This window comes from Castellaniella sp. MT123, assembly GCF_039614765.1.
Lineage (GTDB): Bacteria > Pseudomonadota > Gammaproteobacteria > Burkholderiales > Burkholderiaceae_B > Castellaniella.
Window position 1 is genome coordinate 2,057,241 of record NZ_CP154879.1, and the last position, 56,685, is coordinate 2,113,925.

Annotated in this window: 52 protein-coding genes, 2 tRNA genes, 3 rRNA genes and 2 other RNA genes (2 of these 59 running past the window's edge); 17 read left to right on the top strand and 42 right to left on the bottom strand. The window is 63.1% G+C overall.

Translation table 11 applies throughout. The features are described from left to right. Positions 1-260, bottom strand: partial view of a preprotein translocase subunit SecA gene (gene secA / locus ABCV34_RS09605; protein WP_345796000.1) — the beginning only. The gene continues 2,488 nt to the left of window position 1, outside the view; only the first 260 of its 2,748 coding nucleotides appear in the window; it begins with the start codon at positions 258-260; its stop codon lies beyond the left edge, outside the window. 104 nt (positions 261-364) lie between these two features. Further along, complete coding sequence (locus ABCV34_RS09610; RefSeq protein ID WP_345796001.1) at positions 365-1,390, bottom strand: M23 family metallopeptidase; 1,026 nt, start codon at positions 1,388-1,390, stop codon at positions 365-367. A gap of 20 nt (positions 1,391-1,410) precedes the next feature. Here ABCV34_RS09610 and ABCV34_RS09615 point away from each other — a divergent pair, with 20 nt between their 5' ends. Beyond that, complete coding sequence (locus tag ABCV34_RS09615; RefSeq protein ID WP_345796002.1) at positions 1,411-1,872, top strand: DciA family protein; 462 nt, start codon at positions 1,411-1,413, stop codon at positions 1,870-1,872. Between the two features lie 25 nt (positions 1,873-1,897). Here ABCV34_RS09615 and lpxC read toward each other — a convergent pair whose 3' ends face one another. The 15 genes from lpxC to mraZ form a co-directional block, all read right to left on the bottom strand. Beyond that, entirely contained in the window at positions 1,898-2,821 is a 924-nt protein-coding gene (lpxC, locus tag ABCV34_RS09620; protein WP_345796003.1) for a UDP-3-O-acyl-N-acetylglucosamine deacetylase, read from the bottom strand. Positions 2,822-3,027: 206 nt separating this feature from the next. Further along, complete coding sequence (gene ftsZ / locus ABCV34_RS09625; RefSeq protein ID WP_345796004.1) at positions 3,028-4,197, bottom strand: cell division protein FtsZ; 1,170 nt, start codon at positions 4,195-4,197, stop codon at positions 3,028-3,030. Positions 4,198-4,261: 64 nt separating this feature from the next. Then, a complete protein-coding gene (gene ftsA / locus ABCV34_RS09630) occupies positions 4,262-5,488 on the bottom strand; it encodes a cell division protein FtsA (protein ID WP_345796005.1) in 1,227 nt (408 codons plus the stop codon). Continuing rightward, a complete protein-coding gene (locus ABCV34_RS09635; RefSeq protein WP_345796006.1) occupies positions 5,485-6,288 on the bottom strand; it encodes a cell division protein FtsQ/DivIB in 804 nt (267 codons plus the stop codon). Before ABCV34_RS09635 ends, ftsA begins: the two co-directional genes overlap by 4 nt. 18 nt (positions 6,289-6,306) lie before the next feature. After that, positions 6,307-7,254 carry a D-alanine--D-alanine ligase gene (locus ABCV34_RS09640; protein WP_345796007.1) on the bottom strand — a complete coding sequence of 316 codons (948 nt, stop codon included), beginning with the start codon at positions 7,252-7,254 and terminating at the stop codon, positions 6,307-6,309. Beyond that, the gene (murC, locus tag ABCV34_RS09645) at positions 7,251-8,657 is read right to left on the bottom strand and encodes a UDP-N-acetylmuramate--L-alanine ligase (RefSeq protein WP_345796008.1); all 1,407 of its coding nucleotides are present in this window, start codon (positions 8,655-8,657) and stop codon (positions 7,251-7,253) included. Before murC ends, ABCV34_RS09640 begins: the two co-directional genes overlap by 4 nt. After that, positions 8,654-9,727 (bottom strand): undecaprenyldiphospho-muramoylpentapeptide beta-N-acetylglucosaminyltransferase, encoded by a 1,074-nt coding sequence (gene murG, locus ABCV34_RS09650; protein WP_345796009.1) that lies wholly within the window; start codon positions 9,725-9,727, stop codon positions 8,654-8,656. The genes murC and murG overlap by 4 nt, the downstream gene beginning before the upstream one ends. Further along, positions 9,724-10,917: a putative lipid II flippase FtsW gene (gene ftsW / locus ABCV34_RS09655; protein ID WP_345796010.1), complete on the bottom strand. Its 1,194-nt coding sequence runs from the start codon at positions 10,915-10,917 to the stop codon at positions 9,724-9,726. Before ftsW ends, murG begins: the two co-directional genes overlap by 4 nt. Further along, entirely contained in the window at positions 10,914-12,440 is a 1,527-nt protein-coding gene (murD, locus tag ABCV34_RS09660; protein ID WP_345796011.1) for a UDP-N-acetylmuramoyl-L-alanine--D-glutamate ligase, read from the bottom strand. The genes ftsW and murD overlap by 4 nt, the downstream gene beginning before the upstream one ends. Next, a complete protein-coding gene (gene mraY, locus ABCV34_RS09665) occupies positions 12,437-13,609 on the bottom strand; it encodes a phospho-N-acetylmuramoyl-pentapeptide-transferase (protein ID WP_345796012.1) in 1,173 nt (390 codons plus the stop codon). The genes murD and mraY overlap by 4 nt, the downstream gene beginning before the upstream one ends. Continuing rightward, positions 13,599-16,385 (bottom strand): bifunctional UDP-N-acetylmuramoyl-L-alanyl-D-glutamate--2,6-diaminopimelate ligase MurE/UDP-N-acetylmuramoyl-tripeptide--D-alanyl-D-alanine ligase MurF, encoded by a 2,787-nt coding sequence (gene murF / locus ABCV34_RS09670; RefSeq protein ID WP_345796013.1) that lies wholly within the window; start codon positions 16,383-16,385, stop codon positions 13,599-13,601. The genes mraY and murF overlap by 11 nt, the downstream gene beginning before the upstream one ends. After that, entirely contained in the window at positions 16,382-18,118 is a 1,737-nt protein-coding gene (locus tag ABCV34_RS09675) for a penicillin-binding protein 2 (RefSeq protein ID WP_345796015.1), read from the bottom strand. Before ABCV34_RS09675 ends, murF begins: the two co-directional genes overlap by 4 nt. Continuing rightward, positions 18,115-18,411, bottom strand: coding sequence for a cell division protein FtsL (gene ftsL, locus ABCV34_RS09680; protein ID WP_345796016.1), 297 nt, complete (start codon positions 18,409-18,411; stop codon positions 18,115-18,117). Before ftsL ends, ABCV34_RS09675 begins: the two co-directional genes overlap by 4 nt. Then, a complete protein-coding gene (gene rsmH, locus ABCV34_RS09685) occupies positions 18,408-19,460 on the bottom strand; it encodes a 16S rRNA (cytosine(1402)-N(4))-methyltransferase RsmH (RefSeq protein ID WP_345796017.1) in 1,053 nt (350 codons plus the stop codon). Before rsmH ends, ftsL begins: the two co-directional genes overlap by 4 nt. A gap of 9 nt (positions 19,461-19,469) precedes the next feature. After that, on the bottom strand, positions 19,470-19,898 hold the full coding sequence (gene mraZ / locus ABCV34_RS09690) for a division/cell wall cluster transcriptional repressor MraZ (protein ID WP_345796018.1): 429 nt from the start codon (positions 19,896-19,898) through the stop codon (positions 19,470-19,472). Between the two features lie 408 nt (positions 19,899-20,306). Here mraZ and ABCV34_RS09695 point away from each other — a divergent pair, with 408 nt between their 5' ends. After that, a complete protein-coding gene (locus tag ABCV34_RS09695) occupies positions 20,307-21,656 on the top strand; it encodes an ABC transporter substrate-binding protein (RefSeq protein WP_345796019.1) in 1,350 nt (449 codons plus the stop codon). A 119-nt stretch (positions 21,657-21,775) separates the two neighbouring features. On the opposite strand, the gene ABCV34_RS09700 is transcribed toward ABCV34_RS09695, so the two are convergent. From ABCV34_RS09700 to rnpB, 5 genes are all read right to left on the bottom strand, one after another. Then, positions 21,776-22,975, bottom strand: coding sequence for a branched-chain amino acid ABC transporter permease (locus ABCV34_RS09700; protein ID WP_345796020.1), 1,200 nt, complete (start codon positions 22,973-22,975; stop codon positions 21,776-21,778). 9 nt (positions 22,976-22,984) lie between these two features. After that, positions 22,985-24,082 (bottom strand): branched-chain amino acid ABC transporter permease, encoded by a 1,098-nt coding sequence (locus ABCV34_RS09705; protein ID WP_345796021.1) that lies wholly within the window; start codon positions 24,080-24,082, stop codon positions 22,985-22,987. Then, positions 24,054-24,761 (bottom strand): ABC transporter ATP-binding protein, encoded by a 708-nt coding sequence (locus ABCV34_RS09710; protein WP_345796022.1) that lies wholly within the window; start codon positions 24,759-24,761, stop codon positions 24,054-24,056. Before ABCV34_RS09710 ends, ABCV34_RS09705 begins: the two co-directional genes overlap by 29 nt. Continuing rightward, on the bottom strand, positions 24,742-25,572 hold the full coding sequence (locus ABCV34_RS09715; RefSeq protein WP_345796023.1) for an ABC transporter ATP-binding protein: 831 nt from the start codon (positions 25,570-25,572) through the stop codon (positions 24,742-24,744). Before ABCV34_RS09715 ends, ABCV34_RS09710 begins: the two co-directional genes overlap by 20 nt. A 343-nt stretch (positions 25,573-25,915) precedes the next feature. After that, positions 25,916-26,316, bottom strand: an RNA gene (gene rnpB, locus ABCV34_RS09720) — RNase P RNA component class A. A 79-nt stretch (positions 26,317-26,395) separates the two neighbouring features. Between rnpB and ABCV34_RS09725 the strand changes: the two genes are divergently transcribed. Beyond that, entirely contained in the window at positions 26,396-28,267 is a 1,872-nt protein-coding gene (locus tag ABCV34_RS09725) for an ATP-binding cassette domain-containing protein (protein ID WP_345796024.1), read from the top strand. Between the two features lie 40 nt (positions 28,268-28,307). Here the strand turns inward: ABCV34_RS09725 and pyrC are convergent, their stop codons facing one another. Next, on the bottom strand, positions 28,308-29,378 hold the full coding sequence (gene pyrC / locus ABCV34_RS09730) for a dihydroorotase (protein ID WP_345798755.1): 1,071 nt from the start codon (positions 29,376-29,378) through the stop codon (positions 28,308-28,310). A gap of 184 nt (positions 29,379-29,562) precedes the next feature. Here pyrC and ABCV34_RS09735 point away from each other — a divergent pair, with 184 nt between their 5' ends. Next, a complete protein-coding gene (locus tag ABCV34_RS09735; protein WP_345796025.1) occupies positions 29,563-29,835 on the top strand; it encodes an SWIB/MDM2 domain-containing protein in 273 nt (90 codons plus the stop codon). A gap of 118 nt (positions 29,836-29,953) precedes the next feature. Here the strand turns inward: ABCV34_RS09735 and ABCV34_RS09740 are convergent, their stop codons facing one another. The 7 genes from ABCV34_RS09740 to ABCV34_RS09770 all read right to left on the bottom strand — a co-directional run bounded on the left by ABCV34_RS09740 (position 29,954) and on the right by ABCV34_RS09770 (position 37,073). Further along, positions 29,954-30,322: a hypothetical protein gene (locus tag ABCV34_RS09740; RefSeq protein ID WP_345796026.1), complete on the bottom strand. Its 369-nt coding sequence runs from the start codon at positions 30,320-30,322 to the stop codon at positions 29,954-29,956. A gap of 128 nt (positions 30,323-30,450) precedes the next feature. After that, a 5S ribosomal RNA gene (gene rrf / locus ABCV34_RS09745) occupies positions 30,451-30,563 on the bottom strand. Between the two features lie 261 nt (positions 30,564-30,824). Beyond that, positions 30,825-33,712, bottom strand: a 23S ribosomal RNA gene (locus ABCV34_RS09750). Between the two features lie 357 nt (positions 33,713-34,069). Next, a tRNA-Ala gene (locus ABCV34_RS09755) sits at positions 34,070-34,145 on the bottom strand. Between the two features lie 45 nt (positions 34,146-34,190). After that, positions 34,191-34,267: transfer RNA gene (locus ABCV34_RS09760), tRNA-Ile, on the bottom strand. Between the two features lie 102 nt (positions 34,268-34,369). Beyond that, positions 34,370-35,908, bottom strand: a 16S ribosomal RNA gene (locus tag ABCV34_RS09765). Together the 16S, 23S and 5S rRNA genes with 2 tRNA genes alongside form the textbook arrangement of a ribosomal RNA operon. Before the next feature lie 682 nt (positions 35,909-36,590). Next, entirely contained in the window at positions 36,591-37,073 is a 483-nt protein-coding gene (locus ABCV34_RS09770; protein WP_345798756.1) for an Lrp/AsnC family transcriptional regulator, read from the bottom strand. 217 nt (positions 37,074-37,290) lie between these two features. Between ABCV34_RS09770 and hppD the strand changes: the two genes are divergently transcribed. After that, positions 37,291-38,415 (top strand): 4-hydroxyphenylpyruvate dioxygenase, encoded by a 1,125-nt coding sequence (gene hppD / locus ABCV34_RS09775; RefSeq protein ID WP_345796028.1) that lies wholly within the window; start codon positions 37,291-37,293, stop codon positions 38,413-38,415. Beyond that, positions 38,412-39,398, top strand: a complete 987-nt coding sequence (locus ABCV34_RS09780) for a nucleoside recognition domain-containing protein (RefSeq protein WP_345796030.1) — start codon at positions 38,412-38,414, stop codon at positions 39,396-39,398. The genes hppD and ABCV34_RS09780 overlap by 4 nt, the downstream gene beginning before the upstream one ends. Positions 39,399-39,420: 22 nt before the next feature. On the opposite strand, the gene msrA is transcribed toward ABCV34_RS09780, so the two are convergent. Together msrA and ABCV34_RS09790 are read right to left on the bottom strand one after the other, a co-directional pair. Further along, complete coding sequence (gene msrA / locus ABCV34_RS09785) at positions 39,421-39,948, bottom strand: peptide-methionine (S)-S-oxide reductase MsrA (RefSeq protein ID WP_345796031.1); 528 nt, start codon at positions 39,946-39,948, stop codon at positions 39,421-39,423. An 82-nt stretch (positions 39,949-40,030) separates the two neighbouring features. Beyond that, a complete protein-coding gene (locus ABCV34_RS09790) occupies positions 40,031-40,390 on the bottom strand; it encodes a c-type cytochrome (RefSeq protein WP_345796032.1) in 360 nt (119 codons plus the stop codon). A gap of 141 nt (positions 40,391-40,531) precedes the next feature. Between ABCV34_RS09790 and lgt the strand changes: the two genes are divergently transcribed. Then, entirely contained in the window at positions 40,532-41,329 is a 798-nt protein-coding gene (gene lgt, locus ABCV34_RS09795; protein WP_345796034.1) for a prolipoprotein diacylglyceryl transferase, read from the top strand. Here lgt and ABCV34_RS09800 read toward each other — a convergent pair. From ABCV34_RS09800 to ABCV34_RS09820, 5 genes are all read right to left on the bottom strand, one after another. Beyond that, positions 41,268-42,014, bottom strand: a complete 747-nt coding sequence (locus ABCV34_RS09800) for an SIMPL domain-containing protein (RefSeq protein WP_345796035.1) — start codon at positions 42,012-42,014, stop codon at positions 41,268-41,270. The genes lgt and ABCV34_RS09800 overlap by 62 nt on opposite strands. A gap of 51 nt (positions 42,015-42,065) precedes the next feature. Further along, positions 42,066-42,246: non-coding RNA, 6S RNA (gene ssrS, locus ABCV34_RS09805), on the bottom strand. Positions 42,247-42,284: 38 nt separating this feature from the next. Further along, complete coding sequence (locus ABCV34_RS09810; protein ID WP_345796036.1) at positions 42,285-42,587, bottom strand: cell division protein ZapA; 303 nt, start codon at positions 42,585-42,587, stop codon at positions 42,285-42,287. Positions 42,588-42,590: 3 nt separating this feature from the next. Beyond that, the gene (locus ABCV34_RS09815) at positions 42,591-42,992 is read right to left on the bottom strand and encodes a hypothetical protein (RefSeq protein ID WP_345796037.1); all 402 of its coding nucleotides are present in this window, start codon (positions 42,990-42,992) and stop codon (positions 42,591-42,593) included. Positions 42,993-43,007: 15 nt separating this feature from the next. After that, positions 43,008-43,589 carry an RNA pyrophosphohydrolase gene (locus ABCV34_RS09820; RefSeq protein ID WP_345796038.1) on the bottom strand — a complete coding sequence of 194 codons (582 nt, stop codon included), beginning with the start codon at positions 43,587-43,589 and terminating at the stop codon, positions 43,008-43,010. 67 nt (positions 43,590-43,656) lie between these two features. Between ABCV34_RS09820 and ABCV34_RS09825 the strand changes: the two genes are divergently transcribed. From ABCV34_RS09825 to ABCV34_RS09865, 9 genes are all read left to right on the top strand, one after another. Then, entirely contained in the window at positions 43,657-45,390 is a 1,734-nt protein-coding gene (locus tag ABCV34_RS09825) for a proline--tRNA ligase (protein ID WP_345796039.1), read from the top strand. A gap of 61 nt (positions 45,391-45,451) precedes the next feature. Continuing rightward, complete coding sequence (ybgC, locus tag ABCV34_RS09830) at positions 45,452-45,877, top strand: tol-pal system-associated acyl-CoA thioesterase (protein ID WP_345796040.1); 426 nt, start codon at positions 45,452-45,454, stop codon at positions 45,875-45,877. A gap of 2 nt (positions 45,878-45,879) precedes the next feature. Next, positions 45,880-46,554, top strand: coding sequence for a protein TolQ (gene tolQ, locus ABCV34_RS09835; RefSeq protein ID WP_345796041.1), 675 nt, complete (start codon positions 45,880-45,882; stop codon positions 46,552-46,554). A gap of 1 nt (position 46,555) precedes the next feature. After that, positions 46,556-46,990 (top strand): ExbD/TolR family protein, encoded by a 435-nt coding sequence (locus ABCV34_RS09840; protein WP_345796042.1) that lies wholly within the window; start codon positions 46,556-46,558, stop codon positions 46,988-46,990. 28 nt (positions 46,991-47,018) lie between these two features. Further along, positions 47,019-48,143 carry a cell envelope integrity protein TolA gene (tolA, locus tag ABCV34_RS09845; protein ID WP_345796044.1) on the top strand — a complete coding sequence of 375 codons (1,125 nt, stop codon included), beginning with the start codon at positions 47,019-47,021 and terminating at the stop codon, positions 48,141-48,143. Between the two features lie 13 nt (positions 48,144-48,156). Further along, entirely contained in the window at positions 48,157-49,464 is a 1,308-nt protein-coding gene (gene tolB / locus ABCV34_RS09850; RefSeq protein WP_345798757.1) for a Tol-Pal system beta propeller repeat protein TolB, read from the top strand. A 38-nt stretch (positions 49,465-49,502) separates the two neighbouring features. Then, on the top strand, positions 49,503-49,997 hold the full coding sequence (gene pal / locus ABCV34_RS09855; protein WP_345796045.1) for a peptidoglycan-associated lipoprotein Pal: 495 nt from the start codon (positions 49,503-49,505) through the stop codon (positions 49,995-49,997). A gap of 106 nt (positions 49,998-50,103) precedes the next feature. Continuing rightward, positions 50,104-50,796 (top strand): tol-pal system protein YbgF, encoded by a 693-nt coding sequence (gene ybgF, locus ABCV34_RS09860; RefSeq protein WP_345796046.1) that lies wholly within the window; start codon positions 50,104-50,106, stop codon positions 50,794-50,796. Next, entirely contained in the window at positions 50,793-51,623 is an 831-nt protein-coding gene (locus tag ABCV34_RS09865; RefSeq protein ID WP_345796047.1) for an alpha/beta hydrolase, read from the top strand. The genes ybgF and ABCV34_RS09865 overlap by 4 nt, the downstream gene beginning before the upstream one ends. A gap of 31 nt (positions 51,624-51,654) precedes the next feature. Here the strand turns inward: ABCV34_RS09865 and ABCV34_RS09870 are convergent, their stop codons facing one another. Then, positions 51,655-52,176 (bottom strand): copper chaperone PCu(A)C, encoded by a 522-nt coding sequence (locus tag ABCV34_RS09870; protein ID WP_345796048.1) that lies wholly within the window; start codon positions 52,174-52,176, stop codon positions 51,655-51,657. A 101-nt stretch (positions 52,177-52,277) separates the two neighbouring features. Here ABCV34_RS09870 and ABCV34_RS09875 point away from each other — a divergent pair, with 101 nt between their 5' ends. Further along, a complete protein-coding gene (locus ABCV34_RS09875; protein WP_345796049.1) occupies positions 52,278-52,736 on the top strand; it encodes a PaaI family thioesterase in 459 nt (152 codons plus the stop codon). Here the strand turns inward: ABCV34_RS09875 and ABCV34_RS09880 are convergent. The 4 genes from ABCV34_RS09880 to ABCV34_RS09895 all read right to left on the bottom strand — a co-directional run. Next, positions 52,733-53,818 carry a BMP family ABC transporter substrate-binding protein gene (locus ABCV34_RS09880; RefSeq protein WP_345796050.1) on the bottom strand — a complete coding sequence of 362 codons (1,086 nt, stop codon included), beginning with the start codon at positions 53,816-53,818 and terminating at the stop codon, positions 52,733-52,735. The two genes, ABCV34_RS09875 and ABCV34_RS09880, sit on opposite strands and share 4 nt — an antisense overlap. A 65-nt stretch (positions 53,819-53,883) precedes the next feature. Next, on the bottom strand, positions 53,884-54,801 hold the full coding sequence (locus ABCV34_RS09885) for an ABC transporter permease (protein WP_345796051.1): 918 nt from the start codon (positions 54,799-54,801) through the stop codon (positions 53,884-53,886). Positions 54,802-54,804: 3 nt separating this feature from the next. Further along, positions 54,805-55,869: an ABC transporter permease gene (locus ABCV34_RS09890; protein WP_345796052.1), complete on the bottom strand. Its 1,065-nt coding sequence runs from the start codon at positions 55,867-55,869 to the stop codon at positions 54,805-54,807. Then, positions 55,862-56,685: the 3' portion of an ABC transporter ATP-binding protein gene (locus ABCV34_RS09895; RefSeq protein WP_345796055.1), read on the bottom strand. It continues 730 nt past the right edge of the window; the window shows 824 of its 1,554 coding nt (coding positions 731-1,554); the start codon falls outside the window, past its right edge; its stop codon occupies positions 55,862-55,864. Before ABCV34_RS09895 ends, ABCV34_RS09890 begins: the two co-directional genes overlap by 8 nt.

A 56,685-nucleotide genomic window follows, 5' to 3' on the forward strand; every position in this document is an offset into this window, starting at 1 on the left:
AACTGCACATCGAAATGGCGCATGCCGAAGACGCGCTTGCTGGCCTCGCGCACGACGGCGAAGGCTTCCGGCAGCAGGGAATTCAGGGACTTCCCGCCGGCGATCCGCTGGCGGAACTCATCGGTCTTGGCCTTCAGCTCGTCATCTGACAACGCCTGCAGGGAAGGTTCGAGCGCATTGATCTGTGCGACCTGCTTGCGGTACTGCTTCAGCAGCCGGTCATTGCGGCTGCCAATGATTTTTTTGAGCAGAGAAACCATAGTGTGTCGTCGCTGCGGGCCCATCCTGGTTCTGACAGGATCGGCGACCGAAAAATTGAGTCAGATACGATCACCGAACGGTGACCGCAGGTAAACGATGCAGTTTAACGCAGGCGTGAGCCCCCCGCATCGGCGACCTCGTCGGCCGCCGCGATGTGAACGGATTCACCGGCCCGCAACGGCTGGCGGGACGGCTGGATGAAGAGCGAAGGATCCAGCGGATAATCGGCCATGCGGATCTCGAAATGCAGGTGGGGCCCCGTCGAGCGGCCGGTGCTGCCGACTCGTGCAATCAGTTGCCCTTGCCGGACGAAATCCCCTGCCTTCACGAGCAGGCTGGAGGCATGCGCGTAGCGTGTCCGCAGCCCATTGCCGTGGTCGATCTCGACCATCCTTCCGTAACCCGGTTGCGTGCCGGCCCGCACCACCAGGCCACCCGACGCGGCGTGGATGGGTGTGCCCCGTGGCGCCACGAAATCCAGCCCCTCATGCATCGTGTGGCGGCCATTCACCGGATTGCGCCGCCAGCCGAATGAGGAGCTGAGCGCCGGATAATCCACCGGCGAGACCGTTGGCAGGCTGGCCTGAAAGCCCGCCTGCCGGGACAGCGCGGCATCGACCAACGCATAGGCGTCTTCCTGGGTGGCGAGGCTCTGGCCCAGCGCATCGATGTGCCGCCCCAGCTGTTCGGCCGAACCGATGGGCGTCACAGAGGGTTCCGACGCAGGAATGTCGTCCAGAACCTGTGCGCTGTCCGCCTGGGGCACGGATCCGCCGGTGGCCCCGGCTTTCCCGGCGGCCGGCGCCAGTTCCGGCGCACTATACGCAAAGCCGGCGGCCTGCGCGACGCGGCTGCGTACGGCCTCCATGGCCAGCACGCGGCCCTGCAGTTCGCCCACCTTGCCTGCAAGACCAGCGATGCCGTCCTGCAGGGCAGTGGATTCCTGCCGCAGGCGCGCGTCCAGCGCCCGTCGCTGCCCATCGTCAGGCGCGTGGCGGGCCTGCCACTGCGCCCCACCCCAGGCCGCCGCGGCCAACGCCAGCAGCAGGCCGAGCCATTTCAGGAGCCTCACGTTAGAATGCCAGGTAACCCGTACGCGGGTCGTCGATTCCGCTTTTCCTTCCGTCATCCATTCATTCCTTCATTTCCGTGACCTCGAACCATCGCAGCCGTTCCACGGGAGTGCCCGCGCTGAACTGGTTGAGCCACCATCCACAAGGCGCGCGCCTGCTACAGACCGCCCATGAGCTGTTGGCGGTGCAATCCGCCCTGGCTGCGGCGGTACCCCCCGCGCTGGCCCGCCATGTTCGTGTGGCCCGTATCGATGGACCCCGAATGACCGTGATGGTTCCCGGCCCGGCTCATGCGGCGCGGTTGCGTCAACTGACCGGCGAGGCTGTCCGCTGCCTGCGGGCAGCCGGCTGGCCGATTGAAGACATTGTCGTCCGGATCGACGCCGCCATGGGCCGCACCTGGACACAAAAGCCCCATCGGGAAGCCGAGCCCCTGGGGGAGAACGCACTGCGGTCCTTCGAGGATCTGCAGCACCGGATTGCGCCCGGCCCGCTGGCCGACGCCATCGGACGGCTGTTGCGCCATCACCGGGCCTGAGCCGCCCGGCACAGACGCCAGACGATCAGGCCAGCTGCCAGTCCCGGGTGAATGCGGCAGGCGCCGCGTCACGGGATTCGTAGCTGATGAGTTCCCAGCAGTCTTGCTGGGCCAGCAAGGCCCGGACCAGCTGGTTGTTCAGGGCGTGGCCCGATTTGCAGGCCACATAGCGAGCCACCAGGGGCTTGCCGGCCAGATACAGATCCCCGATCGCATCGAGGATCTTATGTTTCACGAATTCGTCGTCATAGCGCAGGCCGTCGGCATTGAGCACGCGGTATTCGTCCATGACGATGGCGTTGTCCAGGCTGCCGCCACGCGCCAGGCCCATGGATCTCAGGGCCTCGACTTCGCTGGCGAAGCCGAAGGTGCGGGCCCGCGCGATGGTCTTGACGTAGGAGTCCCGGGCGAAATCGACCTCGGCCGCATTGGCCGTCGAGTTGATGGCCGGATGGTGGAAATCGATGGAAAACGACAGGGCGAACCCATCGTAGGGTTCGAGCCGCGCCCATTTGGCGGCCGGGCCTTCGCCTTCGCGGACCTCGACGGGTTTGAGCACGCGCAGGAACCGTTTCGGGGCAGCCTGTTCCAGCAGGCCGGCGCTGCGCAGCAGATACACGAAAGTGCCCGCGCTACCGTCCATGATGGGGACTTCCTCGGCGTCCAGGTCCACGTGCAGATTGTCCACCCCAAGCCCGGCCAGGGCTGACATCAGGTGTTCAACGGTGGAAACGCGCACCGATCCCTGCTGCAGCACCGACGCCATGCGGGTATCGCCCACCGCGTCGGCGCGCGCCGGCAGATCGACGATTTCAGGCAGATCCACCCGGTGGAACACAATCCCGGTGTTGGGTTCAGCGGGACGCAACGTGATTTCCACACGGCGGCCGGAGTGCAGGCCCACGCCTTTTGTGGAAATCGATTGTTTGAGGGTGCGCTGTAAAAGCATGGGAATTCTTTGTGGTCGTCAGCAAGGACAACACGAGGATCGACCCGTGGTCCTGAATCTTGTCATTGTAACCGCACTACGGGTTTTCCACGACCTTTTCATGCGAAGGCGCGTCCACCCCCAGGGGGTCGGGGTGAACGCGCCAGGCGCCGCGCACTGCATGACAACAGCCGCGATGTGAGGTCTGACTGAACGATAGGAGGCGATCAGTCAGCTTGCTTGCGCAAGAATGCCGGGATGTCGAAGTGGTCCATGCCGGCGCCTTCCAGCGCGCGAACCTGCGCCGAGGCGTTGACACGGGGGTTCCGGATCACCGAGGGCACATCCGTGCCGGAGAAATCGTGGCTGATATGCATCGGCTGGTTGTCCGTGCCGGTGCGCTGGGCCTCGACGTTGGTCGACACCAGTTGCGGACGATTGACGGACGCCCCAAGCCCCGTTGCGACGACGGTCACCCGCAGGTTCTCACCCATGGATTCGTCGTAGGCGGTGCCAAAGATCACCGTCGCGTCTTCCGAAGCATAGCTGCGGATGGTGTCCATGATTTCACGCGTTTCGCGCATCTTCAGCGAACGGCTGGCGGTGATGTTCACCAGAATGCCGCGTGCGCCGTGAAGATCCACGCCTTCCAGCAGCGGGCAGGCGATGGCTTGTTCGGCCGCGATGCGCGCCCGGTCGGCCCCGCCCGATATGGCCGTCCCCATCATGGCCTGGCCCTGCTCGCCCATGATCGTCTTGACGTCCTCGAAGTCGACATTCACATTGCCTTCGACGTTGATGATCTCGGCAATGCCGGCGCAGGCGTTGTGCAGGACGTCGTCGGCGGCCTGGAAGCAATCTTCCTGCGTCGCGTCGTCGTCCATCAGTTCGTAGAGGTTTTCGTTGAGCACGACAACCAGCGAATGCACGTGGCGCGACAGTTCGCGGATGCCTTCCTCGGCCAGGCGCATGCGCTTGGCGCCTTCGAACACGAACGGTTTGGTGACCACACCGACGGTCAGGATGCCCAGTTCCTTGGCGACTTCCGCCACCACCGGGCCGGCACCCGTGCCGGTGCCGCCCCCCATGCCGGCGGTGATGAACACCATGTGGGCGCCATTGAGGGCAGCCCGGATTTCCTCGCGGGCCATTTCGGCCGCGGAGCGACCTTGGTCAGGCTTGGCGCCGGCGCCAAGTCCGGTGCGCCCCAGACGAATCTGCACGGGTGCCTCGCTCGTCACCAGGGCTTGGGAATCCGTGTTGGCGCAGATGAATTCCACGCCTTGCACGCCCGAATGAATCATGTGCGCGACGGCATTGCCGCCTGCGCCGCCGACGCCGACCACCTTGATCACCGTCCCATTTCTGCTGGTATCCAGCATTTCGAAGCTCATCATTTTTGACTCCCTCACATACGGAAAAACAGACACTTCCCCTGAAAATCCATGACCGCCCATCGGGCTAGTTCATGAACCACTCCTTCATGCGCGCCAAAATGGACTTGACCTGCCCCTTCTGTTGCGCCACTTTGCGACCTCGAGCCCGCTGCGTGCGGGCCTCGGTCAGCAATCCCATCACCGTCGCGAAGCGCGGATTGCGCATCACGTCGGCCAGACTTCCTTCGTACATCGGCACAGCCACGCGCACCGGCTTGAGGAACACGTCCTCAGCCAGTTCGACCATGCCCGGCATGAGCGCCGTGCCGCCGGTCAGCACAACGCCGGACGACAGCAGCTCCTCGTAACCCGATTCGCGCACCACCTGCTGCACAAACCCGAACAGTTCCTCCATGCGCGGCTCGATCACCGCGCCCAGCGCCTGGCGCTTGACGCTGCGGTTGGGGCGATCGCCCAGCCCCGGCACTTCGATCATTTCATCCGCATCGACCAGCACCTGCTTGGCCACGCCATAGCGCAGCTTGATCTCCTCGGCATCCGGCGTAGGCGTGCGCAGCATGGCGGCGATGTCGCTGGTGACCTGGTCACCGGCGATGGGGATGACCGAGGTGTGACGGATGGCGCCACCGGTGTAAATCGCGATATCGGTCGTCCCGCCGCCGACGTCCACCAGCACGACGCCCAGTTCCTTTTCATCGGCGGTCAGGCACGATAGGCTGGAGGCCAGCGGCTGCAGGATCAGATCCTGCACTTCCAGGCCGCAGCGGCGTACGCACTTGACGATGTTCTGGGCCGCGCTGACGGCGCCCGTGACGATGTGCACGCGCACTTCCAGACGCATGCCGCTCATGCCGATAGGCTCGCGGATGTCTTCCTGGGCATCGACGATGAATTCCTGCGTCAGGACGTGCAGCACCTGCTGATCCGTCGGGATATTGACCGCTTTGGCGGTCTCGATGACCCGCGCCACGTCGGTGGCGGTCACTTCCTTGTCCTTGACCGCCACCATGCCGCTGGAATTGAAGCTGGTGATGTGGCTGCCCGCGATGCCGGTGTAGACCTCGCGGATCTTGCAGTCGGCCATCAGTTCGGCTTCTTCCAGCGCGCGCTGGATCGAATTGACGGTGGACTCGATGTTGACGACCACGCCCTTGCGCATGCCCTCGGACTCGTGCTGGCCCAGGCCAAGCACCTCGAAGCCGCCGTCGGGCAGGATCTCGGCCACGACGGCAACCACCTTGCTGGTGCCGATATCGAGGGCAACGATCAGATCTTTGATGTCACGGGTCATGGTTTGGGCGGTCGGGTGGAAGCGGAGGTTTCAGGGGCCAGCGTGATGGCGAATCCGTTCGGATAGCGCAGATCCGCACTGGCAATCAATCGGCTGCCCAGGCGCCGGGAAAGAGCCGGCCAGGCTTGGACGAAGCGTTCAATACGGGCGGCGAAGGGCAAGGCACCGGAACGCCCATGGGGATCGGTCGCATCGGCCGCGGGATCGCGCCCCAGCGTCAGATGCATGCCGTCGGACAGAGAGACTTCCCAGGCATAGCGCGGGCTCAGGGTGGCTTCCCGCACGCTCAGCCCCAGGGGCGCAAACCAGCGGGCGATCTCGGCATAGCGCTGCACGACGAGACGCTCAGAGCTGGCCGGGCCGTTCAACTGCGGCAGATGCAGGTCGTCGGGCAGCTCGCCCGGATTGGCCGTGAAGGCCTCGCCCCAGGTGTTGATCATCTGGTTCTCGTTCCAGAGCGCCAGCGGCTGCTGTTCTTCGATGCGCACCAGCAGCGTCGAGGGCCAGACGCGGCGGATCGCCGCATGCCGCACCCAGGGTGCCGTCTCGATGCGGCGGCGCGCCTGATCCAGATTGAGCAAAAAGAAATTGCCCTGGACCTGGCCGGCCAGTGCCGTCCGCAGGCTGATTGGCGTGACATATTGCAGGCTGGCGCCAGCCATGGGCTCGATCTCGATACGGTCGATCGAGAAATACGGACGCCGGATCGTCCACGCCACCGCGCCCGCGACCATGGCCAACACCGCCAGCAAAGCCAGCAGGTTGGCAATCAGGTTGGTCAGACGGGCGTCGGCGAACACGGCGGATCCTGATGTGGGTTAGCGGGCGGCTGGCTGGTGCACTTTGCAGCGCGCCGAAGCCAGAATGGAGACGCACAGCTGGCCGTAGGTCATACCGGTGGCCTTGGCGCCCATGGGCACGAGCGAATGGCTTGTCATGCCCGGGGAGGTATTCATTTCCAGCAGCCACGGCTGGTTGCGCTCGTCGAGCATCACGTCGGCGCGGCCCCAGCCCTCGCAGCCCAGCACGCGATACGCCTGCACGGACAGGTCCTGGATCCGCTGTGCCAGGTCTTCGGGCAATTCCGCCGGGCAGACGTAGCGCGTGTCGTTGGACACGTACTTGTGTTCGTAGTCGTAATTGCCCTGCGGCGCAATAATCTCGATGACGGGCAGCGCATGCGCCGCTTCGCCCGCGCCCAGGATCGGCACGGTCAGCTCGCGCCCCCGGATGAACTGCTCGGCCAGGACGCGATCGTCATGCCGGCAGGCCAGGGCCAGCGCCTGGGGTAATTGGTCAGCCGACTCGACCCGGGTCAGGCCCAGGGTGGAACCCTCATGCGGTGGCTTGACGATCAGCGGCAGACCCAGTTCCCGCACCAGGCCCGCCGGGTCCGCATCGCACTCCAGCACGGCAAAGCGCGGTGTCGGCAAGCCGTGCTGCAGCCACAGATGCTTGGTGGCGATCTTGTCCATGGCCAGGCCGGCGGCCAGCGGACCGCTGCCGGTATAGGGGATGCGCAGCATCTCCAGCGCCCCCTGCAGGGTGCCGTCCTCGCCAAAACGTCCGTGCAGGGCGATGAACACCCGCTCGAAGCCCGCCGCCGCCAGTTCGGCCAGGCTCTGGCGGCCGGTATCGAACAGATGCGCATCCACCCCCGCTTCGCGCAGAGCCGCGCAAACACCCGCCCCCGACAGCAGGGACACTTCACGTTCGGCGGATACCCCGCCATACAGCACACCGACTCGGCCAAAGGTTTCAGTCATAGCGGACTCCCGAGCTGGGCGGGCACGCGGCTGATGGAGCCCGCGCCCATGATGATCACGACGTCGCCATCCCGCGCAAAGTCCTGGATGGCCCCCGCCATGTCGGCGACGTCCTCGATGAAGATCGGCTCGACCTTGCCGGCCACCCGCAGGCCGCGCGCCAGGGCGCGGCCATCGGCGGCGATCAGGGGCGATTCGCCGGCGGCGTACACCTCGGTCAGCAGGACGGCATCCGCCGACCCGATGACGCGGACAAAATCCTCGAAGCAGTCGCGGGTGCGGGTATAGCGATGCGGCTGGAAGGCCAGCACCACCCGGCGGTCCGGCCAAGCGCCCCGGGCCGCCGCCAGCGTGGCGGCCATTTCGACCGGGTGATGGCCATAGTCGTCGACGACGGTATATGTCCCGCCGCCATGATGCCCGGACACGGGGAAATTGCCGATCTGGGTAAAGCGCCGCCCCACCCCGCGAAACTGGGCCAGGGCCTCGACGATTGCCGCGTCCGGGACACCCAGTTCAGTCGCCACGGCGATGGTCGCCAGCGAGTTCAGCACATTGTGGCGCCCGGGCAGGTTCAGCCGCACCGTCAGCGGCGCCAGGGCGCCTTGCAGACCCTGGCGTTCGACCGTGAAGGACATCGTCGTGCCTTCCGCGCGGATGTCGTGCGCCCGCACCTGGGCCGGCATCTCGATGCCGTAGGTGGTAATGGGTCGCGACACGAAGGGAATGATCTCGCGCACGTTGGGATCATCGAGGCACAGAACGGCGCTGCCATAGAACGGCAGGCGCTGGGTGAAATCGACGAAGGCGCTCTTGAGCCGCGCCACATCATGGCCATACGTATCCATGTGGTCGAGATCGATGTTGGTGACGATGGCCATCACCGGCAGCAGATTCAGGAAGGACGCGTCGGACTCGTCGGCCTCGACGACGATGTATTCCCCCTGACCCAGCCGGGCATTGGCATCGGCGGCATTCAACCGCCCGCCGATAACGAAAGTCGGATCCAGGCCGCCGGCCGCCAGCACGCTGGCCACCAGACTGGTCGTGGTGGTCTTGCCATGCGTGCCGGCCACGGCGATACCACGCTTCAAACGCATCAGCTCGGCGAGCATCAGGGCGCGCGGCACGACCGGAATGTGGGCTGCGCGCGCCGCCAGCACTTCGGGATTGTCTCCGTGGATGGCCGTCGAAGTCACGATGGCACCGGCGCCCACGATGTGCTCGGCGGCATGACCGATCGAGATCCGCGCGCCCAGGGATGCGAGACGCCGGGTGACCGCCGTTTCATGGACGTCGGAACCGCTGATGGCATAGCCCAGGTTCAGCAGCACTTCGGCGATACCGCTCATCCCGGCGCCGCCGATCCCCACGAAATGGATGTTCCGGATGCGATGTTTCATGCCGATTCCTCTTTGGTATGGACGCAGGCTTCGGCAATCAGCTGCGCAGCGTTCAGACTTGAATGTTCATGTGCGTGGGCGGCCACATCGGCCAGCTCCGCGCGTTTGCGCGACGCCAGCCAGTCCGCGAGGCCGGCGGCGTCCAGTTCGGACTGGCGCATCATCCAGCCACCCCCGCATTCGGACAGATAGCGGGCATTGGCTGTCTGATGGTCGTCGATCGCGTGGGGCAGCGGAATGAACAGCGCCGCCACGCCGACGGCGGCGACTTCCGCCACCGTCATCGCACCCGCCCTGCAGACCACCAGATCCGCGTCGGACAGGGCCTGCGCCATGTCCTCGATGAAAGCCGAGACCTCGGCCTGGAGACCCAGTCGGCCATAGTGCTGACGGACATTGTCCACGTGACGTTCACCCGCCTGATGGTGCACCCGCGGGCGCGCCTCGGCAGGCAGGCGTGCGAGGGCCTCCGGAACCATCTCGTTGATGCGGGCCGCCCCCTGGCTGCCACCCAGAACCAGCAAATGCAATGGCCCCTGGCGGGCACCATAGCGCTGCTCGGCGGGTGCCACTGCGGCCAGCGCCGCGCGCACGGGATTGCCGACCATCAACGCGCCAGGCAACGCGCCCGGGAAACCGGTCAGGACCCGCCGCGCCAACCGGGCCAGCAGACGGTTGGCGCTGCCCGCGACCGCGTTCTGTTCATGGATGACCAGCGGAATACCGCTCAAGCGGGCCATCAGCCCGCCGGGCACCGCCGCATACCCGCCCATGCCCAGCACCACGTCGGGCCGGTGCGCACGCAGCAGGCGACGCACCCGCAGGCAGGCGGCCCCCAGCGTGAAAGGCAGCTTCAACAGCGCCATCGGGCCCTTGCCCCGCACCCCGCCGAAATGCAGCGGCAGCAACTCGATTCCGCGCGCCGGCACCAGCCGGCCCTCCATGCGGTCCGGATTCCCCAGCCACAATACCTGCCAGCCCGCAGCCTGAAGGACCTCGGCCACAGCCAGTCCCGGCATGATGTGCCCACCCGTGCCGCCCGCCATGATGAGGATCACGGGTCGAGTCATCGCCGTTTCCCCCGCATCATGCAACGCGTCTCGTAATCCACGCGCAGCAGCAGCGCGATCGCCACCAGATTCAGCACGATCCCAGACCCGCCGTAACTGACCAGCGGCAGCGTCAGGCCCTTGGTCGGCAGCAGACCCACACACACGCCGACGTTGATGAAGGTCTGCACGCCCATCCACAAGGCAACGCCCTGTGCGACCAGCCCGTCGAACACCCGTTCGAGCACCATGGCCTGGCGCGCGATCTCGAAGCCGCGCAAGACGAGATAGACGAACACGGCGATCAGGCACAGCACACCGACGAAGCCCAGCTCCTCGCCGATGACGGCGACGATGAAGTCGGTATGCGCCTCGGGCAGGTAATGCAGCTTCTCGATACTGGCGCCCAATCCGACACCGAACCATTCTCCGCGCCCCAGCGCGATCAGCGAATGCGACAACTGATAGGCGCTGCCGTAGGCGTTGTCCGGATTCCAGGGATCGAGATAGACGAACAGCCGCTCGCGGCGCCAGGGCGACAGCCAGATCAGCAGCAGGAAGCAGGACATCACCCCCGCCAACAGGGTGGAGAACAGCTTCAGGTTGATGCCGCCGATGAACAGCACACCCACCGCGATGGCCCCGATGACGATAAACGCGCCCAGATCGGGCTCCATCAGCAGCAGCAGGCCAACCATGACCAGCGCCAGCGCCATGGGCACGAACCCGCGCCAGAAGCCTTGCAGGTGCGCCTGCTTGCGCACGACATAATCCGCGGCATACAGGGTCACCGCGACTTTCATCAATTCCGAAGGCTGGAAATTGAGCGGACCCAGCGGCAGCCAGCGCCTCGCGCCATTGACTTCGCGCCCGATTCCCGGCACCACCACCACCAGCAGCAACAGCAGTGCCAGCGCGAACATCGGCAGGGCGAGCTTCTGCCAGACGCGCATCGGCACGCTGGCGGTAAACAGGGCGGCAAACAGGCCGACCACGATGAAGACCGCATGACGGCCGACGAAATAGAACCGGCCATAACTTTCGTAGCGCGGCCCGTCGGCCAGCGCGATGGAGGCGGAATACACCATGAGCAGACCGAACAGCAGCAGAGCCGCGACGGCCACGATCACACTGACGTCCACACTGGGCATGGTGGTGCGTCCTGGACGCACGGCGTTCAGGCTGGCGCTGAGTTCGCCAAGCATGCTCATGCCACCTCCCCGCGGTCCGCCGCCAGTTCGCGCACCGCCTCGACGAAGCACGCGCTGCGATGCACATAATTGCGGAACATATCCATGCTGGCGCAAGCGGGCGACAACAGCACGGCATCGCCGGGCTGGGCCATGTCCAGGCCCCGGCTCACCGCCTCTTCCAGGCTGCCGCACGACACCAGAGGGACCTCGCACTGCGCCAGCGCCTGCGCGATGACGGGCCCATCCTGGCCGATGAGCATCACCGCGCGCGCATGATCGCGCACGGCCGGCGCCAGCGGCGAGAAATCCTGCCCCTTGCCCAGACCGCCCGCAATCAGGACGACGGGACGACCCAGGCCCAGCAGGGCGGCCAGCGTGGCACCGACATTCGTGCCCTTGCTGTCGTCGATGAAATCCACGCCCGCGATCGACCGCACGAACTCGGTGCGATGCGCCTCGCCCCGGTAGGTGCGCAAGGCATGCAGCATGGGCGCCCACTCCAGCCCGATGGCCGCGCCCAGCGCCAGCGCCGCCAGGGCGTTCAGGGCATTGTGCCGCCCCCGGATCAGGAGGGCTTCCGCCGGCATCAGCGCCTGGACCCGGGCCGGTTGACGCCGGGCGGGTGCCGCTGCGGCCTTACCGCGCGGCGCGGCCGCTTGTTCGGATTGCGGATCGGACTGCGGCGCAACCGCCAGCCAGACCAGGCCGTTCTCGGTCCGTAGTCCCAGATCGCCCGCCAATCCAGGCGCATCCAGTCCGAAGCTGCGCACCCGGACGTCGGCCAAGTCGTCGATCATGGCACGCACCCAGGAGTCATCCCGGTTGATGACACGCACCTTCGCCATCGCCAACAGGCGGGCTTTGGCGTCGGCATAGGCCTGCATGGTGCCATGCCAGTCCAGGTGATCCTGGGTGACATTGAGCACCACGGCGGCATCCGCCACCAGCGACGTCGTGGTCTCGAGCTGGAAACTGGACAGCTCCAGCACCCAGACGTCGGGCAACGCTTCGTCCTGCAAGGCCTCTCGCAGACTGGCCAAGGCAGCCGGGCTGATATTGCCTGCGGCCCGGGCCCGGCGTCCGCAGCCTTGCGCCAGATGCCGGGTCAGCGACGTGACGGTCGTCTTGCCATTGGTGCCGGTCACGGCCAGCACAGCGGGGGTATAGCCTTGGGTGCGCAGGTCGGCCAGCGCGCGCGCGAATAACTCGATCTCGCCCAGGATCTCGATCCCGGATTCTCGGGCCACGGCCAGCAGGCCTGCCACGCCCGGTTCATGCGGATTCAGTCCGGGGCTGAGCACCAGGGTATGGACGCCGTCGAGCACCGACACCTCCAGCGCCCGCGCACCCAGACACAGATCGGCCTCGATACCCTGTGCCTGCAGGGCGGCCAGACCGCTGGGCTGCAGGCGGGTATCCGCCACCCGCAGCCCAACCCCCTGCATCGCGCACCAGCTGGCCGCAGCCACGCCGGTCTCCCCCAATCCGAGGATCAGGGTCAGGCCGTCGCGGCGCAGGGAGGGGAACTGGTAGGCGCTCATCGCAGTTTCAGGCTCGACAGGCCGATCAGGACCAGCATCATGGTGATGATCCAGAAACGGACCACCACCTGGGTTTCCTTCCAGCCGCCCACCTCGAAATGGTGGTGCAACGGGGCCATGCGGAAGATGCGCCGCCCTTCCCCATAGCGCTTTTTCGTATATTTGAACCAGCTCACCTGCAGCATCACCGACAGGGTTTCGACGACGAATACCCCGCCCATGATGAAGAGCACGATTTCCTGCCGGACGATCACGGCGATGGTTCCCAGCGCGCCCCCCAGGGCCAACGCCCCCACGTCGCCCATGAAGACCTGGGCCGGATAGGCGTTGAACCACAGGAAGGCAAGGCCGGCGCCCGCAATGGCGGCGCACAGAACCATCAGTTCAGACGCCCCTGGAATATAGGGAAACAGCAAGTACTTGGAATAGTCGACACGGCCGACGACGTAAGCAAAGATACCCAGCGCCGAGCCGATCATGACCGTCGGCATGATGGCCAGGCCGTCCAGCCCGTCGGTCAGATTGACGGCATTGCTGGTCCCCACGATCACCAGCCAGGTCAGCGCGAAGAAGCCGAACACCCCCATCGGATAGCTGACCGTCTTGAAAAAGGGCACGATCAGGTCGGCGCGCGCCGGGAGCGTCATGGAAAAACCGCTCAGCACCCAGCCACGGAACAGCGGCCACAGCTCGGTATTGGCCGGCACCGAGACGGCAAAACTGAGATAGAGGGCCGCCACCGCGCCGATCAGGGCCTGCCAGAAGAACTTCTGCCGGGCCGGCATGCCTTCCGGATCATGATGCACGACCTTGCGGTAGTCATCCGCCCAACCGATCCAGCCGAATCCGAACGTCACCAGCAGCACCACCCAGACAAACCGGTTGGTCCAGTCGGCCCACAGCAGCGTGCTGATGCCGATCCCGATCAGGATCAGAGCGCCGCCCATGGTGGGCGTACCGTTCTTTTGCAGATGGGTTTGCGGGCCGTAGCTGCGCACCGCCTGGCCGATCTTCATGGCCGTCAGACGGCGGATCAGCCAGGGGCCGGCCAACAGGCCGATCGCCAGTGCCGTTGCAGAGGCCAGCAAAGCGCGGAACGTAATGTATTCCACCACCCCGAACGCCCGGAAGTGGTGGTCCGACAGCCAGCGCGCCAGCTCAAGCAGCATGATCGCCCTCCCCGGCGGCGCCATTCGCATGCAAGGCCTGCACGACCCGTTCCATGCGCATGCTGCGCGACCCCTTGACCAGGATGTGACCCGGACGGGCCGCCAGCAGAATGGGCAGCAAAGCCTCCAGCGAGTCGAAAGCCCGGGCCTCGGGCCCGAACGCCCGCGCAGCCTCTTCCGAGGCCGCACCCAGCGTCAGCAGCACGTCCACACCACACTGGCGCGCATAGGCGCCGACCTCGGCATGCATGGCAGGCCCCTGGTCGCCGACCTCGGCCATATCGCCCAGGACCAGAATGCGGCGACCATCCAGCCCCGCGAGCACGTCGATAGCGGCGCGCACCGAATCGGGGTTGGCATTGTAGGTATCGTCGATGAGCTGGAAGCCGTCCGGCAGCGTCTTGGGCTGCATCCGGCCACCGACGGGGCGGAAGGCTTCCAGCCCCCGGGCAATCACGGCCAGCGAAGCGCCCGCCGCCCCCGCGCAGGCGGCCGCAGCCAGGGCATTGCGCAAATTGTGACGCCCTGGCGCATACAGGGTGACCACCGCCGTTTCGCGCCCCAGATGCAGACGGAATTCCGTTTGGTCGGAACCCGCGCGGATCTGCGAGGCATGCACGTCGGCCGTGTCCGAAAACCCGAAACGGCGCACATGCCGGCCCGCCGACATCTCCTGCCACAAGCCGCTGTAGGCGTCATCAGCCGGAAACACGGCCACGCCGTCGGCCGGCAAGGCCTGCAGCACGGCACCGTTTTCCCGTGCGACCGCATCCACCGAATTCATGAATTCCTGATGCTCGCGCTGGGCATTGTTCACCAGCGCCACCGTCGGACGCGCAATCGCCGCCAGCACCGGGATCTCGCCCGGATGGTTCATGCCCAGCTCCAGCACCGCGGCCCGATGCGCAGGGCGCAGGCGCAGCACCGTCAGCGGCAGACCGATGTCGTTGTTCAGATTGCCCTGGGTCGCCAGCCGGCTGTCCTCGCCCCACCAGGCAGCCAGGATCGCGCTGATCATTTCCTTGGTCGTCGTCTTGCCGTTACTGCCGGTCACCGCGATGACCGGAATCGGAAACAGACCGCGCCAGACCTCGGCGGCACGAATCAGGGCCTGATGCGTATTCCCAAGCACGATCTGGGGCAGTGTGGACTCGGGAACGGAACGGGCAACGATCGCCGCCCGCGCACCGGCCTGCTTCGCGGCGTCCAGATAATCGTGCCCGTCGAAACGATCGCCCCGCAGGGCGAGGAACAAGGTCCCCGCCGTCAGGCTGCGGCTATCCGTCGACAGGGACGCGCCCTGCTGCCAGGTCAGCGCGAAGCGCGCCCATTCCCGGTCATCGAAGGGGCTGCGCACATGCTGCACTTCCTGATAGGTCTCATGCCCCTTGCCGGCCAGCAGCACCACATCGCGGTCACCCGCGCGCCAGATCGCGCCCAGGATGGCCCGCGCCCGGTCCGACTCGATGACGGGCCGCTGAGGCATGCCCGCCGCGATGTCGTCGATGATGGCCTCGGGCGACTCAGTGCGCGGATTGTCCGTCGTCACGATCACATCATCGGCCAAGCGTGCTGCAACTGCCCCCATGAGCGGCCGCTTGCCGGTATCCCGATCGCCTCCGCAGCCAAAAACGCAGGCCAGCCGGCCGCCACGCTCCTGCGCCACCGGGCGCAGGGCGGCGAGCACCCGTTCCAGGGCATCGGGCGTGTGGGCATAATCGACGACGACCAGCGGCTGCGGGCGCATCGCACTGCCACCGCCCACGGCGGTGACGACCTGCAGGCGGCCCGGCACGGGACGCAGCACCGCCAGGGCGCGCGCAATCCGGCTCAGCCCCCAGCCCAGCGCCCGCAACACGCCCGCGACCAGCAGCAGATTGGAAATGTTGTGTTCACCCACCATCCGGGTCAGGATCTGCGCGCTGCCATCGGGAGTGACCAGCTTGAACACCAGGCCATCCGCCCCATGCTGGACATCCTCGGCCCGGAACGCCACACCGCTGTCGCGCCGCAGGCTGTAACCCATCCGCTGACCGGAAGGCGCCGGCGCCGACAGGAGTTCCACGCCCGCGGCGTCATCCGCATTGATCACCGCGCTGCGCAGGCCAGCCCGGGAAAACAGCGCAAACTTGGCCGCTTTATAGCGCTCCAGCGTGCCATGATAGTCGAGATGGTCCCGCGTCAGGTTGGTGAATCCCGCCACCTGAATGTGAACGCCGCCCAGGCGCCCCTGCTCGATGCCGATCGACGAGGCCTCGATGGCGGCCGCCATCCCGCCGGCCCGCACGATGGCAGCCAGGCTGCGGTGCAGAGTCAGCACGTCCGGCGTGGTCAGCATGCCGCCCAGATTGCTGCCGTCAGCCAGCGTCACACCCAATGTGCCGACCGTACCGCAGGGCATGCCCTCCGCGTTGAGCGCATCGGCAATCCACTGGGTGGTCGAAGTCTTTCCGTTGGTCCCGGTCACGGCAATAACCGCCAGCGCATCGGACGGGCGGCCATACCAGAGATGAGCAATGTCGCCCAGCAAGGCCGTGAGCCGCTCCACCTGCAGCACGGGCACCTGGCCGGGCACTGCCTGCGATCCGCCGCTTTCGCAGACGATGGCCGAGGCCCCCGCGACCACGGCCGCTTCCATATAGGCGCGGCCATCAGTCGCAATCCCCGGGCAGGCAAAAAACACATCGCCCGGCTGAATCTGGCGGGAGTCCAGGCAGAGGTCCGCCTGACGGTTTACCCGTTCGTCCAGCCAGCTCAGGATATCAATCGTATTCATCGTGCACGTCCCCCCTGCTCCGCCGTCGCCACCAGGGAATCCACCGGGGCATCAGGCCGCACCCCGAGACGGCGCAGGGTACTCGAAACAATATCGGAAAACACGGGTGCGGCAACGCGGCCGCCATAATACCCCCCCGCGCTCGGTTCATCGATGGAGACAGCCACCACGATGCGCGGATCGGAGACGGGCGCGAGACCAACGAACGAGCCACGGTACTTGGTCTTGCTGTACTGTCCGTTCACGATCTTGCGCGCCGTGCCGCTTTTTCCGGCCACCCGGTAGCCCTGGACCTGCGCCAGCTTGGCGCCATCAGGCCCTGCAGCCGCTTCCAGCATGCCGCGCATCAGCAGCGCGACCTCCGGGGTATAGACCTGCACGCTGGTGGGCCGCCCCTCGCGGCGCAGCAGCGACATGGACACCATGTCGCCATTGCGCGCAAACGCGCTATAGGCATGCGCCATCTGAATCAGGGACACCGACAGCCCATAGCCGTATGCCATGGTGGCACGCTCGATCGGACGCCAGCGCTGCCAGGGTCGTAGCCGCCCTGCCGCCATCCCCGGAAAATGTGCTTGCGGAACCCGGCCAAACCCGAGTTCGGAAAATTTTGTCCACATCGACTGAGAGCTCATCAGCTCGGAAATCATGGTCATCCCGACGTTGCTGGAATGCTGGATGATGCCGCCCACATCCAGTACGCCGTAATGGCCCACGTCGGAAATCAGAGCGCCCTGATAGCGATAGCGACCGTTGCCGGTATCAAACCGCGTCCGGGTCGTGATCTTTCCTTCGTCCAGGGCCAGGGCCGCCGTGAACGGCTTCATGATGGAGCCCGGTTCGAACGTATCGGTCATGACCCGGTTACGCAGCGCCGGGCCGGTCCGCTGCGCCATATCGTTGGGATCGTAGGACGGCAGATTCACCATCGCCAGGATCTCGCCGGTGCGGGAATCCAGCACGATGGCCGCGGCACCACGCGCCTGGTGTTGCTCCATGGCTGCCTTGAGTGCCGCGTAGGTGTCGAACTGGATGCCGGCATCGATCGACAGCTGCAGATTCTGGCCATCCACGGGGGGGACCACCGCCTGCACGTCCTCGACCACCCGGCCCAGTCGATCCTTGATCACGCGCCGCGAGCCCGGCTGGCCGGACAGACTGTCATTGAAGGCCAGCTCGATGCCCTCGATCCCGCGATCCTCGATATTGGTGAAGCCGACGATGTGCGCCATCACCTCGCCTTCAGGATAATAGCGCCGCGATTCGGGCAGTTGCTGCACGCCGGGAATCTTCAGGTGACGAATTTTTTCCGCCACATCCATGGGCACCTGACGCTGCAGGTAGACGAAATTCTTGTCCTCATCCTGGGTGCGCTGGCGGATGTCGGCGGCCTTCATGCCCAGCAACCCCGCCAGGGCATTGACCTGATCGTCGGTCGCCTTGTGGAAGTCCTCGGGGATCACCCAGATCGCGCGAGCCGCCATGCTGGATGCCAGCACGACCGAGCCGCTGCGATCGAAGATCTTGCCCCGCGAGGCGGGCAGCACCAGGGTCCGCTCGTAGCGGCGTTCACCCTGGCGTTGCAGGAATTCGTTGGACAGGATCTGCAGGCTGAGCGCCTTGGCGGTCAGCGCGACGAACCCCAGCATGAGCACGATCACGACCAGCCTCGCCCGCCAGAAGGCCGGACGGCCGGACAGCACGGGGCTTTCATGGAAGCCGAAGCGCTTCATGGCTGCCCCCCTTTCCCCGCAGCCGGAGCGGCGGGCTGCTGCAGGTAGATCGTGCGGTCAGGCGTCACCGGAATCAGGTGCAATTCGGTGCGTGCCAGGGAATCGATGCGTGCGTTGCGAGCCAGTTCCGCTCGTTCCACCTGCAGACGGCGCCATTCCGTATCCAGCTCATGCGCCTGCGACTTCAGCCGCTCGGAGGCGACGAACAATTCGCGGGTCTGGAAACGCACGGTTACCAGGGAAATGGCCGACGCCATCAGCAACAGGACCAGGAACAGGATTGCGCGGGTCATCGGCCGGTTCTCCGGGGCGTACGCCGGTCCGCGCCATGCCCCGGCAGACGCACCAGGGCGACGGCCTGCTCTAGGCTGAGCGGCTCTTGCGTGCGCTGCGCCACCCGCAGCACCGCCGAACGCGACCGCGCGTTCTCATCCACCTCGGCGGCGTCCGCCTGCACCCGGCCCAGCAACACGACCCAGGGCCGGGGCATGTCCTTTTCGGGAATCGGCAGCCGGGCCTGCGCCTGTCCAGGCCGCGCCGCAGCCGCCAGACACTGTTTGACCATCCGGTCTTCCAGCGAATGGAAGCTGATGACCGCCAGGCGTCCACCCGGCTTCAGACGGCTCAGAGCTGCCGGGAGGGCGTGCGCGAGCTCCGCAAGCTCCGCATTGATGTGAATCCGTATAGCTTGAAAGGTCCTTGTGGCCGGGTGCTGACCCTTTTCGCGCGTGCGGACGACACTGGCGACGAGCTGGGCCAGTTCGCCCGTGGTGCGCAGCGCCCGGGATTGGCGGCCAGCAACAATCGCCTTTGCAATCTGGAAAGCAAACCGTTCTTCGCCATAATGTGCGATTACCTCCTTGATCTGGTCCTGGTCGGCCTCGGCCAGCCATTCGGCGGCGGTCTGCCCCCGAGTCGTGTCCATGCGCATGTCCAGCGGACCGTCGCGCATGAAGGAAAATCCGCGTGTGGCATCATCGATCTGCGGAGAAGACACCCCCAGATCCAGTAACACTCCGTCGACGGCGGGAATGCCCAGCCGGTCGAGTTGATCCGCCAGCGTGGCAAAGCCGTCGTGCACGACTTCGACCCGGGGATCCGCCTGGCTCAACGCTCTAGCCTCGGCGATCGCCTCGGGATCCTTGTCGAACACCACCAGCCGCGCCTGCGGCGACAGGCGCTGCAACAGCAGCCGGCTGTGGCCACCCCGCCCGAATGTGCCATCGACATACACGCCATCGAGCGGCGGTACCCCTGACGCCCCGTCCCCGCGTCCGTAACCGGGGCTCAACAATGCGTCGATGGCCGGTTCCAGCAGAACGGTGCGATGGGAATACGCCATGGACGGGGCTCAGAAAGAAATCTGTTCGAGAATGGCAGGATCGAGCTGGCTCACGTCCTGGAGGCTGCGCGCCTCCCATTGGGGACGGTCCCACAACTCGAAATTCGAACCCAGGCCCAGCAGCATGACTTCGCGCATGAGCCCCGCGGCTTCCCGCAGTTCCGGCGACACCAGGATGCGCCCGGCACCATCCATCTCCACGTCCTGGGCGCTGCCCAGCAGCAGTCGCTGCAAGGGGCGCGCGGCCGCCGGCAAGGCGGCGATCTGCGCGCGCTTGACCTCCCAGGTGGAGCGGGGATAGAGCATCAGGCAGCCATCGGGATGGCGCGTCAAGGTCAGATACCCCTGCTCGTCGGCCATCAGCGCGTCACGATACCGGGCCGGAATGGACATCCGGCCTTTGGCATCGAGCGTCAACGCGCTGCTTCCTTGAAACACGAGGGGTTCCTCCCACTTCATGACACAAAAATCTACTTTTCCCCACTCTACGGGATGAATCCGCGCCGGTCAAGAAGCACATTGAAATTTATTCAATGACAACAAGCACTTACAACTGATTTTGTCAATCACCTCAGGAATAAAACACTGGAAAATCAATGGATTGCAAACCAAACTCAATGTCCTTTATAAGAAGATGGGCATCCCGCCCCAGGAAACGAAGCGGCGGAAGCCGCCCGCTCACCTGCACCAATCACCGATTGACACACAACAGGCCAGTCGATGTAATGAAGCCACGTCCTTCCCGGGACTGCAGTGCCGGTGCCCATGCGGGCGCCAGACTCGAAAGTATCCGAGCCTTTTTTGCGTTTGCCTGTCTTGCGTCAGCCAACCAGAAGGAGTTCCCTCATGTCGGATCACTCAACCCTACCTCAGTCCCGCCGCCAGTTTCTGTACACGCTGGGGGTCGCCGGTGGTTCTCTCGTGGTCAGCAACACGCTGCCGTTCACACGTGCCCTGGCTGCCGGGGCTCCGCCCGCGATCAACCTCGGCCAGATCGCCACGCTGACCGGGTCGGCCGCCGAATTCGGCCCCTATTACCGGGATGCCGTCCAGTTGGCCGTCAACCAGATCAACAAGGCTGCCACCGAAGTCTTCGGCGGCCCGATCATCGCCAAGCACATCACCGTCGACACGGCCACCCTGCCCACAGTCGGCGTGCAGGCAGCCCGGCAGATGGTGGATACGAATCACGTTCCAGTGATCATCGGCGGTTGGTCCAGCGGAGTCACGGTGGCCGTGGCGACTTCGGTCGCGCTTCCGGCGGGCATCCTGCAGATCGCCAACGGCGCGACATCACCACTGATCACCGTCCTGCCGGCCGACGCCACAGCGGACCTGCTGTTTCGCACGACCGCATCCGACGCCCTGCAGGGAATCGTGGCGGCGCAACTGGTCAACGGCGAAATCTATCCGAAATACAAATACGCGCGGGTCTCCACCATCTACATCAACAACCCCTATGGACAAGGCCTGTCCAATTCCTTCACCAAGGCCTTCGAACATCGCGGCGGCAAGGTGCTCGCCCAGGTCCCCCACCCCGAGGAAGTCCAGCCCACCTACAAATCCGAACTGTCCCTCGCGCTGAAAGACAAACCCGACCTTCTGCTATGCGTCAGCTACCCGGCGCACACCGCTACCTTCCTGAAGGAATCCCGCGACATCTTCAACTTCACCAACTGGCAGTTTGTCGATGGCAATGCGTCCGTGGACATCATCAAGGACGTCGGCGCCAAATACCTGGACGGCAAATACGGCACTGCCCCCGGCGAGGACACATCCACCCCCGCCTACAAGAGCTTCGCCCAGGAGTTCAAGACCGATTTCAAACATGACACCTTCCCGCCCTTCACCGCCTCGGCATACGATGCGGCACTACTCGCGGGGCTTGCCACCGCCCGCGTGATCGCGGCGGGCCAGACCGACGCCTCGAAGATCACGGGTGCCATGCTGCGTGACCAGATGCGCAAAATATCCGCCGCCACCAAACAATCGATCGATGGTGGCGATCAAACGCGCATCACGGAAATGCTCAAGGCCATCAAGAGCGGGGCGGACTTCCATTACACCGGGGCATCGGGCCCTTGTGTGTTTGACAAAAATGGCGATGTGATCACGCCGGTCAACATCTGGAAGTTCGACGGCAACAAGATCGACACGGTCGAATTGCGGGCGGCGTCGACGATCCCGAAGGATTGATGGCGGCAGCCTGAAAGCCGGACCTCGGCGCACGGGTGCAGGGATGGTTGCGCCAGCCCTGCCCCGGAACCCGGGTATCGTCGGCCGGCCGATTGGCGATCATGCGCGGCGAGTCCGCGCTAAGACTTATCCTTCAAGAACCGGGATACCCGCTTTTCCTCGGGCAGAATCCCCTGTGGCCGAAACAGCACGATACCGGCCAGCAACAGCCCCACGAACATCCAGCGCAGGAACGCCATCCGCGACGCCAGTGCCGGAGCGACGTCCGACAGAGCGCTTTGCAGCGCATCCGTCACATAGCCGGTACCGCTCCAGACCGCCCAGACGACGAACGCCCCCAGGATGGCCCCGCGATTGTTGCCGCTGCCCCCCAGCATCAGCATCACCCAGACCAAAAACGTCGCAAACAGCGGCTTGAAGTGGCTGTAGTCGATTGTCACCATATAAGGCGCATACAGCGCCCCGGCCACACCGATCACCACCGCCCCCAGGACGAAGGACTGGACCCTCAGGGACTTGACCGGCTTGCCGTTCATCGCGGCGGAGTCTTCCTCGTCTCGAACCGCACGCAGAGCGCGCCCCCAGGGTGATCGAACCGCGACTTCCAGCAGCCCGTAAACGACGGCAAGGATCAGGGTCACGATCACCAGGTATAGATAGCCATAGTCACGCGGCTGCAGCGCCGACAAGGGCTGTGCCAGGAAACCCGGTAGCCAGCCGCAGCCAGGATGCTCAAAGACGCAGGATAGGGGCTGCGGGATACCGCTGAGCGGTTGCGGACCATTGGCCAGCCAGCGCTCGTTCTGAAAGATCAGCCGGATGATCTCGGCGATCCCCAGCGTGGCAATCGCCAGGAAGTCCGTGCGCAGATGCAGAATGGGCTGCGCCACCAGATAGCCGACCACCCCGGCCAGGATCCCCGCAGCCACGAGACCGACCAGGAACGGCGCGTGCAGACCGAACCACTGCTGCGCATAGGCCGCCATCAGGCCGGACGGCGGCGCGGTCACGAACAGGGCCATGGTGAAGGCCCCTACCGCGAAGAAGCCGGCGATGCCAAAATCCAGATGACCGTTGTAGCCCCACTGGGCATTGAGCCCCAGGGACAGGACGGAGTAGATGACGGCCATGATGGAAAACGACACCAGGTAATCCATCACGCCCGGGATCCAGATCCCGATTGCAAAGGCCAGGACGAATCCGAACACGATCCCGGCCGGGAGCCGCCAGCGCCAGCGCCAGGCGGAAAACACCAGCCAGCCCAGCAAAATGGCCGGCAGCACCAGAAAATAGACCTTCAGCAAATGGGATGGAGTCATAGTCGGTCCCTAGCGCTGCACGAAGATGCCTTGTGGGCGCATCAGTAAGGTCAGCACCATCAGTACGAACGCCACCGCCGGCCCATAGGCCGGGCTCATGAAGGCGGATGTCAGTTGAATGGCGATGCCGATGATGATGGCGCCGACCAGGGCGCCCCACGGATTGCCGATCCCGCCCATGATCACGGCGGCGAACATGGGCAGCAGCAGCGTGAAGCCCATGTCGGGACGCAACTGGGAAGCCAGGCCATACATGACCCCGCCCGCCGCCGCCATGGCCGAGCCGATCGCCCAGGCCCATGCGATCACCTGTTCCGTATTGATGCCACGAACCTGTGCGAGATCCGGGTTGTCGGCGGTGGCCCGCATGGCCTTGCCGATACGCGTGCGCGTCAGCAGCCAGTACAGCAGGACCACCAGCACCAGCGCCAGGGCGAAGACAAAAAGCTGGTCCGCCTGCAGGCGCAGGCCGAGAGGCAGGTCCAGGGCCGGGTTGGCACGCCCGACATAAAAGAAATGGAAATCCGAGCCCCAGAAAATATAAATGAGACCACGCAGGAAAAACGCCATGCCCAGGGACGCCATGGCCAGCAGGACCAGGGGCGACTGACGATGGCGCAAGGGACGATACAGCACGCGATCCAGCAGGATCGACACCCCGGCCGTCACGAACAGCGCCACCAGCAAGCCGGCCATCAGGTCCCAGCCAAAGGAAAAGTGCCAGATCGGCAAGGAATTGGGGATGACGAGGACGATCGAATAGGCGGCATATGCCCCCAGGGTCACCAGTTCGCCATGGGCGAAGTTAGGAAACTTCAGCACGCCGTAGCACAGCGTCAGGCCGATGCCCCCCAGTGCGATGATGCCGCCCAGCATCACGCCCCAGATCGTCAGCGAAAACATCTGCTGCGCATCCGTGCCCGAATACCAGCCTGCCAGCCACATGGCGATCAGGACCAGCAACAGGACGACACCCACGAAGCCGCGGCTGCGCATGCCTGCTTCGTCGCGCGCCTGAACCTGCCCGTCGGCATCGGTCGCCGCATCCACCGTGGATTGCGCCAGATCCGCCATCGCGTCACCCTCCGAGGTAAAGACGCCCGACATTGGGGTCGTTGAGCAGTTCGCGGCCGGAACCTTCGTGACGGTTCTCGCCATTGGCCAGGACATAACCCCGGTGGGCCATGCTCAGGGACTGTCTGGCGTTCTGCTCGACCATCAGCACCGCAATGCCGCTTTGGTTGATGTGTGAAATGCGCTCGAAGATCTCGTCGACCAGCTTGGGGGACAGCGCCGCGGTCGGTTCGTCGAGCAGCAGGAGCTTGGGATTGAGCATCAGCGCACTACCCATAGCCACCATCTGCCGTTCACCGCCCGACATCTTCCCTGCCAGCTGACGCCGGCGCTGCCGCAATTTCGGGAACATGCCATAGACCCGATCCTTGCTTTGGGACAGGTCGGCTCGCCCCAGCGGGAACGCCCCCATTTCGAGGTTTTCCTCGACTGTCAGGGTGGTGAACACGTTGGCCACCTGCGGGACGTAGCACATGCCGTGACGCACGATGAGGTGCGGCGGCAACTGCGAAATGTCATGTCCGTCGAAGGTGATCACCCCTTGCCGCGGATGGAGCAGGCCAAAGATCGTCTTCATCAGCGTGGACTTTCCGGCACCGTTCGGCCCGATGATGGAAACGATCTCGTCGGCCTCCACAACAATGGACAGGGCCCGCAGGATTTCGGTGTCTCCGTATCCGGCGGTGACACCGTCAACCTTCAGCAGCGGCATATTGCCCCCCCAGATAGGCCGCCAGCACATCCTGGTTGCCCCGCACGGATTCCGGGTCGCCCTCGGCAAGCTTGCGCCCTTCGCTCATCACAATGACCGGATTGCACAGATTCATGACCATGTTCATGTCATGTTCAATCAACAGGAACGTAATGCCGCGTTCGCGGGAAAGGGTCTGGATGTTCTTGATGATGCTTTGCAGCAGCGTGCGGTTGACCCCCGCAGCCGGCTCGTCCAGCAGGATGATTCGAGGATCGGCCATCAGCATCCGTCCCATTTCCAGCAGTTTTTTCTGCCCACCCGACAAGTTGGCGGCGTATTCATCCCGCACGTGGGTCAGCTGCAGATAATCCAGGACCTCGCGGGCTTTTTCCAGATTGCGGGATTCTTCGGCCTGCACCCGGCCGGGGCGGAACACCGCATTCCACCAGCGCTCGCCCGACTGGCCGGCCGGCACCAGCAGCAGATTTTCCAGGACGCTCATGGAACCGTGTTCGCGGGGAATCTGAAAGGTGCGGCACAGTCCCCGGGCGAAGATCTGATCCGGGCGAAGATGGCCGATATCCTGGCCATCCAGCAGGATGCGCCCGGAATCCGGGGGAATAAAACCGGTGATGAGATTGAAGACTGTGGTCTTGCCGGCGCCATTGGGGCCGATCAGCCCGGTAATGGTGCCGCGTTCCACCTGAAAGGAGCAGTGATCCACGGCCCTTAGGCCGCCGAAGCTTTTTGCCAGATCACGGACTTCGAGCAGCCAGTGTCGCTGACTGGTACCCGCTGCCGACAGAGATGATGCTGTCGAATCTGCCACCGATGTCTCCTGCTGGATCCCGTCGCCGGGAATCCGGTCGGCGTACCCGCCACATGAGTCGTGACCTGGCCGTCGGTTCTAAAGGTGGTCTCAGAGTATCACAGCCGCCTGGGCAGCCGTATGCGCACAATTCCCTATAGAAGGGCCCCCACGCCGCGCGACCTGCAGTCGCTTGCTGCCCCCCGAGGGGGCGCTTTTTGCCTTGGGGCGGCCCGGCGGCAAAAATAGCCCCCACGCCGCGCGACCTGCAGTCGCTTGCTGCCCCCCGAGGGGGCGCCTTTTGCCTTGGGGCGGCCCGGCGGCAAAAATATGGCCCTGCTCGATCGAACCGTGCAAGCCGAAGAAGCGAAACAGATCTATAGGCCGGATTTTGTACGCCGGGTTACCCCGGCGGGCAATCATTCCTCTGGGCAGCCCATTGCTGGACTGCTCTAGCCACCTACCCGCATGCTTGGACGGGCCGCCCTGTCGGCGCGAAGCCGGCGCATGCCTATTTGGTGTTGCTCCCGATAGAGGTTGCCGCGTTTCACCCTGCCATGCCCCGCCCGGCGAACCGGACGGGCAGTACGGAGTGGCCGTACCCGAGTGAATCCGGAGATGCACCCGCATGACAGACTCGTCTCTGTGGCCCTGGTCCTCGGCTTGCCCCGAAGGGGTCGCCGGACGGCCGTTAGCCGCTATCGCGCCCGATGGAGTCCGGACCTTCCTCGATGCCAACGGCACCGCGATTGCCCGATCTGCCCCGCCACGGCATTGTACGGCATCCTCGGCGGGGTCTGATGCGACAATAGAGAGTCCGATCACCCATTTCCATCCCGCGTTCATGCCAGATACCCTGCTTGCCCTGACCCAGGCCCAACTTGCCTACGGCCATCACCCACTGCTCGACCACGCCGACCTGGCGCTGCTGGCCGGCGAGCGCATCGGCCTGATCGGCCGCAATGGCGCCGGCAAATCGTCGCTGCTTCGTATACTGGACGGCCGCACTCAGCTCGACGACGGCGAGATCCGCCGGCAGAACGGTCTGCGCATTGCGACGGTGGAACAGGAACCCGTCCTGCCGGAAAACCAGACCATCCTGGAAGTCCTGTGCGGCGACTGGCTGGCCACCGAGGACTGGGCGCGGTCCGCCCGGGCATCCTCGCTTATCGATGCCCTGGGGTTATCGCCGGACCAACCCGTCCAGGGGCTGTCGGGCGGGACCCGCAAACGTGTCGCCCTGGCTCGCGCGCTGGTCGAGGAACCCGATCTGCTGCTGCTCGACGAACCCACCAACCACCTGGATTTCGAGGGCATCGCCTGGCTTGAGGACTTGCTGCGCAAAGCCCGCATGACGATCGTGCTCATTACCCACGACCGGCGCTTTCTGGACGCCGTGGCAACCCGCATCATCGAGTTGGATCGAGGCCAGTTGCTCAGTTTTCCCGGCAATTTTTCCGCCTGGCAGGCCCGCAAGGCCCAATGGCTGGACGCCGAACAGGCAGCCAATGCGCGCTTCGACAAGCTGCTGTCCCAGGAAGAGGTCTGGATCCGCAAGGGCATCGAGGCGCGTCGCACCCGCAACGAAGGCCGTGTGCGGCGCCTGGAAGCACTGCGCCGCGAACGGACAGCACGCCGCGATCTGCAGGGCCAGGTGCGCTTCGCGCTGTCCGACGGACAACGCTCGGGCAAAAGAGTCGCCGAACTGGAACATGTCACACATGGATTCGGCGACCGCGTCCTGATCCAGGATTTCAGCACCCTCATCCAACGAGGAGACCGCATCGGATTGATCGGCCCCAACGGGGCCGGCAAGACGACACTGCTGCGGATCCTGCTGGGGGACCTGCAGCCCATGCAGGGTACTGTGCGCCTCGGCACGAATCTGTCTATCGGCTACTTCGACCAGATGCGCGACCGCCTGGACGAATCCGCCACCTTGGCCGACACCATCAGCCCCGGCAGCGAGTGGGTCGAGATCGGCGGTCAACGCAAGCACGTCATGAGCTACCTGGAAGATTTCCTGTTTCCGGCGGCGCGGGCGCACTCGCCGGTTTCCAGCCTGTCCGGCGGCGAACGCGCCCGGCTGGCGCTTGCACGCATGTTTGCACAAGCCCACAACGTCCTGGTCCTGGACGAACCGACCAATGACCTGGATATCGAGACGCTGGAGCTGCTGGAAAGCTTGCTGCAAGACTACGGTGGCACGGTCCTGCTGGTCAGCCACGATCGCACCTTTCTGGACAACGTCGTCACCCAGACGATCGTCGCTGAAGGCGGGGGGCATTGGCAGGAATACGTCGGCGGCTATGACGACTGGGAAATGCAACGACCCCGCAAGGTCCCGCCCGCGTCCGCCAATGCGCCTCGGCAGACAGGCTCGGCCTCGACACCTGAAGACACGGCCCGGAAACCGGGGGGGGCAACACCCGCGGACTCAGCGGCCACTTCCACCGCCGGTGCGGAGGCCGCATCCAGGGCCCGCAAGAATCGGCTCGCGCCTTGGGAAACGGAAGAACTGGACGGACTGCCCGACCGCATCGCCACACTGGAAGCCGAACAGGCAAAGCTGGCTGCGGCCTTATCGGCCCCGGACCTGTACCGCGATGGCACGGCGGAAGCGGAACGCATCCAGAAGGCCCTGGGCGACCTCGACGCACAGCTGAACACGCTATTCGAGCGATGGTCCCTGCTCGAAGAAAAACGGGGCGAATGATCGCCCCGCCCGCACCTCGCCAACCAGGCGGGCAGCCGGGTCAGGCTTGGCCGCTGGCGCGGATCCGCCAGGCGATGGACTCGCCCGCTGCCAGAGGGACCACCTGAGATTCCGCCAGCGGCAGCGCCAGTGGAATCTGTTCCTGCACACGTTCCAGGGTCAGCGTCCCGGCATTGGGTTTCAGGCCATAGAAGGCCGGGCCGTTCAAGCTCGCGAAGGCCTCCAGGCGATCCAGCCGCCCAGCGGCCTCGAACGCCGTCGCATACAGCGCCATGGCATGAGACGCCGTATAGCAACCTGCGCAGCCACAGTCCTGTTCCTTGGCCCCCCGGGGGTGCGGAGCGCTGTCGGTTCCCAGAAAGAAGCGGGCATCACCGCTGGTGGCGGCCTCGACCAGCGCCTGGCGATGGTGCTCACGTTTAAGCACGGGCAAGCAATACCAGTGGGGGCGCAATCCGCCCTTGAACAGGGCGTTCCGGTTGTACAGCAGGTGATGCGCCGTGATCGTCGCCGCGATAGGCCCGTCGGCCTGGCGCACATAGGCTACGCCGTCCGCCGTCGTCAGATGTTCGAAGACGACCTTGAGCGCTGGAAACGCGCTTCTCAGGGGTCGCATGACACGGTCGATGAAGACAGCCTCCCGGTCGAACAGGTCGACCTTGGGATCCGTCACCTCGCCATGCACCAGCAGCGGCATACCGCAATCCTGCATGACAGCCAACGTGGATCGGCAGTGCCCCAGCAGATCCGTCACACCGGCATCCGAGTGCGTGGTCGCCCCGGCCGGGTACAGCTTCACCCCGTGGACCAGCCCTGAATCTTTGGCCCGGCGAATCTCGTCGGGAGGCGTCCTGTCCGTCAGGTATAGCGTCATCAACGGCTCGAAGGTGTCTTCCGGTACCCCGTTTTCCCGCAATGCCGCCAGGATCCGGCCCCGGTACGCCAGGGCATCGGCGGTGCTGACGACGGGGGGCTTCAGATTCGGCATGATGATCGCCCTGGCGAACTGCCGGGCGGAATCCCGCACGACGCTGCGCAGCACCGCGCCGTCACGCAAATGCAGATGCCAGTCATCCGGACGCGTCAGCGTCAGCACAGCCCCGGCCTGCACTGCGGGACGCGATGTTTCGCCCGGGTTCGACCCAGTATTTCCGGCAGCCTGGATGCTGGATGTGGAAGCCTTCGTCACGATCTGGAGATCCTTCAAAATTATTTCGGCGCTTTGCTTTGTCTTTAGAGGGAACACGCGGTAAGCTTCGGGGGCTATTCACTCAACCAAGTAGGAGCCTGTATTCATGGCAACCACCGAAAAGTCCGAACGCAAGCCCAATGCTGCGTTCATGAAGCCCCTGACGCCCAGTGCCACCCTGGCTGCGATCATCGGCAAAGACGCCGTGCCGCGCACCGAAGTGACCAAACGCATCTGGGATTACATCAAGAAGCATGATCTGCAGGACCCGGCCAACCGCCGCAACATCAACGCGGACGCCAAACTGCGCCCCCTGTTCGGCAAGGATCAGGTTTCAATGTTCGAACTGACCAAGCTGGTCAGCCAGCATCTGAAATAACCGGATGCCAAGTGGGCCTCGCCAGAGGCCTGCTTTACCAGCCTGCGGCTGGTCACTTCCTGGTCCGACATGAACCGGCTGACAGCCGATCAAAGGTCACCACGTGCCGCGTGGCCGACTATAGCCCAGGCAACGGCGTTTCGCCGGCAAAATGCGCCAGCCAGCCTTTGATCAGGCGATAGATGATCCAGATGACAGCCACCAGGCCAGTCGCAAAACCGATGAAGATCATGGTCGCCACAGCGCTGAGCACCAGCCACAGAAGACCCCACCAGAAGGTTCTGATGATCCAGTCGACATGGCCTGCGTATACGGTGCCCACCATGTCGCCCCGCTTCAGGTAGGCGAGAACCACGGCCCCGATGGCGGCTACCCCAAAAAACCCGGTCGAGATGATGGCGATCGCAAACAAGCCATACATGACGTGAACGAGCTGACGCTGCGTCAGGCCCTTTTCCATGTCGGGGGTATCTTCACCTGGAATCATGAAACCTCCTGCGAGGGCACTCGCGTGCGCCTGGGTTTGAGTCGGTTTCATTCTAACTGAAAAAGCAGGGCCGCCACGCCAAAAGACAAAGCCCCCGCAGATCACTGCGGGGGCTTTGAGCAATAAGAGCCTGACGATGACCTACTTTCACAGGTGTCCACCCACTATCATCGGCGCGAAGGCGTTTCACTGTCCTGTTCGGGATGGGAAGGAGTGGGGCCACCTTGCTATGGTCGTCAAGCATAACTGGTTGTGATCGAGCGACATCCCGAGGGCTGTCTCTAGATCACCAATTTGGAAGAAGCACAGGCGGGCAAGTCTTTACGCCTTGCGCCGCTGTCTTTTGACAGGTGCGCATTCTAGCAGGTTTTCACGCCTGCCGTCTGGGGCTTTAAAGCTTGCACGCTTGGGGTTGTTTTGTACGATTTGCGTTTCAATTCTTTGGGCTTACACACGAATCGCTATTTCCATGGGCCAGTCAACGACTAACCTGCAAGGTTATAGGATCAAGCCGCACGGGCAATTAGTACTGGTTAGCTGCACGCATTACTGCGCTTCCACACCCAGCCTATCAACGTTGTGGTCTACAACGACCCTTTAGGGGGGTCTAGCCCCCGGGATACCTAATCTTCAGACGAGTTTCGCGCTTAGATGCCTTCAGCGCTTATCTCTTCCGTACATAGCTACTCGGCAATGCCATTGGCATGACAACCGATACACCAGCGGTACGTCCACTCCGGTCCTCTCGTACTAGGAGCAGGCTCCGTCAAGTATCCAACGCCCACGGCAGATAGGGACCAAACTGTCTCACGACGTTTTAAACCCAGCTCACGTACCTCTTTAAATGGCGAACAGCCATACCCTTGGGACCGGCTACAGCCCCAGGATGAGATGAGCCGACATCGAGGTGCCAAACACCGCCGTCGATATGAACTCTTGGGCGGTATCAGCCTGTTATCCCCAGAGTACCTTTTATCCGTTGAGCGATGGCCCTTCCATACAGAACCACCGGATCACTATGACCTGCTTTCGCACCTGTTCGACTTGTCAGTCTCACAGTCAAGCACGCTTATGCCATTGCACTATCAGCACGATTTCCGACCGTACCTAGCGTACCTTCGTACTCCTCCGTTACACTTTAGGAGGAGACCGCCCCAGTCAAACTGCCCACCATGCACTGTCCCCAACCCGGATCACGGGCCAAGGTTAGAACCGCAAACAGACCAGGGTGGTATTTCAAGGTTGGCTCCCTCGCATCTAGCGACACGAGTTCAACGCCTCCCACCTATCCTACACAGGCCGGTTCACAATCCAATGCAAAGCTACAGTAAAGGTTCATGGGGTCTTTCCGTCTAGCCGCGGGTAGATTGCATCATCACAAACATTTCAACTTCGCTGAGTCTCAGGAGGAGACAGTGTGGCCATCGTTACGCCATTCGTGCAGGTCGGAACTTACCCGACAAGGAATTTCGCTACCTTAGGACCGTTATAGTTACGGCCGCCGTTTACCGGGGCTTCGATCAAGAGCTTGCACCCCATCACTTAACCTTCCGGCACCGGGCAGGCGTCACACCCTATACGTCGACTTTCGTCTTGGCAGAGTGCTGTGTTTTTAATAAACAGTCGCAGCCACCGATTCTCTGCGGCCCCTTCATGCTCTAGGCGCGAGCCTATCACACTACCAGGGCATACCTTCTCCCGAAGTTACGGTATCAATTTGCCGAGTTCCTTCTCCTGAGTTCTCTCAAGCGCCTTGGAATATTCATCCCGTCCACCTGTGTCGGTTTGCGGTACGGTCTCGTGAGACTGAAGCTTAGAGGCTTTTCCTGGGACAACTTCCAATCAGTCCAGGAACCGAAGTTCCTGTTCAGCCACACCCTTGAATCATGCGCCCGGATTTACCAAAGCGCCTTCTACGATGCAGCAACGGGGACATCCAACACCCCGATGATCTTTCGCTATCCGTCCCCCCATCGCATCTCACGACGGTGCTGGAATATTAACCAGCTTCCCATCAGCTACGCATCTCTGCCTCGCCTTAGGGGCCGACTCACCCTGCGCCGATGAACGTTGCGCAGGAAACCTTGGACTTACGGCGAGGGGGCTTTTCACCCCCTTTATCGCTACTCATGTCAGCATTCGCACTTCTGATACCTCCAGCAGCCTTTACAAGCCACCTTCGCAGGCTTACAGAACGCTCTCCTACCGCGTGCAATAAATTGCACACCCGCAGCTTCGGTAACTGGCTTGAGCCCCGTTACATCTTCCGCGCAGGACGACTCGATCAGTGAGCTATTACGCTTTCTTTAAAGGGTGGCTGCTTCTAAGCCAACCTCCTGACTGTCTATGCCTTCCCACTTCGTTTCCCACTTAGCCCGTTTTAGGGACCTTAGCTGGCGGTCTGGGTTGTTTCCCTCTTGAGTCCGGACGTTAGCACCCGGTGCTCTGTCTCCCACACTGTACTTGCCGGTATTCGGAGTTTGCCATAGGTTGGTAAGTCGCCATGACCCCCTAGCTATAACAGTGCTCTACCCCCGGCAGTAATCATGTGAGGCACTACCTAAATAGTTTTCGGAGAGAACCAGCTATCTCCAGGCTTGTTTAGCCTTTCACCCCTATCCACAGTTCATCCCCTAACTTTTCAACGTTAGTGGGTTCGGTCCTCCAGCACGTGTTACCGTGCCTTCAACCTGACCATGGATAGATCGCCTGGTTTCGGGTCTACACCCAGCGACTAATTCGCCCTATTCGGACTCGCTTTCGCTGCGCCTTCCCTATTCGGTTAAGCTTGCCACTGAATGTAAGTCGCTGACCCATTATACAAAAGGTACGCAGTCACCCCACAAGGAGGCTCCTACTGTTTGTATGCATACGGTTTCAGGATCTATTTCACTCCCCTTCCGGGGTTCTTTTCGCCTTTCCCTCACGGTACTGGTTCACTATCGGTCGATCACGAGTATTTAGCCTTGGAGGATGGTCCCCCCATCTTCAGACAGGATTTCACGTGTCCCGCCCTACTTGTCTGACGCCTAGTCCCACACTCCAAATTTCGTCTACAGGGCTATCACCATGCTGTGGCTGGCCTTTCCAGACCATTCGACTATTTGAAGTGCTAACTCGTCAAGGCTCTTCCGGTTTCGCTCGCCGCTACTGCCGGAATCTCGGTTGATTTCTTTTCCTCGAGCTACTGAGATGTTTCAGTTCACCCGGTTCGCCTCAACAACCTATGTATTCAGTTGTTGATACGCTATCGCTAGCGTGGGTTTCCCCATTCGGACATCTGCGGATCAAAGCTTGTTTGCCAGCTCCCCGCAGCTTTTCGCAGGCTACAACGTCCTTCATCGCCTGTGATCGCCAAGGCATCCACCATATGCACTTATTCGCTTGATCCTATAACTTTGCAGGTTATAGAAATATGAGTTTCGCGTGTTTGTGCCGTTCAATTCCATTAAAGGCTCATCAGTTATCGATCCTTGCGAACCTTACCTGACTGAATCTTAAGAACTTTTGAACAATTGATTTTGCAATCACAACCCGTAAATTTTCCATGATCGACCCTAAAGTCGATTCAGAACATTTACATTGTTGTGCTTCTTCCAGATTGTTAAAGAACATGGTACTGCGCACTGACGCAAGCACCTCGGTAAACGAGGCGCCATTCAGTCAACAAAACCCTAACCCATCGACCCGCAAGGGGCCTGGCGTGTCAAGATCCTGTTGACTGAAGCGTCCAATGGACTGTGATCCTGGTGGAGGATGACGGGATCGAACCGACGACCCCCTGCTTGCAAAGCAGGTGCTCTCCCAGCTGAGCTAATCCCCCATGCTCTCCCGCACCCCAGACTCACGCCTGACGCCGAAAAAACCGTGGTGGGTCAAGATGGATTCGAACCATCGACCCCCGCCTTATCAAGACGGTGCTCTAACCGACTGAGCTACTGACCCCCGAAGTCTGCTTACCGCAGGCCTGGACCTTCAGACCATGTCACTACTCAAACAGCCGATAAGCGTGGACGCTTCAAACAACATGCACACTGGCATGCTCTTAAAGGAGGTGATCCAGCCGCACCTTCCGATACGGCTACCTTGTTACGACTTCACCCCAGTCATGAATCCCACCGTGGTAAGCGCCCTCCTTGCGGTTAGGCTACCTACTTCTGGTGAAACCCACTCCCATGGTGTGACGGGCGGTGTGTACAAGACCCGGGAACGTATTCACCGCGACATGCTGATCCGCGATTACTAGCGATTCCGACTTCACGCAGTCGAGTTGCAGACTGCGATCCGGACTACGATCGGGTTTCTGAGATTGGCTCCGCCTCGCGGCTTGGCAACCCTCTGTCCCGACCATTGTATGACGTGTGAAGCCCTACCCATAAGGGCCATGAGGACTTGACGTCATCCCCACCTTCCTCCGGTTTGTCACCGGCAGTCTCATTAGAGTGCCCAACCAAATGTAGCAACTAATGACAAGGGTTGCGCTCGTTGCGGGACTTAACCCAACATCTCACGACACGAGCTGACGACAGCCATGCAGCACCTGTGTTCCGGTTCTCTTGCGAGCACTGCCAAATCTCTTCGGCATTCCAGACATGTCAAGGGTAGGTAAGGTTTTTCGCGTTGCATCGAATTAATCCACATCATCCACCGCTTGTGCGGGTCCCCGTCAATTCCTTTGAGTTTTAATCTTGCGACCGTACTCCCCAGGCGGTCAACTTCACGCGTTAGCTGCGCTACTGAAGTTAATAAACCCCAACAGCTAGTTGACATCGTTTAGGGCGTGGACTACCAGGGTATCTAATCCTGTTTGCTCCCCACGCTTTCGTGCATGAGCGTCAGTATCATCCCAGGGGGCTGCCTTCGCCATCGGTATTCCTCCACATCTCTACGCATTTCACTGCTACACGTGGAATTCTACCCCCCTCTGACGTACTCTAGCTCGGGAGTTAAAAGTGCAGTTCCAAGGTTAAGCCCTGGGATTTCACACCTTTCTTTCCGAACCGCCTGCGCACGCTTTACGCCCAGTAATTCCGATTAACGCTTGCACCCTACGTATTACCGCGGCTGCTGGCACGTAGTTAGCCGGTGCTTATTCTGCAGGTACCGTCATTCGCCCAAGGTATTATCCCAGGCTGTTTCTTCCCTGCCAAAAGTGCTTTACAACCCGAAGGCCTTCATCGCACACGCGGGATGGCTGGATCAGGGTTGCCCCCATTGTCCAAAATTCCCCACTGCTGCCTCCCGTAGGAGTCTGGGCCGTGTCTCAGTCCCAGTGTGGCTGGTCGTCCTCTCAAACCAGCTACGGATCGTCGCCTTGGTAGGCCTTTACCCCACCAACCAGCTAATCCGATATCGGCCGCTCCAATAGTGAGAGGTCTTGCGATCCCCCCCTTTCCCCCGTAGGGCGTATGCGGTATTAGCCACGCTTTCGCGTAGTTATCCCCCGCTACTGGGCACGTTCCGATACATTACTCACCCGTTCGCCACTCGCCACCAAAGAGCAAGCTCTTCGTGCTGCCGTCCGACTTGCATGTGTAAAGCATCCCGCTAGCGTTCAATCTGAGCCAGGATCAAACTCTTCAGTTCAATTCCTGTAATCGTAGTTCCTTGACCTATAAAGGCCGGAAGCTACGCTCGCTATGCATCACTCAAAAGAAATGACAAAGTATGGTCAAAAACCTTACTTCTTCATTTCTATCTATGTGAGCACTTGGTATAACATTTGTGCAATTCCAGCGGCAGCTGGCAATTCGTGAGAATCCCCAGCGCGCCTGGCCGGTGCCTGTCATTCAAGCGCCCACACTTATCGGCTGTTTAGTTGTTAAAGAACAAGTCTGCGTCAAGCAGAGAAACGAGATTATGAAGGAACTTCTTATCTCTGTCAAATCACCATCGGGGGAAACCTGAAATTCGCGGTTGGCAAATTTTGCCGCCTACAAACCCTGGATCCGGACCCGAAGCGTCTGACCAAAAAGGCCTTCACACCTCGTTATCGAGCCTGCCATTAGAGCACTTGCGTGCCGGTCTGTCAAGCCAGACTTCCCTTCGATCGAAACCGAAGTCTCGCTGCCTGCCTGCGTCCCCAGTCGGGCACACAGGCCTCAAACCAAGAACTTCAGCACCGTGTCTGGTGGGCAATAAACCCATCGATTTCAGGGTTAACCCTGACCACCTGGCGGCAAAGAGGCGCAACTATAGCACGGGATTTTTGAAGTGCGCAAACGCGTCCCGGTTGCAGGCCGCGGGTCATCAGTTCCGCCGCGGCGCGCTACGGCTGCACAGGGAGCTCGGTCGTTTCCTTGATGGATTGCAGGGCGAAGCTGCTGCGGATATCGATGACGGCCGGATGGCGCATCAACACGTCCATGGCAAAGCGTGAGAAGGCCGCGAGATCCCGCACCTGCACCCGCAGCAGGTAATCCATGTCGCCTGACATGGCATAGCACTGGATGACCTCGGGCCAGCCCTGCACGTCCTGGGCGAAGCCGGAGATCGAACCATGTTCCGCACGGTGCGACTTGTCGAGGCGCACGAAGACATAGGCCAGCAATCCCAGGCCGAGTTTGTCCGGGTCCGCCAACGCGACATAGCGACGGATATAGCCCTGCTCTTCCAGCCGCTTGACGCGCCGCAGGCAAGGACTGGGCGACAGCGCAACCCGCTGTGCCAGTTCCTGATTACTAATGCGACCATCCCGCTGCAGCTGTGCCAGAATCAGCCGATCGGTGCGATCCAGGTCCTCGGCAGGCATCATATTGGTCCAAACGCCCTTCAGTAAAAGATTGATTGCGCCAGAATAGGCGAAGGGCTTGGCAATTTGCAATCTGCTTGCCGGCCGATTTCCCTACAATTGGCCAAGGAGTGATCTGAATCAGCGGCGCGGAAAGCAGGCGCTTTGGCTCATCCCGAAAGGGCCGGCATACGCTGGCCTACCGTGCATCGACGGGTCCCGAACACACGGAGACATCATGACGACTTCCTTTCAGCCTTGGGACAACCCGCTGGGCACCGCAGGATTCGAATTCGTGGAATACACGGCGCCTGACCCCGTCGCCCTGGGGCAGGTCTTCGAGGCGCTGGGCTTCCGGCCAATCGCCCGCCATCGAAAAAAAGCGGTGACGCTGTACCGCCAAGGCGGCATCAATTTTCTGGTCAACGCCGAGCCGGATTCGTTCGCCCAGCGATTCGCGCGTCAGCACGGCCCATCGATCTGCGCAATCGGGTTGCGTGTCCGGGACGCGGCCAGAGCTTATCGGCTGGCGCTGGAGCGCGGTGCCTGGGGATTCGATTCCCACAGCGGCCCGATGGAACTGAACATCCCTGCCATCAAGGGTATCGGGGATTCGCTGATCTACCTGGTGGATCGCTGGCGCGGCAAGTACGGTCATGGCGGCATCGGCGACATCGGGATCTACGACGTGGATTTCGAGCCCCTGGACCACGCCACCGCCCATGAGGACCTGCACCCCGCGGGTGCGGGGTTGCTGCGTATCGACCACCTGACACACAATGTGCACCGGGGTCGCATGCGGGAATGGGCTGAATTCTACGAGCGTATCTTCAATTTCCGCGAGATCCGGTATTTCGATATCGAAGGCAAGATCACGGGTGTGAAATCCAGGGCCATGACATCACCTTGCGGACTGATCCGCATCCCCATCAACGAAGAAGGCACCGAAACGCCCGGCCAGATCCAGGAATATCTGGATCAGTACCGTGGAGAAGGCATTCAGCACATCGCGCTGGGCACCGACGACATCCATCACACCGTAGAGTCCCTGCGGGACCAGGTCAGGTTCCTGGATACACCCGACACCTATTACGAACTGCTTGGCCGGCGGCTACCGGGCCACGGTGAAGACACCGAACGGCTGCGGCGCAACCGCATCCTGCTCGATGGCGCCCCAGACGGCGGCCTGCTGCTGCAGATCTTCACGTCCAACCAGATCGGCCCGATCTTTTTCGAGATCATCCAGCGAAAAGGCAACGACGGATTCGGCGAAGGCAATTTCAAGGCGCTCTTCGAATCCATCGAGCTGGACCAGATTCGCCGCGGAGTCGTCAAAACCCCCGACATCCGCCCCCCGTCATGAGCCTTGCCTATCTGAACACGATCCGCCAGCGCAGCACGCGCATGTTCCTGACCATCACGCGGATCATGGTGCCCGTCATGGTCGTTGTGTATGTGGCTGATCGCCTGGGACTAGTGCGGCTGGCGGGCGAGGCCCTGACGCCCGCGATGGCGATGCTCGGCCTGCCGCCCCAGGTCGGGCTCATCTGGGCGACCACTGTCCTGACCAATATCTATGGTGGCATGGCGTCGATGGCCGCCCTGTCGGACAGCCTGCAAATGAATGTGGCCCAGGTCAGCGCCCTGGGTGCCATGATGCTGTTCGCCCACAATGTGCCCACCGAGCAGTCCGTCGTGCGCAAGGCCGGAGCCAGCGCCCTGTTCACCGGTGCCCTGCGTCTGACCGTGGGCATCGTGTACGGCGCGGCAGTCGCCTGGATCTGCCAGGCGATGGGATGGCTGCAGGACCCGGTATCCTTTGCCTGGATGGGCCAGGATACGGCGCTGAACCAGGGGCCGCCCGATCTTCTCCCCTGGCTGATTTCCACGGCACGATCGCTTTTACTGGTACTGGGCGTGATCGTCTGCATGGTGATTCTGCTCGACATCCTGGAACGCCTGAAAATCACGCGTTTGGTCACGCGGCTGCTGACACCGATTCTGCGCCTGTCCGGTCTGGAGGAACGCGCCGCGCCGCTGACCACGGTGGGCGTGCTGCTGGGGCTGGCTTATGGCGGGGCGCTAATCATCGACGCGGCTGAACGCGAAAATTACAGCCCGAGGACACGCTTGCTGGCGCTGTCCTGGCTATCCCTGTGCCATGCCCTGATCGAGGACACGATACTGATTCTGGCACTGGGAGCCGATATCTGGATCATCCTGGTGCTGCGCGGACTGGTCACCCTGGGCATCCTGGCCGCGATCGCGGCGCTGACCCAGCCCCACACCTGGTGGGGCAAACGCCTGGCTGCACAGACCGACACCAGGCCGGTTGCGCCGGCCTGAATCCACCGTATCAGGCGGACAATCACGCCCGCCCGAGCAGATTGGCATATTTTTGCCGGAACTTTGCCATCTTCGGGGCGATGACGAACTGACAATAGCCTTGTTCGGGATGCTGACGATAGTATTCCCGGTGCAGGGGCTCGGCCGGCCAGAAAGTGCCGGCCGGCTGGATCCGCGTGCAGATGGGCGAATCGAAATGCGCCTGGACCTCGTCACGGACAGCCTGCGCGGCCAGCCGCTGGGCATCGTCTTGATAAAAAATCACCGAGGCGTACTGCGGCCCGATGTCGTGGCCCTGCCGGTCGGGTGTCGTCGGATCATGGGTGCCGAAGAAGACTTCCAGCAAAGTCCGGTAGCTCACCTGCTGCGGATCGTAGTCAATGCGGACGACTTCGACATGCCCGGTGTCGTGGGCGCACACCTGTTCGTAGGTCGGCGCGTCGACATGGCCCCCACAATATCCCGGCTGCACGTCGCACACACCGGCAAGCGCCCGGAATACGGGTTCCAGGCACCAGAAGCAGCCACCACCGAAAATTGCCTGTTCCATCGATAAAGCCTCCAAGAACCACCCGGATGCCCCGCATCGGGCGAACCAGACGGATGACAGCCTGCGCTGCCCTGATGGCAGCTTATTCCTTTGCCAGAGACAGGATCCAGTGCGCCAGGCGCAGCGCATCAGCATCGGACAGCCTGGGCTGCGCCGGCATGGGAATCGCCCCCCACTGCCCGCTGCTGCCCTGCCGCATGACCCGTGCCAGATGGTCAGCCGCCCCGGGCTGCTCGTGGAAACGCTGGGCGATGGCCTGGAACGGCGGCCCGACCCGGCGTGTCTCGACCTGATGGCACCCCAGACACTGACGCTGCCCGGCCAAGGCGAGACCGCCCGAGGCCGTGCCTGCCGCCATGGCGACATTCACCGTCACCAGGGTGAAGACACCGAAGAAACAGCCGGCCAGTCCGGCCCGGCACGTTGGATGCGGATATTTCATACCCGGTCGTCAATCCCGTCATAGGTCATCCGCAACCCTGCGTACAGCCCGCCGGGAGCAGGTCGAAGTCCGGGTTGCCATACCGCGACGACACCCGATCACGGTATTATCCATGATTGTGTTTTCTTCGGTCGCCTCAGCATGCTGCCATACCCGCACATCAATCCCATTGCGCTTCAGATCGGCCCGCTGGAAATCCACTGGTATGGCCTGATGTATCTCGCCGGCTTTGCCCTTGCGTGGCTGCTGGGACGCTGGCGCATTCATCACCACCCCTGCGGGCTGACGCTGCGCGACCTGGAAGACATCATCTTCTACGGGGTCCTGGGCGTCGTGCTGGGCGGACGACTGGGATACGTGCTGTTCTATCAATTCGACGACTACCTGGCGCATCCGCTGGCAATCTTCAAGGTCTGGCAGGGCGGCATGTCCTTCCACGGCGGCCTGATCGGCGTCACGCTGGCCATGCTGATCTTCGCACGCAAGCGCGGGCAGCGGCTGCTGGCCATTGGCGACTTCATCGCGCCCCTGATCCCGCTGGGGCTGGCCGCCGGCCGCCTGGGCAATTTCATCAATGGAGAACTGTGGGGCCGCCCGACGGACCTGCCCTGGGGCATGATTTTCCCAGGCGCCCATGACGGGATTCCACGCCACCCGTCGCAGCTCTATGAAATGGGGCTGGAGGGATTCACCCTGTTCGCGCTGGTCTGGTGGTTCGCCCGCAAGCCGCGCCCCACGGGACAAATCAGCGCCGTCTTCCTGATGGGTTATGGCACGTTTCGCTTCCTGGCGGAATTCACCCGCGAGCCGGACGATTTCCTGGGGTTGCTGCTCGGCGGCCTGTCGATGGGTCAGCTTCTGTCGATCCCGATGGTGATCATTGGCCTGTGGCTGTTTGTGTGGGCAGCAAGACGATCGTCCCCTGAACTGACACGCTGAGCGTCTGACGCCCGCCCTCGATGGGCGCCGCCGCGCTGTCGGCGGCCATGGCACGCATCATGCGCGGCCCTGGAGACGGCGGCAGGTCGCCAGCCCCCCCCAGATCGACCGAACGCAGCCGATAGCCGGCAAAGCCCAGCGCCTGCGTCAAGGCCTGGGCACGCGCCTTGAAGGCAGTGACGGCCTGACCCAGCAGTTTTTGCTCTTCGGCCGTTTGCCGGTCATGCGACACCGAGAATGTCAGCCCCGCGATAGGCATCCGGTCAGCCAGTTGGGCCGCCAGCCGCGACGCAGCCGCGAAATCACGCGATTGCAACAGGATTTCCGCATGCCCGCGCCATTCGGAGACCCGGCCATCCCGGTCGTTCATCGGCCAGATGCGATAGGCGCCGCTGCGCGCCTCGATTCCCTGATGGCCCTGGGCCTGCTTCATGACGGAATCCAGTCGCGCATTGAGCTGGTCGGAGACTTTTTCCTGGGACGCGTCGGAAACCTCGGCGGCCAGCGTTACCTGAACCGTGTCCTGCTGAACTTCCGTGCTTGCCTGAGCCGACAGCGTGGCCTGTGGCCGAGTCGGCCTGTCATCGCCTTGTGCCTTGGCCGTTGCGGCAACCGGTGCCGCCAGCGCGGCACCCAGCGCGAGCAGGGTCAGGAGCGGTATCGCGGAAAAGGGAGAGCGTGTCATGTCGATATCCGGAAAAAAAGCTCGCCGTGCATATCACGGCGAGCTTTTGGTAAATGCCCCACCTGTGCCGTCTAGGCCGGCATCCCGGAACCAGGGGTTCACGGTGGTCGCCTTCAGTCAGGCTTCGGGCTATCCAATGAAGGTAGCTCTCCCATCTGTCAATCCAGCAACCTATGCCAAATAGCATTGGTTCAAGGAATGTATGGCCAGGTCACGAACACGGCAGGGACTTAAACGGTCGGATGCCATATGGCATCTGGCGAAAATCCGTCAAACGGCATCTCGGAGGACTTCGTCGAGCATGCCGTTCATGGCCTCAATTTTACCCCTGAAATCTCCCAACGCAATATGACTCAAGGGCCCATCGGGGGCGCGCAAGGACAGAAGTTCGTTGGCGATCTGGATGGCGGCCATCACCGCGATGCGTTCGTTGCTGACGATTTTCCCGGTGCCCTTGATAGCCAGCATGCGCTGGTCCACCTGGCGGACAGCGGCCAGCAGGGCGTCTTTTTCCTGGGACTGGCAGGCCAGCGAGTAATCGCGGCCAAGGATGGAGACATCGACACGTTCCATGGATCAGGCCTCCGCGCCCGGCAGGCGCTCGAGTATGAGTTCAATCTGTTGCTGGGCACCCGTGGCGGCGTCACGCAGCCGGTCACGATCGGCCTCGATCTGGACCAGACGCTGTCGCATCGATTCGGACCGGGACTGGTGATCCCGGACCTGGGACTCCAGGGAACTGCGCTCGTCCCGGGTTTCATCGCGCGCGGCCTGCAGTTCCTGGTCGTGCCGGGCGATCCGTTCAGACATGCGGGTGAATTCCTCGTGCTCACGGGCTTGCTGGGTTTTCAGGGACTGGCATTCCTGTTCGAGTTGTCGGATGCGGGCCTGAAGCGTGCCACGTTCGGCCTGCAGCCCCTGGGCGAGCTGCACGACCTTTTGGATACGCCGGGATAACGCGTCGAGATCTTCGAGCATGCGGTCTAACCTTTATCAGGAGGTGGACTGAGTGGAATGCGTCCCCGGCAATACCGCCGAAGTCTGATTGGTCTGTGCCGTGCCGCGAGGGCCGCGATGCCGCAGGTAACGGTTTTCGCGCCCCCGTCGGAACAACAGGCTGGACAGCTCGTTGAGCGCCAGCGTGTAGACCTCGCGCTTGAATTCGATGACGGCATCCAGCGGCACCCAGTAGGCGTTCCAGCGCCAGGCATCGAATTCGGGCGTATCGGTGGCGCGCAACGACACGTCGGTGTCACGGCCGACCATGCGCAGCAGGAACCAGATCTGCTTCTGTCCTTTGTAGTGGCCGCGCAATTCGCGGCGCACGTAATGTTCGGGTACGGTATAACGCAACCAGTCCCGGGTCCGCCCCAAAATACGGACATGCTCGGCACACAGGCCGGTTTCTTCGTGGAGTTCCCGATACATCGCCTGCACGGGAGTTTCGCCGTGCTTGATGCCGCCCTGGGGGAACTGCCACGCGTGTTCCCGGATACGCTTGCCCCAGAAAACCTCGTTTTTCTGGTTCACAAGAATGATGCCGACATTGGGGCGGTAGCCTTCGCGATCCAACATGGGGCCACCTCGGTTGTGAATTCAATACAATTACCATCGATTATACGTACCCAGCGGAATCCCTACCATGTACGCCAGCAAGTATCACCTGAACACCCTGAAGGAAGCCCCCGCCGAAGCCGAAGTCGTCAGCCATCAGCTGATGACCCGCGCAGGCATGATCCGCAAGATCGCGGGCGGGATCTACACCTACATGCCCATGGGGCTGAAGGTTCTACGCAAGATCGAGACCATCGTTCGCGAGGAAATGAACCGCGCCGGCGCCATCGAGCTGCTGATGCCGGTCGTGCAGCCAGCCGAGCTGTGGCAGGAATCCGGACGCTGGGAGCAGTACGGCGCTGAACTGCTGCGCATCAAGGACCGCCATCAGCGGGACTTCGTGCTGCAGCCGACCTCGGAGGAAGTCATCACCGACATCGCGCGCAACGAGATCCACAGCTGGCGCCAGCTTCCGGTGAACTTCTACCATATCCAGACTAAATTCCGCGACGAGCGGCGTCCGCGCTTCGGCCTGATGCGGGGGCGCGAATTCACCATGAAGGACGCGTATTCCTTCGACCGCGACGAAGCCGCGGCACAAGCCAGCTACGACACGATGTACGCGGCCTACCAGCGCATCTTCACCCGGCTGGGGCTGACCTTCCGCGCTGTGGCTGCCGATACGGGCTCCATCGGCGGCTCACGCAGCCACGAGTTCCAGCTCATCGCCGACACCGGCGAGGACCTGATCGTCTACAACCCCGACTCCGACTACGCCGCCAACATCGAACTGGCGGATGCGCCCTGCCTGCTGCCCGCTCGTGAACCGGCGCGCGAAACGATGGAAAAGCGCGCAACCCCCGATGCCCCCAAATGCGAGATCGTGGCCGATCAGCTGGGTCTGCCCCTGTCGCGCACGGTGAAGTCCGTGGTGCTGGCCACCGACCCGGAAGACGAGCCCGCGCGCCTGTGGCTGCTGCTCATCCGCGGCGACCACGAAACGAACGAGATCAAGGTCGGCAAGCTGCCGGGTCTCCAGGGCGGCTACCGTCTGGCAACCGAGGCGGAGATCCAGTTGGTTTTCCACTGCACACCAGGCTATCTAGGACCTGTGGGCCTGGATGCGGCGGCCATCACCATCATCGCGGACCGCACGGTCGCGAACATGGGTGACTTCGTCTGCGGCGCCAACGAGGCCGGCTATCACCTGAGCGGTGTGAACTGGGGTCGCGATCTGCCCGAGCCGGCCCTCGTCACCGACTTGCGCAACGTCGTGGCGGGCGACCCGGATCCACAGGGAGGCACCCTGGCGATCCAGCGCGGCATCGAGGCGGGCCACGTTTTTTTCCTGGGCGACAAGTATTCACGCGCACTGAACGCGACCTTCCTGGAAACCGACGGCAAGCCCGCCGTCATGCAGATGGGCTGCTACGGCATCGGCATCAGCCGGATTTCCGCCGCCGCCATCGAGCAGAACCACGACGACCGGGGCATGATATGGCCGCGCGCCATCGCGCCCTTCGAGGTCGTGCTGTGCCCGATCGGGATCGGCAAAAGTGAAACCGTGCGCAACACGGCTGAATCCCTGTATCAGGCCTTGCTGGCACAAGGCGTCGACGTCATCCTGGATGACCGGGATGCCAGGCCAGGCATCATGTTCGCCGATTGGGAACTGATCGGCGTGCCCCTGCGGGTGACCCTGGGCGAGCGCGGCCTGAAAGAAGGCATCATCGAGATCCAGTCTCGTCGGGACACGCAAGCGCAGCGGGTGGAACCCGCCGCCGCCGTGGACCATATCCTGGCCATGCTGGAATCCCTGTAGGCGCGGCCGGCGGTCCTGGCCGGACCGCCGCCCCCCGCATGTCACACGGATTAACGAAAAAATGAACTCAGCGAGCAGCGACGCTACCGGCGAACTGTCGGTTCGCGTATATTACGAGGACACCGATACCGGTGGCGTCGTGTATTACGCGAACTATCTCAAATTTTTCGAGCGTGGCCGCACGGAATGGTTGCGTTCGCTCGGAATGGATCAACGCGAACTTGTAACCCGGGAACAGATGATGTTTGTGGTCAGACATGCGGACATTGCCTATCGGCAACCGGCCCGCCTGGACGATCGGATCGACATCCGCACCACTGTTGCCGAACTGCGGGCCTCCACGTTGGTCTTCCACCAGCAGGCATTGCGCGATGGGGAACTGCTGGTTTCGGCCACGGTCCAAGTCTGCACCGTGCATGCCGTCACCTTCAAACCCATTCGTCTGTCCCCCGCCATTCGGGATCTCTTAAACAAGGCCCTTCATTAACCATGCAAGCTTCTAGCGATTTGTCGCTGCTGTCTCTGATCGGCAACGCCAGTATTCCCGTGCAGATCGTCATGTTGATCCTGCTCGGCGCCTCGGTCCTCTCGTGGACCTATATCTTCAGCAAACGAGCGGCCCTCAAACGCGCCGACGAGCAAACCCGGCGCTTCGAGGATGATTTCTGGGCCGGCGGCGACCTGACGGTGCTACAGCAGGCGATTGCCAGTCGACGCAACGAACACGGCGCGCTGGCCCGCATCTTCGACGCGGGCATGACTGAATTCGTCAAGGCGCGCCGTTCCGCCAGCCGTGGCGACAGCCTGCTGGACGCCCCTCGCCGCGCCATGAAGGCCGCCTTCCAGCGCGAGATGGACAGTCTGGAATCGCACCTGAATTTCCTGGCCTCCACAGGATCGGTCAGCCCCTATATCGGCCTGCTGGGCACGGTCTGGGGGATCATGCACGCCTTCATGGGCCTGTCCACGATGCAGCAGGCGACTCTGGCCGCTGTCGCACCGGGGATCGCCGAGGCCCTGATTGCAACGGCCATCGGCCTGTTCGCCGCCATTCCGGCGGTGCTGGCCTACAACCGCTACACCAACCAGATCGACCGTCTGTCGATCCGCTTCGAGAGCTTCGTGGAGGAGTTCCTGAACATTCTCCAACGCCAGGTGCACTGAGATGACATCGCTGAGCAACCGCCGCGCACGTCGAATGAAGAACGACATCAACGTCGTTCCCTATATCGACGTCATGCTGGTTTTGTTGGTGATCTTCATGGTGACGGCACCCATGATCACACCGGGACAGATCGAGCTGCCCTCGGTCGGCACCGCCTCCGAGGTCCCCACGCAGCCCGTCGAGGTGCAGATCGACGCCGAGGGTGCGCTCGCCATCCGCGTGCGCGAGGGCGGCGCTTCGTTCCGCCCCATCGACAAGGCCAATCTGCTGGCCGAGGTCCGTTCCGTCGTCACGCCCGACACCCCCGTGGTCATCTCGGCCGACGGCAAAGTCCCCTACGAATCCGTCATGCATGTCATGGACCAGCTGCGCAACGGCGGCGTTGCCAAGCTCGGGCTGCTGGTCAACCAGGACGGGTCAGGAGCCCGCAAGTGATCCACTGTCCGGGCAGAATTTTCGTATCATGAAACTCATCGATCGCCTGACCGGCTCCGGGGATCCCACGGACGAACGCGACGACCGGCGCGGCCTGATCATATCCCTGGCCGCCCATGGTCTGCTGCTTCTGCTGATGCTGGTGGGGTTCTCGTCCGTGCCGAACAATTCCGGCCCCGTGCAGGTCCAGTTGTGGGCCAAGGGCACGGTCGCCGAGGCGGCTCCGCCGGAAGAGCAACCCGACCAGGCACCGCCCGTCGAAAAGCCCGAACCGAAGCCCACCCCCGAACCCCCCAAGCCCGACGATAGCGCACAGAAGGCTGCCCAGGCCGAAGCGGCGCATCAGGCGCAGCTGGCAGCCGCGCAGGCTCAGGCCGCCGCTGCCGCCAAGGCGCAAGCCGATGCGGAAATCGCATTAGCCAAGGAACACAAGGCGCGCGAGGAAGCCGAAAAACTCGCAGCAGAGGAAGCGGCCAAGGCCAAGGCTGAACAGGAAGCCGCCGCCAAGGCGGCGAAAGCAGCTGCCGCGAAGGCCGCCGCCGACAAAGCCGCGAAGGAAAAAGCCGCCAAGGACGCCGCCGACAAGGCGGCTGCGGATAAGGCTGCCAAAGAGAAGGCCGAAAAGCAGGCCGCGGAAAAAGCCGTAGCCGACAAGGCCGCCGCCGAGAAAGCCGCTGCCGACAAGGCGGCGAAGGAAAAAGCCGCCAAAGAAGCGGCCGCCAAGGCCGCAGCCGACAAAGCCGCGAAGGAAAAAGCCGCCAAAGACGCCGCCGCCAAACGGGACGCCCTGAAGGCCGCCATGCGCGGAGCCGCCATGGAGGCCGCCGGGATCCCCAACGGTAATGCCGACCGCAATCAACGAGGCGGCGGTGGCGGCAACGAGGGCTATGCCGCGAAAGTGCGCGCCTGCGTGCAGCCCGGTGTGATCTACAATGTTCCGCCCCGCAGCGGCTCCGGGAATCCGACGGCCCGCTTCCGGACGCACCTGGCTTCCAATGGCCAGGTGCAGGGCGTCGACCTGTCGCAGTCCTCGGGTGATACACGCTTTGACGACGCCGTACGCAAGGGTATCCTGGCGTGCTCCCCATTCCCCAAACCGCCAAGCGGCCGGTATCCATCGTATATTGACGTGGATTACCGGATGTACGACTAAGGAGATCGTTACCATGACCGTATTCACAGCTTCCGGCTTCATCGGGCGCCTCTGGCGGCGCACGGCGGCGGCTGGTCTGGGTATTGCGCTGGCCGCAGCCACCGCCACGACCGCACAGGCTCAGCTGCGCGTCGACATTTCTGGCGTTGGCGCCACGCAGTATCCGATCGCCATCGCCGATTTCGCCGGCACATCCGGTGGTACGTCCACCCATGAAGTCATCCGCGCCGACCTGACCCGTTCCGGCCAGTTCCGCCTGATCAACACGGCAGGCGCGCAGCTCAACGTCCAGAGCGCCATCGATTACGGCACGTGGCAAGCCCGCGGGGCGGACTATCTGGCCTACGGCTCGGTGGCGCAAAACGGCAGCCAGTACACCGTCAGCTACCGGCTGGTGGACAACGTCCGCAAGTCCGAACTCGACCAGGCCACGTTCAGCGGCACCGAATCCGAAATGCGCCGGATCGCCCACAAAATCGCCGATCGGATCTACGAAAAGATCACCGGCGTACGGGGTGTTTTCTCCACCCGGATCGCCTATGTGTTGCAAACCAGCAACGGCTATGAGTTACAAATTGCTGATGCGGATGGGCAAAATCCACAGGTAATGCTGCGTTCGAAACAGTCCATTATCTCGCCCGCCTGGTCGCCGGACGGCAGCAAGCTGGCCTATGTCAGCTTCGAATCCGGTAAATCGGTCATTTATGTCCAGACGTTGGCCACGGCCCAGCGCCAGCCGATTTCCAACTACAAGGGCAACAACAGCGCGCCCGCCTGGTCGCCGGATGGAAAACACATGGCGATCGTGCTTTCAATGGACGGCATCTCGCAGATATACACCATCAATGCAGATGGATCGGATCTGCGCCGCGTCATGCGGTCGCCACTGATCGACACCGAACCCTTCTACACACGGGATGGACAATCTCTGGTCTTCACCAGCGATCGTGGCGGCAGCCCGCAGGTTTACAAAGTCCCGGCCAGCGGTGGGGATGCCCAGCGCGTAACTTTCTCCGGAAGTTACAATATCTCACCTAGGGTGTCGCCAGATGGGCAACAACTGGTGTACGTTACTCGCAGAAACGGCGCTTTCAGGATTGCAAGCTTGTCCTTGAGTTCGGGTGCGGAACAGCTCCTGACGGACGGCCCGGACGATCAGTCTCCCAGCTACGCCCCCAACGGCATGCAAGTGCTTTACAGCTCGATCCAAAACGGAAGGAGCGTGCTGGCGGTGACTTCGATCGACGGGCGTGTCCGACAGACTCTGTCGGTGCTCAACGGCAAGGTTCGCGAGCCCGCCTGGGGCCCTTTCACCAATTGATTTTTTCTCGTGTGACTCTTTCTTCTAAAGGACTTTAAATGAGCTCGCGCATCACCAGGACTCTGACCATAGCCGCTTTTGCCGCCTCCCTGGCAGCTTGCAGCTCCGTGCCGCTGGATCAAAACGGCGCCAACGGCGCCGGCTCGAATTCGGCGTCCGCTGGGCAAATCATGGATCCGTTCAATCCGCAAAGCCCGCTCGCGCAACAACGCTCGGTCTACTTCGACTTCAACAGCTACACGATCCCCGAGCAGTATCGTAGCGTGGTCGAAATGCATTCCAACTATCTGACTGGCCATCCCAACCAGAAAGTCCGTATCGAAGGCAACACCGATGCCCGTGGCAGCTCCGAATATAATCTGGCTCTGGGCCAGCGCCGTTCGGATGCCGTGGCACGTGCGATGAAGCTTCTGGGTGTCAACGCCAACCAGATGGAAGCCATCAGCTACGGTAAGGAACGTCCGAAGGCTCAGGGCAACACCGAAGCCGACTACGCCGAGAACCGTCGCGCCGACATCGACTATCAGCGTTGATCCGCACCTCGGTTGCAATAGCGCCGTAGCGGCAACGCTACGGCGTTTTCATTTGCCTCGTGAACTTATTGGCCGCGAGGTCATTCTGGACTGAAGGAACCGATCCATGCACGCACTGCCCCACCGCCTGAACGCACTGTCCGTCTCGGCGCTGTTTGCTCTCATGCTGGCCGCGCCCGCCGCGCATGCCTTTGCCGACGACGACGCACGACGCGCCATCCTGGAACTGCGCACGCAGATCCAGCAGATGCAGTCCCAGAACCAACAGGCCCGGCTGCAGCTGGCGGACCAGATGGATCTGATGAGCCAGGAAATCGCCACCTTGCGCGGACGTGTCGAAGAACTGGGTCAGCTCAGCCGCCAGTCGGCGGCCGGCCAGGAAAACGCGCCCCAGCAGCAGGCCCAGCAGGGTCAGCAGACGGGCGATCCGCAACAACAGGCCGCCTACCAGGCGGCGGCGGACCAGTACCGCAACGGCCGCTACAAAGACGCTGCCTCTGGTTTTGCAACCTTTGTCCAGTCCTACCCCGACAGCCAGCTGGCGACCGATGCCCTGTTCTACCTGGGCAGCAGTCAGTACGCCTCGAAAGACTTCAAGAACTCGATCCAGACCATGCAATCCCTGGTCAAGAAACACCCGGACGATGCCCGCGCGCCAGACGCGCTGCTGGTGGTCGCCGCCGATCAGATCGAACTCAACGACATGAAGGGCGCCAAGGCCAGCCTGCAGCGGATCATCAAAGACTACCCTCGAAGCTCCGCCGCCGAAACCGCCAAAAGCCGGCTGAAGCTGCTGTGACACGACCGACGCCGGACCTGCCGCACGACACCCTGGCATTGCCGGGTGGCAGCCTGCACTACACGCAGGCTGGACAGGGCGAACCCATCCTGCTGATTCACGGGTCGCTATGCGATTATCGCTACTGGCGCTGGCAGATTCCGGCCTTTGCGGCCACGCATCACGTCCTGGCGCCCAGCCTGCGTGGCTGCTGGCCCGATCGCCAACCGCACCCGCAGCCCGGCTACCGGATCGCGGCGCATGCGCAGGATCTGATCCAGCTGGCGCGTACGCTGAATGTTCCTGATGGGGTACACGTCATCGGCCATTCGCGTGGCGCCCAGGTCGCCATGGCTTTTGCCACGCAGGCGCCCGATCTGTGCCACACCCTGGTGCTGGCCGACCCGGCATTCCGGTTCGACGACGAACCGGAAACCCCGCCGTTCTATGCACGGACAGTGGATCAGCTGCGCGCCGGCGACACTGAAGACGCGCTGCAGGAGTTCATCGACACAGTCAACGGCCCCGACACCTGGCGCAAGATGGTCGGCTGGTTCAAGGACATGACGCGAGACAACGCGGCCACCCTGGTGTCCCAGATTCTGGAAGCCAATACGCCCGTCCGGCTGCGGGATGCCGCCGCCCTGAGATGCCCCCTGCTGCTCGTGGGTGGATCGAACAGCCCGGCCAAGTACGGAACCCGGCAGGACCGTCTGCAGCAGCTCCTGCCGCATGCCCGACGGGCACGGATCGCGCTGTCCGCCCACGGCATGAACCTAGCGAACCCCAGGGCATTCAATCGCACCGTGCTGGAATTCATTGAAACCGCCAGGGCCCTGAGCGCATAGCAGACAACGCTGCCGGTGCCCTGCCCCGGGATCAGTACTTCATGTGTCCGCGCATTCCGGGCATCGCCCTTGCCGGCTGGATCTCGCACTGCGCCGACAGCCGCTGGCCATCCGCCAGGGTGAAGTCGACACGGACCTGATCGCCGACCTTCAGCCCATCGCGCGCCTTTTCCAGCATCAGGTGGTAGCTGCCGGGCTTGAGTTCCAGCTGCCCGCCGGCCGGCACCGTGACCTGATGGACCATGGACATCCTGCTCATGCCGTTTTTCTGGGTGGTTTCATGCATCATGACCATCCCGTAGTCGGGTGAGCTGACTCCATTGAGCACGGCGGGTTGCGTCCCCGCATTATGAATCACCAGAAACCCGCCTGAGGGCGCGGGCGCCGGAATTTGACGGATCCAGCAGCTGGACGCCGTCACCGTGGAGGACACCGGCAGCTCGGCCGAGGCCGCCTGCGCCATAAGGCCGTCATGCCCCGCTGCCCCCCATGCCGAGGAGGCCAGCAACAGCCCGGCGGACAGACCCAATGCGTGTGTCAACATTCTGTTCATTTCACTATCCATCACGTTCTGAGCCGCGATACGCCACCATGGCCTCGCGAAACCTACAGCCGGACCAGTGTACTATCGGCTTTTCAGTTCTCGTTTGCGCCATGTCGAAACTTTCCGCTTTGGCTGATACGGCGTCACCCCCCGTGTCGCACATCACGGTCGAGGAATTTCGCAACCTGCTCGAGCGCCTGCATCCGTTCGCAGCGGTGTTGGGTATCGAGGTGCAAGAGATCCGCTACGGACAGGCCACGCTGCGCCTGCCACCCAGCCCGGACAACCAGCGGTTGGGCGGCATCGTGGCGGGCCCCATGCTGATGGGTCTGGCCGACCTGGCGCTGTATGCGGCGGTCGTCAGCGCAACCGGGATCCCGGAAGCCGTCACCGCCAGCCTGACGATCCATTTCCTGCGCGGCGCGCCCGCAGGCGGCGTTCTGGCGCAGGCCCGCATATTGAAAACCGGCCGCATGACGGCCGGTGAGGTCTTGCTGCTGCCCGAGAGCGGCGGAGAACCGGTGGCCCAGGTGATGAGCACCTGGTCGGTTCCCCACAAGACAGCCTAGTTCTTTTGCAGTTTCCCGACGACGCCTTCGACGTAGTAGTTCATCGCGTTCAGACCTTTGTCGTCGAGCGCACCTTCAGCCAGCACAACCTTGCCCTCGTTGGTCTTGATCGGCGCCGCAAAGACGTTCAGCGTACCGTCGGCGATGGCGGCCTCTTTTTCCTTGACCTGCGCCTTCAGGGCGTCGTCCACGGCGGGGCCGAAGCCTTCCACGTCGACCATGTGTTCCTTGAAGCCGCCCCAGACTTGATCGGGCTTCCAGGTGCCGTCCAGGACCGCCTGCGCTTCGCGGGTGAAATAGGGACCCCAATGATGAGTCACGGCCGCCAATTGGGCATGCGGGCCGAATTTCGACATGTCGGAATGATAGGCGATCGCCCACTTGCCGCGTTCCTCGGCGGCCTGCACGGTGGCGGTGGAGTCGGTGTGGTGCGTGACGATGTCAGCACCCTGGTCCAGCAGAGCCAGGGCTGCATCGCGTTCCTTGCCCGGATCGAACCAGCTGTTGACCATGATGACGCGCACGGTGGCGTCGGGTTTCACGCTGCGCAGGCCGCGCGTGAAAGCATTGATGCCCTGCAAGACCTCGGGAATCGGATAGGCGCCGACATAACCGACCACCCCGGTCTGGGTCTTGTGGCCGGCCAGCACGCCCGCCACGTAACGCGCCTGGTAGAAACGGGCATTCGCGGTGGCCACATTCGGGGCTGTCTTGTAGCCAGTCGAATGCACGAACTTCACGTCCGGGAACTGCTTGGCGACCTTGATCGTCGGGTTCATGAAGCCGAAGGACGTGGTGAAGATCAGCTTGTTGCCCTGTTGGGCCAGATCGCGGATGACCCGCTCGGCGTCGGCGCCCTCAGGCACATCCTCGACGTACTGGGTCTTGATCTTGTCGCCCAGCTGCTTTTCCATGTATTTGCGGCCCAGGTCCTGCTGCCAGGACCAGCCGGCCTCGCCCACCGGACTGACGTAGACAAAGCCGATCTTCAGGGGTTCCTGGGCGACGGCGGGCCCGGCGGCCCAAAGGCATGCCGCGGCGGTCGCAGCTGCCAGCGTATGGCGAATCAGATGGTTTTTCATGAGAGAGGATCTCCGGGTTCGAAATCAGCGGATGGCGGTGAAGCAAAACGAATGGAAACGCGGAATCAGCTGTTGGGGTTGAAGACGCGCCCCAGGGACGCGGGCATGTTGATGCGGATCCAGTCCACGTTGCGGGAAATGAGGACCAGCACGAAGATCGTGGCCAGATAGGGCAGCATGGACAGCAGCTGCGAGGCGATCGGCACGCCCAGAGCCTGCATGTGGAAGGTCAGGATCGTGATGCCCCCGAACAGATACGCACCCACCAGCACCCGCAGAGGGCGCCAGGTGGCGAAGGGCGTCAGCGCCAGGGCGATCCAGCCGCGCCCGGAGACCATGTTTTCCACCCACATCGGTGTATAGACCAGCGACATGAAGGCGCCAGCCAGGCCGCAGCAGGCCCCGCCGAACAGCAGCGCCGCCAGGCGGATGCGCCGCACCGGATAGCCCAGCGCATGCGCGGATTCTGGCGATTCGCCCACCGCCCGCAGCACCAGCCCCGCCCGGGTGCGGTACAGGAAGAAGGCCAGCGCCAATGCCAGCGCCAGCGCCCCGTAGACCAGGGGATGGTGCTGGAAGAGCGCCGGCCCGACGAAAGGCAGGTCGGCCAGAAATGGCACCGACCAGGAGGACGCCTTGATTGTGGCCCCGACATAGGGCAGACCGATGGAGGCCGAGACCCCCACCCCGAACAGCGACAGGGCCAGGCCACAGGCCACCTGATTGGCGCCCAGCCAGACGACCAGCCAGGCGAACAGCCCCGCCATCAGGGCCCCGGCAAGCGCACCGCTGACAAAGCCCAGCACGGAGCTGCCGGTCTGCACAGTCATGGCGAAACCAAGAGCGGCCGCCACCAGCATCATGCCTTCGGAACCGAGGTTGATCACCCCGGATTTTTCATTGATCAGCAGGCCGAGCGCCGCCAGCATGAGCGGGGTGCCGGCATTCATGGCTGCGGCGATCAGGGGAGCCAGTGCGTCCATGGGTCAGCGTCTCCAGCGCAGTCGTTGGTGGATCAGGACATCGCAGGCCAGCAGCGAAAACAGCAGGATGCCCTGGAAGATCCCCGTGATGGCGTTGGGCATGCCCAGACGGGTCTGCGACAGTTCGCCGCCGATGTAGAACAGCGCCATGATGAAGCTGGCGAAGATGACCCCGATGGGGTGCAGGCGCCCGACAAACGCCACGATGATGGCGGCGAAGCCATAACCCGGTGACACCGACGGCGTCACCTGGCCGATGGGCCCCATGATCTCGCAGGCCCCCGCCACCCCGGCCAGAGCGCCGGAACCCAGCATACAGCCCCACAATGCACGGCGCGAGGAGAACCCGGCATAGCGGGCGGCCAACGGCGCCAGCCCGCCGACGGTCAGACGGTAGCCGGTAAACAGCCGCGACAGCATCAGCCAGGCAGCCAAAGCGGCGACCAAGGCGAAGACGATTCCCAGATGCAGGCGGGTACCGGGCCAGACCGGCAACAGGAACCCCGCATCGAAAAGGCGGGATTGGGGAAAGCCGAAACCATCCGGGTCGCGCATCACGCCATGCACCAGATAGCTGAGCAGCAGCTGAGCGACGTAGACCAGCATCAGGGACACCAGGATTTCGTTGGCGTGGTAGCGGTCCCGCAGCCACGCCACCAGCGACGCCCAGAACGCGCCGCCGATCGCCCCCGCCAGCAGTGCCAGCGCGATCATGAACGGCCCGCCCCCACCACCCTGTCCATCATCGAACTGCAGGATGAAGGCTCCCGCCGTCGCCGCGCCGATCACCAGCTGGCCTTCGGCGCCGATATTGAAGATGTTGGCGCGAAAGCACAGGGCCAGGCCAACGGCGCACAGCAGCAAAGGCGCCACCTTCACGCCGATTTCGGACCAGCCGCGCAGACTGCTGATGGGTTCGATGAAGAAGACCCACAATCCCTGCAGAGGCGATTTGCCGACTGCCAGGAACATGAAGACCCCGCACAGGGCTGTCAGGGCCAGGGCCAGCAGCGGCGACAGCCAAGCCATCCGGCGCGAGGGTTCGGCCCGTGGAATAAGCTCAAGCATGGAGGGTCTCCGGCACAGCCCCGGTCGGACCCGGGAAGGCCGCGGCCGGGTCCGGCCACAGGCCGCTCATCCATTGGCCGATCTGCTCGCGGCTGGCTTGTGCGCGTTCAATGGGCGGCGACAGGCGCCCCTTGGCCATGACCACCAGTCGATCGGACAATTCGAACAATTCGTCGAGCTCCTCGGAGATCAGCAGGATGGCGCAACCCGCGTCGCGCAGGGCCAGCAGTTCGCCCCGGATCTGGGCCGCCGCGCCGACATCCACCCCCCAGGTCGGCTGGGCAATAAGCAGCAGCCGGGGGCGGCGCACCACTTCCCGGCCAACGATGAATTTCTGCAGGTTGCCGCCCGACAGGCTGCCCGCCAGCGCATGCGGACCCGCGGCCTTGACGTGAAACCGGCGGATGATGCCCTCGGTGAGCTGGTGCACCATGCCCGAGCGGATCCAGCCGTGCCGGACAGTATCCGCCCCCTGATGGGACAACAGCAGGTTGCGCGCCAGGCTGAGTTCGGGCACCGCGCCACGCCCCAGGCGTTCTTCAGGCACGAATGCCAGGCCCTGTGCCCGCCGCCAGGCCGCCGAGCGCCGGCCCATGGGCGTCCCGTCGAGGTGAATGGCGGCATCCGCCGCCCTGCGGTCCTCTCCTGAGAGTACCGCCATCAATTCCTGCTGGCCATTGCCGGACACCCCGGCAACCCCGAGGATTTCGCCGGCATGCAAGTTGAACGCGATACCCGACAAAGGCACCGCGAACGGATGAGCCCGAGGCAGGTCGAGGCCTGTGACCCGCAGCAGCACAGGCCCGGACGGCCGAG

What these genes read in the sequence shown, in the direction of transcription:
- ftsL (WP_345796016.1), bottom strand. Translation starts at nt 18,411, where the DNA reads ATGACCCGCGCAATCCTGTTCCTGGTCCTGTTGCTGATGGCGTCGGCC.
- mraY (WP_345796012.1), bottom strand. Translation starts at nt 13,609, where the DNA reads ATGCTGCTTGAGCTGGCGCGCTGGCTGTCGGACCACCACTTCCGGGCG.
- ABCV34_RS09740 (WP_345796026.1), bottom strand. Translation starts at nt 30,322, where the DNA reads ATGATTCCAGGTGAAGATACCCCCGACATGGAAAAGGGCCTGACGCAG.
- ftsA (WP_345796005.1), bottom strand. Translation starts at nt 5,488, where the DNA reads ATGACCCGTGACATCAAAGATCTGATCGTTGCCCTCGATATCGGCACC.
- ABCV34_RS09800 (WP_345796035.1), bottom strand. Translation starts at nt 42,014, where the DNA reads ATGACACGCTCTCCCTTTTCCGCGATACCGCTCCTGACCCTGCTCGCG.
- ABCV34_RS09810 (WP_345796036.1), bottom strand. Translation starts at nt 42,587, where the DNA reads ATGGAACGTGTCGATGTCTCCATCCTTGGCCGCGATTACTCGCTGGCC.
- ABCV34_RS09700 (WP_345796020.1), bottom strand. Translation starts at nt 22,975, where the DNA reads ATGACTCCATCCCATTTGCTGAAGGTCTATTTTCTGGTGCTGCCGGCC.
- ABCV34_RS09735 (WP_345796025.1), top strand. Translation starts at nt 29,563, where the DNA reads ATGGCAACCACCGAAAAGTCCGAACGCAAGCCCAATGCTGCGTTCATG.
- tolB (WP_345798757.1), top strand. Translation starts at nt 48,157, where the DNA reads ATGACCGTATTCACAGCTTCCGGCTTCATCGGGCGCCTCTGGCGGCGC.
- ftsZ (WP_345796004.1), bottom strand. Translation starts at nt 4,197, where the DNA reads ATGATGAGCTTCGAAATGCTGGATACCAGCAGAAATGGGACGGTGATC.
- murD (WP_345796011.1), bottom strand. Translation starts at nt 12,440, where the DNA reads ATGAGCGCCTACCAGTTCCCCTCCCTGCGCCGCGACGGCCTGACCCTG.
- ybgC (WP_345796040.1), top strand. Translation starts at nt 45,452, where the DNA reads ATGAACTCAGCGAGCAGCGACGCTACCGGCGAACTGTCGGTTCGCGTA.
- ABCV34_RS09890 (WP_345796052.1), bottom strand. Translation starts at nt 55,869, where the DNA reads ATGCTTGAGCTTATTCCACGGGCCGAACCCTCGCGCCGGATGGCTTGG.
- ABCV34_RS09780 (WP_345796030.1), top strand. Translation starts at nt 38,412, where the DNA reads ATGAGCCTTGCCTATCTGAACACGATCCGCCAGCGCAGCACGCGCATG.
- lgt (WP_345796034.1), top strand. Translation starts at nt 40,532, where the DNA reads ATGCTGCCATACCCGCACATCAATCCCATTGCGCTTCAGATCGGCCCG.
- ABCV34_RS09770 (WP_345798756.1), bottom strand. Translation starts at nt 37,073, where the DNA reads ATGCCTGCCGAGGACCTGGATCGCACCGATCGGCTGATTCTGGCACAG.
- ybgF (WP_345796046.1), top strand. Translation starts at nt 50,104, where the DNA reads ATGCACGCACTGCCCCACCGCCTGAACGCACTGTCCGTCTCGGCGCTG.
- ftsW (WP_345796010.1), bottom strand. Translation starts at nt 10,917, where the DNA reads ATGAGCATGCTTGGCGAACTCAGCGCCAGCCTGAACGCCGTGCGTCCA.
- ABCV34_RS09825 (WP_345796039.1), top strand. Translation starts at nt 43,657, where the DNA reads ATGTACGCCAGCAAGTATCACCTGAACACCCTGAAGGAAGCCCCCGCC.
- ABCV34_RS09885 (WP_345796051.1), bottom strand. Translation starts at nt 54,801, where the DNA reads ATGGACGCACTGGCTCCCCTGATCGCCGCAGCCATGAATGCCGGCACC.
- ABCV34_RS09710 (WP_345796022.1), bottom strand. Translation starts at nt 24,761, where the DNA reads ATGCCGCTGCTGAAGGTTGACGGTGTCACCGCCGGATACGGAGACACC.
- ABCV34_RS09820 (WP_345796038.1), bottom strand. Translation starts at nt 43,589, where the DNA reads ATGTTGGATCGCGAAGGCTACCGCCCCAATGTCGGCATCATTCTTGTG.
- msrA (WP_345796031.1), bottom strand. Translation starts at nt 39,948, where the DNA reads ATGGAACAGGCAATTTTCGGTGGTGGCTGCTTCTGGTGCCTGGAACCC.
- ABCV34_RS09815 (WP_345796037.1), bottom strand. Translation starts at nt 42,992, where the DNA reads ATGCTCGAAGATCTCGACGCGTTATCCCGGCGTATCCAAAAGGTCGTG.
- rsmH (WP_345796017.1), bottom strand. Translation starts at nt 19,460, where the DNA reads ATGGCGTATTCCCATCGCACCGTTCTGCTGGAACCGGCCATCGACGCA.
- ABCV34_RS09695 (WP_345796019.1), top strand. Translation starts at nt 20,307, where the DNA reads ATGTCGGATCACTCAACCCTACCTCAGTCCCGCCGCCAGTTTCTGTAC.
- ABCV34_RS09640 (WP_345796007.1), bottom strand. Translation starts at nt 7,254, where the DNA reads ATGACTGAAACCTTTGGCCGAGTCGGTGTGCTGTATGGCGGGGTATCC.
- hppD (WP_345796028.1), top strand. Translation starts at nt 37,291, where the DNA reads ATGACGACTTCCTTTCAGCCTTGGGACAACCCGCTGGGCACCGCAGGA.
- pal (WP_345796045.1), top strand. Translation starts at nt 49,503, where the DNA reads ATGAGCTCGCGCATCACCAGGACTCTGACCATAGCCGCTTTTGCCGCC.
- ABCV34_RS09840 (WP_345796042.1), top strand. Translation starts at nt 46,556, where the DNA reads ATGACATCGCTGAGCAACCGCCGCGCACGTCGAATGAAGAACGACATC.
- ABCV34_RS09870 (WP_345796048.1), bottom strand. Translation starts at nt 52,176, where the DNA reads ATGAACAGAATGTTGACACACGCATTGGGTCTGTCCGCCGGGCTGTTG.
- ABCV34_RS09705 (WP_345796021.1), bottom strand. Translation starts at nt 24,082, where the DNA reads ATGTCGGGCGTCTTTACCTCGGAGGGTGACGCGATGGCGGATCTGGCG.
- tolA (WP_345796044.1), top strand. Translation starts at nt 47,019, where the DNA reads ATGAAACTCATCGATCGCCTGACCGGCTCCGGGGATCCCACGGACGAA.
- lpxC (WP_345796003.1), bottom strand. Translation starts at nt 2,821, where the DNA reads ATGCTTTTACAGCGCACCCTCAAACAATCGATTTCCACAAAAGGCGTG.
- ABCV34_RS09875 (WP_345796049.1), top strand. Translation starts at nt 52,278, where the DNA reads ATGTCGAAACTTTCCGCTTTGGCTGATACGGCGTCACCCCCCGTGTCG.
- murG (WP_345796009.1), bottom strand. Translation starts at nt 9,727, where the DNA reads ATGACTCGACCCGTGATCCTCATCATGGCGGGCGGCACGGGTGGGCAC.
- tolQ (WP_345796041.1), top strand. Translation starts at nt 45,880, where the DNA reads ATGCAAGCTTCTAGCGATTTGTCGCTGCTGTCTCTGATCGGCAACGCC.
- murC (WP_345796008.1), bottom strand. Translation starts at nt 8,657, where the DNA reads ATGAAACATCGCATCCGGAACATCCATTTCGTGGGGATCGGCGGCGCC.
- ABCV34_RS09675 (WP_345796015.1), bottom strand. Translation starts at nt 18,118, where the DNA reads ATGAAGCGCTTCGGCTTCCATGAAAGCCCCGTGCTGTCCGGCCGTCCG.
- ABCV34_RS09790 (WP_345796032.1), bottom strand. Translation starts at nt 40,390, where the DNA reads ATGAAATATCCGCATCCAACGTGCCGGGCCGGACTGGCCGGCTGTTTC.
- ABCV34_RS09880 (WP_345796050.1), bottom strand. Translation starts at nt 53,818, where the DNA reads ATGAAAAACCATCTGATTCGCCATACGCTGGCAGCTGCGACCGCCGCG.
- murF (WP_345796013.1), bottom strand. Translation starts at nt 16,385, where the DNA reads ATGAATACGATTGATATCCTGAGCTGGCTGGACGAACGGGTAAACCGT.
- ABCV34_RS09610 (WP_345796001.1), bottom strand. Translation starts at nt 1,390, where the DNA reads ATGACGGAAGGAAAAGCGGAATCGACGACCCGCGTACGGGTTACCTGG.
- ABCV34_RS09725 (WP_345796024.1), top strand. Translation starts at nt 26,396, where the DNA reads ATGCCAGATACCCTGCTTGCCCTGACCCAGGCCCAACTTGCCTACGGC.